Source organism: Haliscomenobacter sp. (assembly GCF_041740695.1).
Classification (GTDB): Bacteria; Bacteroidota; Bacteroidia; order Chitinophagales; family Saprospiraceae; genus Haliscomenobacter.
Window position 1 is genome coordinate 1 of sequence record NZ_JBGSLK010000046.1, and the last position, 52,401, is coordinate 52,401.

Here is a 52,401-nt window from a genome sequence, read left to right on the forward strand (position 1 = left end):
GCGGTGGCGGTGGTTACGGCGGTGGTCGTGACGGCGGCTACGGTGGTGGTCGTGACGGTGGCGGTTACCGGGACAAAGGCGGCAGTGGCGGTAGCTACGGCGGCGGCAGTTTCGGCGGCGGCGGTTACCGTGACAACAAAAGCAATGACTACGGCACCAATGACCGTTACAAAGAAGACGACGATCGGTATTAATCGATCAACACTACTCGTGTAAGGATAAAAAATGCGGGCACCTCTGGTATAAGAGGTGCCCGTATTTTGTTTTAAGAAATTATAAACCGCTCAAAAATTGAGCTTTAAAGTTGTTGGAAATATTTTTGTTTAAAAAATTTTAAAATCATTTGTTTTTTAAAACTTTTAATTTTATCTTTGTTGTGTTGCCAGCAGGTGCAGAGAGGGTTACCTACTCAACAACTGTTGAATGTTTTACTCGCTTAAAAAAACAACCATCATGGGCGCATCACAACCAAGATACTACACCAACCAATCCAATGAAAGCGGGCCGCGCCGTAATGGACGCCCCTCTGCTGGAATTGCAAACCACAACAATCCTGAAGACAATTATCCAAATTTGATTGACCTCGTTCGTCAAACCTGGATGGGCATCGGCAAGCTTTATGTTGCCGGAAAATATTTGGTGCACTCGATCAAGCACAATTTGTTTGAAAAACCACGGGTACCTTATTTTAAACTTGGTATTCTGGCGGTGGCCATGTTTCTGGTCTTTAAAGAAGACCTGCGCTTCACCCTGAACCTAAAACTACCCTCTTGGTTGATCGGGCGATCCGCACTAAATAGCGATCAGACCGGAGTAACTCAATTCGGAATGGCTCAATCGATTGCACTGCCGACAAAACCAAGCAGTACGGAGTCGACACGAACATCAAATCCGCAGGAAGCACAAATTGATGCCTACATCAAACGTTTCCGCAAAGTAGCCGTAACCGAAATGCAACTGTATGGAGTGCCAGCGAGCATCAAAATGGCACAAGCCCTGTTAGAGAGCCAAGCAGGTACCCTCAACGATGCTGTAGTAAGCAACAATCATTTTGGCATTCCTTTACGCAACACACCCGTAGCTACAGCATGGGAAAGTTGGAGGGCGCATAGCCTTTATCTGCGCAATGAACATCCTGAATTGTTTAAATATGGAACCAATTACAAACGTTGGGCCAAAGCTTTGGGGAAAATGAACTATAACCCCATGGATGATTACGCTCAACACCTTACCCAAATCATCGAACATTATCAATTGAATAAGTTGGATGCCATGTAGTGGGGCAAAAATAAATTGTTCATTTTGCCAAAGGATTAGATAAGACACTTGAAGTAAAACGTTTACTTATCTAATCCTTTGGCAAAATGAACAATTTATTTTTTTATCGCCCCTATGGGTGCAGAACTATGAGCTTGATGATTAAGAATAGTGCCGAATGATTTGTTTCAACCTTTTTAAAGCTGTTGAAGATTATTCAAACAAGCTCCACACCTAGTCTTTCCTATCTTGCTTTCCTTATATCTAAGTGGTTTTCTCATGAATGATGGGCCGTACCGACTGAGGACGGCCCTTTTTTATTGAAAAGCGATTTGGTCTTGGCTTCTTGATTTTGATCCATAAAATACCAACGCTTAAATTCCTTTCGTCGACTCTCTCCTGCTATCGGGCATTTTTTTCCATTTTTATCCAACACTTCTACTTCATCTGCGATTAAACAGGTTTACTGGGCAATAAAGCAATGTAATTTTGCACCCTTAATGTCCATCAAACTGTAAACATGAAATATTCTATCCTTTTCCTGATCGCAACCTTTTATTCTTGCTTCACATTTTCGCAAAACCCCAGCGATAAACCAGAAGGCAAACCCTCTATAAAGGGTAAAATTGCTGGTGTTTTAATTGATTCTTCAAGTCGTCAGCCCGTGGAGTTTGCTACGGTAATGTTGGTCGATGCTCAATCTCAAAATCAGGTCGATGGTTTGACTACTGATGAAAAAGGAGAATTCAAATTCAGCGAGATAGGATTGGGGAAATACCAATTGGTCTTTTCATTCATTGGATACAAAAGTAAGACACTTTTAAACATCACATTGAGTCCGGAGAAGCCGGACTTCAATACCAATACCATTTACCTTAACCCGGATAGTTATGTGTTGGAAGGTGTGGAAATTGTGGGCCAGACTGCTATCGTTGAAAACAAGATTGACAAACTGGTGTACAATGCCGAAAAGGATGTGTCCACAGCTGGTGGGGATGCCTCCGATGTATTGTCCCGGGTTCCTATGCTTTCGGTGGATGTCAACGGCGCGGTCAGTTTGCGTGGCTCTAGCAACATTCAAATTTTGATCAACGGACGGCCTTCGGCCATTTTTTCAGGAGGTGTAGCCGAAGCACTAAAATCTATTCCTGCTGAGCAAATTAAAAGTATTGAAGTCATCACCAGCCCATCGGCGCGTTATGATGGAGAGGGCAGCGCGGGCATCATCAACATCATTACACGCAAAAAAGCACCCCAGGGATTCACGGGAAATGTTTCGGCATCTGTAGGTACCCGTTCCAACAATGGCAACCTGGGGCTCAACTATGCCAAAGGCCGCTTTGGTCTCAGTTTCAGTGGTGGATTCCGGAGTAATCCTTCCCGGCCATCCATCAGTGAATTTGTACGCAGGGATTTCCTAGCAACAGGTGAACGAGTACTGACTCAGAATGGGGAGGGAGATGGTAAAAACTTTGGTGGACGAGGCAACCTCGAACTCAGTTACGACCTCAACGCCTACAACCGTATTTCCTCCAATGTCAATTTTGGAGGCAGGGGTAGAGAAAGCACTAATTTTACGGACGCCTTGTTTATCGATCCAGCAGCTAACCTCCGCCAGGAATACACCCGGGAATCATTTGGGGACAGCCGAAGCAATGGCCTGGATTGGAGTTTTGATTACCGCCGAACTTTTGTCAAACCTGGAAAAGAACTGACTTTTGCCGTTCAGTTGGAAAATGACAAGGATCGGGTGGAAAACCTGGTGCAGCAATCCGGAAATGATTCCACGCTGTTCCGCAATGAAAGCAATGGCAATCGCTCCCGCAATGGTGAAACCCTGGTCCAATTGGATTATACCCATCCCTTTGGTGAAAAAGTAAAATTTGAAACCGGGGTGAAAGGGGTTTTCCGCATCATCACTAGCGATTTCAATTACCGCAATTTCGATGCAAATACCCAAACCTTCATCCTCGATGAATTGCGCTCAGATCAGTTCGATTACCTCCAAGATGTTTTTGCCGGGTACGCCTCATTCAATGTGGAATTATCCGAACGGTGGGGCCTTTTAGCTGGTGCTCGTTACGAAGGTACCAGCATCAGTGGCGATTATGATAACGCTGAGCGTCAACCTTTCTCCTCCAGCTATGGAAATATATTGCCCAGCGCAACCTTGAATTACAAGCTCACCGAATTGAGTGGCATCAAATTCAGCTATGGACAACGCATCCAACGCCCGGATGAAGACTTTGTTAATCCTTACGTCGCCGTGAGTGACCCCCGCGACATTACGGTTGGAAACCCCTTACTCCTCCCTGAAATAACCAATCAATACGAACTGACCTTCAATAAATCCGCCAAAGCGTTCAACATGAACATTGGTACCTTTTACCGGGCCACCAACGACATCATTGAGCCCATCCTGAGCATCATCGATGATGGAGTGAGTTTGACTTCTTACCAAAACATTGGCAAAAGCGCTACCTTTGGTGGCAACCTTTTTGCCTCGGTTACGTTAAAGGACAAGCTCCAACTAAGAGGAAATGCGACGGTCATTCATTACAGTGGAGAAGGGGTTGTGAATGGCGTGCGCCTGACCAACTCAGGTGCCTATTGGAATGGAAACTTGAACCTGAGTTATACTTTTTCCAAAACCCTTCGTGCCGAAGTAAATGGATTTTACTCTGCACCAAGGGTGAGTTTGCAGGGCTCCCGGTCAGCCTATTCCCGAAGTTCTTTTGCAGTACGCAAAGACATTTGGAAAAAGAAGGCTTCGATTGGTATCGTAGCCGTTCAACCTTTTGCCAAATATTTGAAATTCCCCAACCGCTTAACTGGGGCCAATTTTGAGCAGTTCAGCCAAAACGCGATTGCTCAACGTTCTTACGGGATCAGCTTTAGTTACCGCTTTGGCAAACTGGACTTCAAAGAGCGCCGAGAAGGAGAACGTGGTGATGACCAGCGCTACAATAACGGTGAAGGATTCTAATGCCTTAGACATTCTTTTCACTAAGTCGAATTATTCAAATTGAACCAATTGTTTACTAAACCGTATTTACACGGATTCAAGAATGAAAAAGTCCATTTTTACTCTACTTTTTATCGTTGGTGCTACTTTGTCGTACGCCCAACAGCCTGCAGCTAAACCTGCTCAAGACACCACCAAAAAGCCCAACCAATCCTGGCCTGGCGCAAACCCCAATGCGACTGCTCCACAAGGGAAAATGCCTCCTGGGACTGGCCCGGCCGGTGCCTGGCAGAATCAAAGCGCTGGAATTACTGGGCGTATTTCGGGTATTTTGCTCGATTCCAGCTCCCGGCAACCCGTTGAATTTGCTACGGTGGTACTCATCAATGCTCAAACGCAAAAACAAATTGATGGGGTTGTTACTGATGAAAAAGGATCTTTCAAATTCCCCGAGGTCACTCTAGGGAAATACGATTTGGTTTTTTCCTTCATCGGTTACCGCAACAAGAGCATCAAAGGCATTACCCTGACGCCGCAAAAGCCCGACTACAACGCTGGAAACTTCATGCTGGCAGCGGAGAGTGTCAACCTGGCCACAGTGGAAGTAGTAGGCCAGCAGGCGGTGATGGAAAACAAAATTGACAAGTTTGTGTACAACGCCGACAAGGACATCACCACCAGTGTTGGCGATGCTTCGGATGTGCTCCAGCGCGTACCCTTACTCGCGGTGGATGGCGATGGGAGCCTTTCCTTGCGTGGATCCAGCAATGTACAAATCCTGATCAATGGCAAACCTTCGGCTCTTTTTTCGGGCGGCAACGTCGGTGATGCCTTAAAATCCATCCCGGCAGATCAGATCAAAAGTGTGGAAGTGATCACCAATCCATCAGCCAAATACGACGGCGAAGGCAGTGCGGGGATCATCAACATCATCACCAAGAAGAAATCGGCGGAGGGCTTTACGGGAACCATCTCTGCATCGGGAGGGACTCGCTCCAACAACGCCAACCTTTCCTTGAATTACCAAAGAGGTCGCTTCGGCTTGAATTTCACCGGGGGAAGTTTTTACACCCCACCACGTCCTTCTAACTCCACCTTTCTGCGTGAGGATTTCCTGAGTACTGGAACCCGTACTCTGGAGCAAGAAACCAATGGCAACAGCAGTTATTACGGTCCGCGTGGTACCTTGGGCATGAATTACGAATTCAATGCCTACAACAGCATCAATTCCTCGTTGACGTTTAATGGTTTTGGCCAGATTCAGGACAATACCACCGACGCATTGTTTCTCGATCCCGCTACTGGTTTCCGCCAGGAATACACCCGGGTATCTGATGCCAATTCCCTGCGGGGAGGTTTTGACTGGAACTCCGACTACCGCCGTACTTTTAAAACGCCGGAACAGGAATTGGTTTTTTCCTTTCAATTGACTGGCCAAAACAGTTTCACCAAAAACAGTTTGAGCCAATCCGGCAACGACGCCAGTTTGTTGCGCGATGAAAAAAACGACAACCGGGGTATTAATCTAGAGTCCACCCTCCAATTGGATTATGCCCATCCTTTTAGCAAAAAAGTAAAGCTGGAAACTGGCTTAAAAGGGGTAATGCGCGACATCGATAGCGACTTTTCCTACAGTGCTTTGGATCAAAGCAGCCAGCAATACGTGAAAGATCTACAACGCTCCGACCTCTTCTTGTACGATCAAAATGTATTGGCTGCGTATGCTTCTTTCAACATCAAATTGGGTGAAAAATGGGGCATCATTGCGGGCACCCGGTATGAGCGGACCGATATTGCGGGCAATTACCGGAATGAGGAAAGGGTTCCCTTTAGCTCGGATTACGACAACTTTTTGCCGAGCGTCATCTTGAACTACAACCTGAAAAAACCAGGCTCTTCGGTGAAGTTGAGTTACGCCAACCGCATCCAACGCCCCAGTTTGCGTTTTGTGAATCCCTACATTGAGCTGACTGACCCACGGGACATTACGGTTGGAACGCCGCTTTTGTTCCCCGAACAAACCGACCAACTGGAATTGAATTACAATACTTTCCTAAAAGGTGGGGCGGTCATCAACGCGGGTATTTTTACTCGCTTTACCAATGCCATCATCGAACCTTTCACCATCGTCATCAACGATGCCGACAACATCCCGGCTGAACAGGCTGCATTGATCAATAGCATCAAACCCTTCCTGGGGCAAATCGACGATGGCATCAGCATCACCACCTATCAAAACATTGGGAAAAGTACAACGATCGGCTTTAATGTCTTTTCCTCGGTAACCATCAAAAAAGTACAACTCCGTGGCGGGGCGACCGTTTCGCACTACACGGGCGAAGGCATCCTGGGCGGCGAACGGGTTAGCAACTCCGGCGTTGTCTGGAACGGCAACCTTAATGTGAACTGGACGCTATCAAAAACCTTGCGTTTTGAAGCCAACGGTTTTTACCTCTCCCCACGGGTAGGTATCCAAGGTGTGCGTTCTGCCTATACACGCAGCACTTTTGGCATTCGCAAAGAGATTTGGAAGAAAAAAGGCAGCATTGGCATCGTGGCGATCCAACCTTTCAAACGGGATGTTACTTTCCCCACTCGATTGGAAAGTGCTTCTTTCCGCCAAACGAGTTCCTACTCCTTTGCGCAACGCTCCTATGGCCTGTCCTTCAGCTACCGTTTTGGTAAACTGGACTTCAACAAGCCGCCTAAAACACGCAACTCCAAAATCAAGAATGATGATTTGAAAGATGGCGGAGAGAGTAGTGGATTTTAAGGAGTGAAAAGTGAAAAGTGAAAAGCAGGTACACCATTTGGATTTCACCGTTTGGTATATTTTTCACTTTTCACTTTTCACTTTTTTTATATAGCACCGCTCTTCCATGCTCCGTTGTAGAGACTTTAGTATACGCTTCCTGAAGCTGCGCCTGGATTTCCGCAGTGTATGGATGGTTTTCGCGCTCCTCTTGCGGACTCAATAACAACACATAATCAATCTCTTGCCCCTGCGTACGTCGCTGGTAACTGAGTATATCTGCACGAGGTGGCCGATGATCAAAATTGATGCCGTCCTTATCCGTTTGGGTGTACATGTTGGTTTCCCAATGGGCAACGGTGGGGAAATACCAAAAATTGGCCTCGTAATTGTCGGAGATAACCAGGCTGCTTTGTGCGCCGAGGTAACAATCGATGTGGTTAAACAACCAAATTTTATCCGCTATGGCTTTCCCCTTTGGCGTATGCCCAGTCCAATCGTAATTCAACACCAATAGGCGCGACTGGTCAGGGATTTGGTAGCGCAGGGAATACACCTCTTCCGCATACTCCGACGCTGCCCGGTGGATAGGCAGCCGCACCCACAAAAAAGCTAAGGTAGCCAGCAGACCAAATCCCACACAAGTTTGTTTTAACCAGGTAGGGAATTTCACAGTAGTCATCCAAAGCAATAGGGCAATAAAAGGGATCATCACCATCCGCAGAGGAATTTCCAGGCCGCCCATCAGGCCAGAAGGGGGAAACAAAATCACCCCAAAACTGATGGCCACAAAAATCAATAAACCATCACTTTCCAAGTAGCGCCGCTCGCGCCAGCGCAAACGGATGGCCAGCGCAAACAGGAGAATACAAAAAATACTTGCGGCGGCTGCCACTGCGTTTTCGGCGCGACTCAGGTTGATCAAAGCAGTGAGCCGAACCAGATTATCCAGGATGTTGACCCAACTCGGCCCCGTTTCAGGTCGCCACTCCCGTTTGAGGATAAATTGGGCAAAAAGAATCAGCCCAGGGAGGCTCAGCAAGAACACCTTGCCGCCTTGCAACAACAGATTTTTCAAGCCAGTTTTCCAGTTACTTTGTTGTCGTTGGTAAAAAAACTGCCCCAACAACATCGCCAGGATGCTCAATCCAGCAAAAAACAGACCAATGGGGTGCGCCAAATACAAGGCAAAAAGTAAAAGGGCCAAGCCAAATAAGGCAAAAACATTTCTGGAGGCCCGCACCTTCCACCAATACCCCAGCACCCAAAACCACAGCGCCAGACTCAGTGCATTGTTTAAAAAGCCCATCATGACAATGTGATTCCAGGCGAATAAAATACCCAGACCACTCAAAAAAACAGCATCAGGATTGATCTGTCGACATAAAAATCGAAAGCCGCCTGCGAAGAGCAAAATGTACAAACTGAAAAATAGCTTTTCGGCTACCGGAGCAGGAAAAAGCATCAGCAGCGGTACTTGCATCAAATTGGTTAGCCAATTGGGATCCAGATTGGGATTGAGAAAATAAAAGGGTTTGTAAAAATCCAGCGCTTCACCTCGGTACCAATCGAGTAGAATTTTGGAATTGTACAAATGGCAAGGACCATCGCCAGTGACAAAAAAGGCGACTGACCAAATGGGGAGGAGGGCAAGAAGCAGGAGGAACGTGAAAAGAATGGGTTCGAAGGGCGTTTTTTTCATGGCAACAAGGGTCTGCATGTTGTTTGTAAACGCAAGATAGTGCAACGCAATAGAAAAACACAAAAAAAACTCACCCAGGAGCGCAATCTGAGAATACGTACTTTCCGGAAATCAGGAAAATGCTATCTCTTGGCCCTGCCTGGGTGAGTTGGAGCTATTTCAAGTTCTTAACGACTATCGATTGTCTCTCAGTTTTTTAGCCTCTTCAAGGTGCATGGCTATTTGCATACGGGTCTCATCAAGGTGTGCTTTCAGCGCCTCACTTTTGGCAAAAGCAGTCAACTTAGTGTCGATCCATACTAGCGTATCCGTGTGGCCTTTGATCATCGCATCAAGATAAGCTGCTTCAAATCCTTGGCCCTCCATTGCAGCCAGTTTGGCCAGTTCTTCGTTGCCTTTTTTCTTGAACTCCTTGATTCTTTCGGTCTCTTCGGGTTCAATGTTGATGCTGTCGCCCAGTGCCAATGTTTTTTCCAAATTGCTGCTGTGGTGCTTACTCAGCATCATGGCATACTCCGATACCCGCGCACTGAGTTCCTTACTTTTTGCAGCTGCAGCTGCATCGATTTCGTGTTGGTTTACAGAGGTGTTTGGGTTCCTTTTGTGTAGGTACCATTCATAGCATCTCTGGCCATCTCTTGGTCAAAAGCCATCCTTGCTTCTTGAGCAGTTGTGGTCCCATCCAGAATGTCTCGCGTTAGCTTAAGGGAACGTACATTTGCCCCATTTGTTATATGAAATGCTCAATGTGTTGCTGCGTAATTATGAAAGCCAGGAAACCCTATGGCATATTTTTCTTTCAAAATTAATCTGTGAATCATGTAACTCTTCTCAGTTAGCATGTAACGCTTTATTGGGCTAACAACAATATTTTTGCGGTGTACCATGCAACAACTGGATGGTAGAAGCTTTCAGGTTACACAACCGCTAAAAAAAATTATGAACGATGATGATTGAAAAAAAAATCCCTATGCAACTTGTTTGTTTTTCCCATTTGCCCTGGAAGTTTGTTTACCAGCGTCCACAGCATTTGATAAGCCGCTTTACGAAAGAATACACTGTTTATTATATAGAAGAGTTTGTCCACAGTACCGAAGAAGATGGCTACTCCATCAATGCTACCAATGAAAACGTCAAAGTCATTGTGCCCCACTTGTGCAATCGCGTTAATGGAGTACAAAATGAAACAAAAAGAAAGGAACTTATTCTAAAAAATCTTTTCAAAGAGCATTCCATACAATCCTACATTTTCTGGTATTACACACCAATGGCACTTGCCTATACCGCTCATTTTAATCCCTTAGCTACCGTATACGATTGTATGGATGAGTTGAGTGCTTTTAAATTTGCACCACCTGAGCTAAAATTATTGGAACAACTATTGTTCAAAAAAGCGAACATCGTTTTTACCGGTGGCAACAACTTGTACAAGGCAAAAAAGTCGCAGCACCACAACATTCATTCTTTCCCCAGCAGCATTGATAAAGCCCATTTTAAAGCAGCCAGAGACATCAATGAGGAGGTGGCAGACCAGTCAGCTATACCCCATCCCCGTTTAGGGTTCTATGGGGTAATCGATGAACGGTTTGACATTGAGTTAATCAAGCAGGCCGCGGATGCAAAACCTGACTGGCATTTTGTTATGGTAGGGCCCGTTATAAAAATTGATGTAGCCACATTGCCTCAAAATAAAAACATCCATTATCTCGGTCCTAAAACTTATGAGGAGTTGCCATCCTACCTAAGTGGCTGGGATATTGCATTGATTCCTTTCGCCATCAATGAATCTACCCGGTACATCAGCCCGACCAAAACACCGGAATACCTTGCCGGGGGAAAGCCGGTAATTTCTACCGCCATTACCGATGTAATCCATCCTTATCATGAGTTGGGCTTAGTGCACATTGTACAAAATGCAGAAGATTTGGTACAAATGGCCACATCAGAATTAAGCATAAGCGACAAGATGGAATGGCTGGGCAAGGTTGATGAATACCTCAGTACCATCTCATGGGATGCCACCTGGGAAAGGATGCATGAATTGATGCAAAATGAAATTGAGCCGAATCAAAATTTACTAACCGACAAAATCAATCAATATGTATGATTATTTGATCGTAGGGGCAGGACTGGCAGGATCAGTACTGGCAGAGCGATTGGCATCAAAAGCCAATAAAAAGATTTTATTGATTGACAAGAGAAATCACATCGGCGGGAACACTTTTGATTATTACAACAGCGATGGTATTTTGGTACATAAATACGGGCCTCATATTTTTCATACCAACAGCAAAGATGTTTTCGATTACCTCAGCAACTTTACGGAATGGCGGCCTTATGAACACCACGTATTGGCAAGTGTGGATGGGCAGTTGGTACCCATACCCATCAACCAAAATACCGTCAATGCCTTGTATGGATTGAATCTTTCTCAGCTCCAAGTACAGGACTTTTTTAATTCAAAAGCAGAAAAAAAAGACCAGATACTCACCTCAGAAGATGTGGTGGTAAATGCTGTAGGTAGAGAACTGTACGAGAAATTTTTTAAACATTATACAGTTAAACAATGGGCGCTAGACCCATCTGAACTGGATGCTTCAGTCACGGCAAGGGTACCTACCCGAACCAATAAAGACAACCGGTATTTTACGGATAGTTATCAGGCAATGCCCCTGCATGGTTACACCAATATGTTTCACCGCTTATTGGATCATCCCAATATCAATATAATGCTCAACACGGATTATAAAGACGTGGTTGGTGAAATCAAATTTAAAACTTTAATTTATTCCGGGCCTATTGACGCTTATTTTGATTTTTGTTTCGGAAAACTTCCTTACCGCTCCATCAATTTTAAAAGCCAAACCATTGACAGTGAAAACTACCAGCCAACCGGAACAGTCAATTACCCAATGAGCCAGGCGTATACCCGTATCACGGAATTTAAACACCTAACCGGGCAAAAGCATGATAAAACCTCTATCGTGTTTGAATACCCAACTGCCGAGGGTGACCCCTACTACCCCATACCACGTAAAGAAAATACGGAGACATACAACCAGTATAAAGCGCTGGCAGCATTAGAACCCAATACGTTTTTCACTGGACGGCTGGGGACTTACAAATATTACAATATGGACCAGGTAATCGCTCAATCTCTAACCTTGTTTAAAAAAATAATGCAGGCGGAACAGCTCCATATCAAGCAGGAACCCAACAAATCATCAAATGGCACAGTACAGTTGGTTCCGAATATCCAAAAACAATGAACAATACCAATCCATTTCATTCTTTTTGGATGGCTGGTTATGAGTGTGCCGACCACTTAAATGCTTTTGGTTCAAGGGTTGACCTGATCAACAATACTGGCCACCTTCATTTAATTGATACCGATTATAAAAACCTTTCTCCATTTAAAATTTCTACCGTACGTGAAGGAATAAGATGGAGCAAGGTAGAAACAAAACCTTATCAATACGACTGGTCTGTGGTCGGTACGATGATACAAAGTGGCCAGGCCAACAACATACAGCAAGTTTGGGATTTATGCCATTTTGGCTACCCAGATGATTTAACTCCACTGCATCCCCACTTCACCAGTCGGTTTGTTGCATTGTGTACTGCATTTGTACAATTTTATAGAAGCATTGATGCTACGTCCATTTTAATTGTTACGCCAATCAATGAAGTAAGCTTTTTATCCTGGCTAGGAGGGGATGCAAAGGGCACCTCACCTTACTGCACCAACCAGGGCTGGGAGGTGAAGTACAATTTGATGAAAGCGTACATCAAGGGAATTGATGCCCTAAAAGCTGTTGACCCATCCGTACGTATTTTAACTACTGAACCACTAATCAATATTGTGCCCTGTAATGCCGCAACAACTGAAGAAATTGAAACCGCGGCAGCATTGCATGAAGCTCAATTTCAGGTGACCGAAATTTTGTGTGGCAGGATGTGCCCTGAATTAGGAGGAAGCCCAGATTACCTTGATATCCTGGGGTATAATTTTTATTACAACAATCAATGGACAGCAGCACCACATGAATTTTTGGATTGGAAAATAGGCGAGCTAAATCCCAAATTTATTCCTTTGCATCATTTGCTTGTTTCCGCTTTCAAAAAATACAATCGCCCATTTGTACTAACCGAAACAAGCCATCCAAAAGAAGACCGGCCACTGTGGATTAAAATGATTACCGCCGAATCACAAAAACTTTTACTAGCAGAGCTTCCTTTTTGGGGCATTTGTTGGTATCCGATGGTCAATAGGCCCGATTGGGATTATTTGCATGATTGGCATTATGCAGGAATTTGGGATGATGTGTACACCAAAGATTCGCCAGTAAGAGCTTTGCATGTACCCAGTGCAGAAGCACTGTTGGAGGCACAAAGCAGCTTGAATAAATACTCCTTTTTATAAAATCACAACATGCACGGAAGCAAATTCATGTTTGCCACTGGAATCGAAAATAGTTATCCCAATATTTTGTTGCCAGATGGTACTACCAAGCGGGTAGATGAAATGGAGAAGACAGGTCATTACCTCCATTGGGAAAAAGATTTTGATTTGGTAAAGGAAATGGGGATAGAATTTTTGCGCTATGGCCCACCCTACTACAAAACACACATAGCACCTGATACATATGACTGGTCTTTTACAGATGTTACGTTTAACCGGCTAGAGGAAATGGGCATCACCCCATTGGTCGACCTCTGTCATTTCGGGCTGCCTGATTGGCTAGGGGATTTTCAAAATCCTGAGTTCCCTCATTATTTTGCTGAGTATGCATCAGCCTTTGCCACCCGGTTTCCTTATCTGCAGTTTTATACACCGATCAATGAAATATTTATAGCTGCCATGTTTTCTGCACAATACGGCTGGTGGAACGAAAGGCTAAGTTCTGATGTAGCTTTTGTAACCGCATTGAAAAATCTGTCAAAAGCAAATGTCATGGCCATGCATGCCATTTTAAAAATACAACCAGAAGCAACGTTTATCCAAAGTGAATCCACCGAATATTTTCATGCTACCGAACCAAGCGTATTACCACTTTCCCGTTTTTTAAACCAAAAGAGATTTCTGTCACTTGACCTTACGTATGGCTTTCCCCTCAATGTTAACATGTATGAATACTTGCTGCAAAATGGAATGACTAAAAACGAATACAATTGGTTTGTACAAAATCAGGTAAAAGCAAAATGCATAATGGGCAATGATTATTATGTAACCAATGAACACCTTGTACACCCCGATGGGCATACACAAGCAGCAGGAGAGATATTTGGGTACTATGTTTTAACCAATCAGTATTACAACCGGTACAAATTGCCCATCATGCATACCGAAACAAACATAAGAATGCCCGCGTGTAAAGAGTGGCTGTTAAAACAGTGGGCCAACCTGCACCGGCTTAAGCAAGATGGAGTGCCGATTATCGGCTTTACCTGGTATAGTTTGCTACACCAGGTTGATTGGGATTCTGCACTGAGAAATGATGCAGGAAACATCAATGAACTGGGTTTGTACGACTTAGATCGAAACATCATGCCAGTGGGCGTAGCCTATAAACATTTGATAAAAGAATGGAAAGACATTCTCTTGGAAGAAAGTTATGGACTTCTATTTCAGCACCATTAGACTTCATGAACAGAAGCTCAAAAAGACCCCGTTGTGGCTACGTAGTGGGGCAAAAATAAATGTTCATTTTTCTTGAGCCAAAGGATTAGATAAGACACTTGAAATGAACCGTTTACTTATCTAATCTTTTGGCAAAATGAACACTTATTTTTTTATCGCCCCAAGTGAGCTTCTGTTTATAAAGTCTATTGATTACCTGAAGAAAACGGTTTCTTCTTTTATGATATCAGCAGTATAATGGGAAAATAAATCATGAGCGTCAATACGATCCGCATTTACTTGCGCTTTATTGTTTATTGAAGGCACCTCTTTAGAAGGCTGGACAGACGCATTTACAGCATCTTTCCTTTGTACGTCTTTATTTAAAGCTTTTCTTTTCAATCCTAGTTTGAAATTTTTCATTTTTGGGAATTTAAATTTGAATGGAGGAAACTTTGTACCAATGTAAGTATACCCCACGCAGGGCGGTACACCTACTTACGGGTACAAAATTAAGGCAATTAGCTATCAAAGATGTTACACAATTATTGGTTTATGTTACAAGATTAAGTAAATTTAATCTGTAAATTATGTAATTATTTTTCAAAATCGTGTAACACTTCGTAAGATTTAAGGCCAAACCTTTACACAAAGTTCTTCCTCCAATCGCCCTTCATGCACCTACGGTTTTGCAAAATCCCCGAAAAAAAATCTCCGTTTGCTCCATTTTTTTCAGAACTTCGCAAAGCCGCAGTAGCGTAGCTGCAACGCCCAAAAGATACGTATAACCATAAATTCAATCAAATAAAATAATATGACGGGGCATATATTAAAGTCTGACCCAATTCTTGAAAAGATCATTCTTCAAGTTCCTCAACCACAAATAGCGACAACCAACGATGTTTTTCACGATCTGATGAGTTGTGTTTTAGAACAACAAATTCATTACAGAAGCACAAAAAAAGTATTCCAGAAAATGCTTAATTCAGCTAAACTAGAAAGACTTAGTCCAGCTAATTTTTATCAATTTGAGGAACGGGCTTTGGGCAACATAAAATTAGCTGCCGGAAAATATGAAACAATAGTTGGTGTTTTAGCGCTTTGGGAAGCAAACAAAATGGATTGGCAACTGTTACAGGACGATGAAGTCGTTTCAACTTTGTCTACCGTAAAGGGAATCGGAAATTGGACGATTGACATGATTTTATTGTACACACTGCAACGACCAAATATTTTCCCTTACGATGATTTTCACCTCAAACAAATAATGGTTTCACTGTATAAATTAGACCCCAAAGCAAAATTGAAGGCTCAAATGATGGAAATTGCTGAAAACTGGGGAAATCAAAAATCACTAGCAGTGCTCTATTTGTTAGCCTGGAAACAATACCAAAAAAGCCTATGAAACGTTCAGGGTCAGCAGATTTGGCATTAATGGGGGGAAGCATTCCCTACTGGTTATTTGAAAGAATGACCAAATTGAGCCTGCCTATTGTAGAATCCATCCTTTTGGAATACGGCAAACAAGAATTTTTGAAAAGGCTTTCTGACCCCTTTTGGTTCCAAAGTTTCGGCTCAGTCATTGGTATGGATTGGAACTCATCAGGAGTGACCACCGCCGTGATGAGTGTCTTGAAAAAATCGCTAAATCCTCATTCCAAAGCCTTAGGAATTTATGTTTGTGGAGGCAAAGGAAAAGATTCTTTGCAGACCCCCAATGAATTGCTTGCAGTTGGCGATAAAACGGGAATAAATGGAAATGAACTTGCCAAATACAGCAGACTTACAGCCAAAGTGGATAGCACCGCCATTCAAGATGGATTTCAAGTGTACATGCACTATTTTGTAGTAAGCGACAATGCGGATTGGTCGGTGATACAGCAAGGAATGCAAACGGAAACCGCAAAAGCCAGGCGATATCATTGGAATTCAGCGAGCATACAGTCCTTTGTGGAAGAACCCCACACGGCAATTTGTGGCGATTTTCAGGGTGAAATTTTAAACTTGGTACACAAACAAGCCCAACCCACCCAGTCGGCAATACTCGCCATCGCCAAAGAAGCCCCCGAAAAAATGCTGGAAGAAATCAAGCATTTAACCATGCCGTCACACCACGACATAAAAGCAAAAGACGTTGATTTGAAGCGACTTGGTAGCATTTTGTGGTTGGCACAAGAAAGCGAAACCCAAAATTTTGAAGACTTACTGTTGCTCAAAGGACTGGGGCCTCGAACTTTACAATCACTAACGCTGGTCAGCGAAGTAATCCACGGCACGCCTTCCAGATTTACAGATCCGGCAAGGTTTGCGTTTGCTCATGGTGGTAAAAGTGGTCGTCCCTTTCCTGTTCCAACCAAAGTGTACGATGAAACCATCGAAACACTTAAAATTTCGGTAGAAAAAGCGAAATTAGGGGACAGTGACAAACAAACCGCCATCAAAAAATTAACCCAACTGGCTCAACAAGCGGAAGAGAATTTTACGCCAAATGACAATTTTGAAGCCCTCTTGCAAAAAGAAAAAGACGATGCTTGGAAATATGGTGGGCGGACAATTGATGGTTACTCGGAAGAACAGAACGAATCACAATTGTGACAAAATGAAAAATCACCAAAGCCAGCAAAAAATACAGCGGTACCTTATCGGCAACCACCAACCGACACACCACGAATAGACCAACACCACAATGGACGAATCAGTATTGATAAACTTCATAAAGACCAACGTTCCAAATGTTCCCATTGACGAGCAATCGCTTCTACTCATTGCGGAACAGTTTGAAGAAAAAAATCTTCACAAGGACGAATATCTTCTAAAAGAGGGAAAAATTAGTGGTTACTATTTTTTGGCCAAAGGATTTTTAAGGGTATTTACGTTTGACACAGATGGAAATGAAGTCACTACTTATTTTTATTCGCAAAACCGAGTCGTTTTTGATGCCGCTTCATTTTTCCTAAAACGGCCTTCCAGCGAGCACATTCAAGCCATGACAGATTGTACAGTCTATTCAACCAACTTTGAAAAACTGAACAAGCTATTTCATTCTGTAGCAGCATTTAGAGAGTTTGGCAGACAAATGATAGTGGACGAATTTGTAGCCTACAAGCAACGAACACTTGCGATGATCAACCAAAGTGCAGAAGAACGTTATCTCAAATTGATTGAAACCAATAATGATGTTTTCCAATATGCTCACCTTAGTCACATTGCCTCTTACCTCGGCATAAGTGAGCGAACCCTAAATAGAATCAGACAAAACGCTACAAAAAAGTAAGCCCATCTCATTTTACGCCATTTGTCGTACCGATTTGGAGATGAACGCCCGTCCTTTGCATTAACAAAATTTCAATGCAAATGGAAAATATCCCTTTTTCGGTGTCCACTGGTATGAAGCCGACAATATTAATCACATTAGCCACCGGCAAAACGGGCTATGCAAGTACAGTACAACTTTTGCAAGAAGGTTATGCTGTTAGAATTTATGTACGGTCAAGAAATGCAAAAGCACTCGAGCTAGAAAAACTCGGTGCGGAGATTGCCTTGGGCAGTTTTAGTGATAAACAACAACTAAAACGAGCATTAACCGGTATCGACAATGTCTATTATTGCTATCCCTATACATCAGGAATGGCAAAGGATGTTGCCCTATTTATTGAAGCCGCCAAAGAAGCCAATATCAACGCTGTTGTTTTTATGGGGCAACGTATTGCAGAATTTGCTGACACGGGAAGTGCACTGACAACTGATGTGAGAAAGTCCTATGACTTGTTTACGAGTTCGGGACTCAATGTGGTACTTTTTGCACCTGGATATTTTGCCGACAATGCCTTTGTGATTGCTGAATATGTTTTACAATTGGGCTTAATGCCTAATCCATTTGGCAAAGGCAAAAACCCTTGGATTTCAATTGAGGATATGAGTCGTTGTATTGTTTCGTTGCTCAAAAAGCCGGAACCCTACTTTGGACAAAAACTTTTTCCTACCGGGAATAAATCAATTTCCCCAGCAGAAATGGCGGCAATTTTCTCCAAAGTGCGTGGCCTCAAAGTAACCAAGATAGACATTCCTGACTGGTTGTTTTTTAAAGCAGGAATAATGACTGGAATGGATTTTGGTTTTGACAAGTTTGCCATTGTGCAATCCACGTTTTACAATCGACAAATGCAAATGAATAGATTTGATATTGAGCCTACTAACGTAGTGAAAGAACTGACTGGCAGAGAACCTGAAGACTTTGAAACCATTACCAGACAATATTTTGATAACTCATCTTTTAGACAACGAACACTTTTATCCTGGCTAAAAACAGCCATAAAATTCAACATAATGCCATTTACCAAAGTGCCATCCAAAAAAGAAAGAACTCAAATTAACCAATGAAGAATGCCAGTAAATAAAAGCGCTTTGGTGTAATGGGCAGGCATAAAAGACCGCACTACTTGTCGCAAATGCCCCTCACAACGTCGCATTCGCCGACTTTAGCCACAAAAAAGAAAACTATTTTTGTGTTTCACAAAAACAGAAAATGAGAAAGTTAAAATTACAAATGCGCATCTCCGTCGACGGATACGTTGCAGGACCAAATGGTGAAGAAGACTGGGACCTAAAGTCAGATGAAAAGCTTTGGCAGCTCATCGATGAACTACCCGATAGTTCGGACACCCTGCTGCTCGGCAGAAAAATGGCCGAGAACTTCATCCCTCATTTTGAAGGATTTGCGCCCGACAGCCCCAAAGTTAGTTTCGCCCAGAAAATGGTAAACATTCCAAAAATTATTTTCACCAAAACACTGGACAAACCATTCGGCAAAAATACCTCCCTTGCCAAAGGAGATCTGGCAGCCGAAATGGCAAAACTGAAAAACCAAAACGGCAAAGACATTTTGGTTTACGGCGGTGCTGGGTTTGTTTCGTCCCTGATTGCTGGCGGACACATTGATGAATTTTACTTCCTTGTAATTCCCGTCATGATCAACAAAGGAATGAGAATTTTTGACCTGCTCGACCAGCGCCAAAAACTTTTTTTAATCAGTGCGACACCATATGAATGTGGCGTGTCGGTGCTTCGCTACCAATTGAACAAGGACTAATTTGAAGTTCCAAACCACAAAAAAAGCAGATGTGCCTCAAATGTTGGTTACGACGAATCGGGCAATTTGCTAATCCTTGAAACCGTTCCCTTAAAAATGGCATTCAAAGAGCGCCCCAGCGGTTTGGAATTTGAATCAGGCAGTGGGGGCTTTGGTCGACCATCGGCGACTATTTGAAATTTGCCTCCCTTTTTCAAAATAGGTCACGCTTCAAGATCAATAAAATCATTGAAGAAAGTGGGAAAAATCATCCAAACTGCTTGACGAAATGTCCACAATCTACCCTTCCAAAATCGGTCTCGAACTCCTGCTCCCCATCCTCTTCATTCTCTTGAGCACGAGTACCCTCATGGTCACATCCAAGTCCTGGCCCGGATTATTGATCATTTTGGCGGTTTTGGCCTTTATCCTGCACCTGTTTTTAAACACCAATTATACCATAGAAGGCCATCAATTGACAGTCAAATCCGGTTTTTTGTACCATTCGACCATTGATATCCGTACCATTACCAAAGTTTCCGAAACCAACAACCTGCTCAGTTCTCCAGCTATTTCACTGGATCGTTTGGAAATCCGTTACCCTGCACACAACAGCGTGCTCATTTCCCCACGGGACAAACAAGCTTTTTTGGATCATCTCCTCCAGATCAATCCCGAGATCAGTATCCAGTACAAAAAAAGATAAAATCTACTCAGACACCGCCACCCCCACAAACGAATCCGCTGTCCCATAATACAACCACCACTTCCCTTTAAAATAAACCAGCCCTTCGGCAAAGGTTGTCCCAGCCTGGTATTGCCCACTCACCTCGTGAGGCAAACTCGGCTTGAGGAAAGGCTCGTCCAGGCGGCGCAGCATTTTTTCGGGGTTGCTGGCGTCAAAAGTGACCCGGCCTACCGAGTAAGTACCCTTGGGCAGTTTGGGATCCGCCTTCTCGTCGGTGCTGTTGCGGCCATTGTAAAAGAGGTTGATTTCGTTATTGATGATGATGGCCGGCGGCCCACACTCGGTCAGGCTGCTGTCAAACATACCCGGGCGGGTGCGGATGACGGCCTTGAGTTCCGTTTTTTCGTCCACGGCGGGATACCAATCGTAAAGGTTATCCGACCAGGCCAGGTTGACAAACAACTCGCCCCAATACATCCAATACTTGCCGTCGATTTTGGCCAATACTTGTTTGCCCTTGACCATTTTGGTGATCATAGAGCCCGATTTGCAGGCCATGTCCAGGAATTTGCCGTTGTAAGCTTTGGCAAAGGCGGGGCCTTTCTTTTCCCAGGTTTCCAGGTCTTTGGAAAAAGCGATGCACAAACGAGGCGTTTTATAATTCCAGGCGGTATAGGCCACTACATACTGCCCATCCTCAGTTTGGGCCAGGCGCGGATCTTCACAACCACCGGGGAAATCGTATTGGTTTTGGGCATCGTTGTCGGGATACAAAACTGGCTTGGGGTGTTTGGTGAAATGGATGCCATCCGTACTCTCCGCCAAACCCAGGCGTGAAGTGCGCCCACCCAAATGCGCAGCGGGATTGTCTTCGCAACGGTACAACAAAAACACCTTGCCATCTTTGACAATGGCGCCGGGATTGAACACATCCGCCCTTTGCCAACGCACGGTTTGTTTTTTGACGGGGTCAAAAAAAGTAAAACTGGAATCGGCCTTTAATATGGGATTTTCAGCAGGTTTGTAAAAAGACAACTTTTCCAGACCGTTGTGCATCTTTTGGACAGCACAGGCCGAAAACTGTAGGGCAATGAGTAGAAAAAGGCCGAACTTGCGCATGTTGAATAGGTTTTGCAACGAATGTAGGCATAAGCTTGTCTTTTTTATGATAACTGTTGAGAAAGTTGAGGAAGGTTGAGAAGGTTTAGGCTACCGCGAGTAATTTTGACAAAGTCCTTGTTTAAGTCGCTCGCGGTAGCTTAAACCTCACTAAACCTTCTCAACCTCCTTCAACCAAATCAATACCAATGATCATCGAACACCTGGCCATCTGGACCCAAAACCTGGAAACACTAAAGGATTACTACATACAATACTTTGGTGCCCAGCCCAATGACAAGTACACCAATGTTCAAAAACAGTTCCAGAGTTATTTTTTGAGCTTCGCTTCGGGCGCACGCCTGGAGTTGATGAGCCGCCCCGATATTCCCGCAAATGCCAACGACCCGGTGAAGGCACAATACCTGGGTTTAATCCATTTCGCTTTTGGTGTAGATACAATGGCGGAGGTGGACCAAAAAGTGGCGGAATTGCGTGCGGCGGGCTTCCCGATCCTGAGTGGGCCACGCAAAACGGGGGACGGATACTACGAGTTTGAAACCTTGGACCCGGATAACAATCGGATTGAAGTGTCGACTTTGTATCGGTAGCAATCCCGTCAACCTTCGTACCTACTCACCTGAGGTGAATCTTTAGTGTCTTAGGTTTCTTAGGTGGTGAAAAAGAAAGCGACTTATTTTTCACCACCTAAGAAACCTAAGACACCAAAGGTTCACCTAAGATGCGTTGATTGTTAAGGCTGCCGCACCGCCTGCCGCGCCAGCAACTTCCAGCCTGCCCCCTGCTTTTGCCAGATTTGCAACACCAACAGTTTCACCGCCCCTGGCTTACCCCCATCATTGATGTTCCCGGCCAATTTGTGGCGCACAATCGCCGTTTTGCCCGCCATTTTGATGCTTTGCTCCGTCAATTCCATGGTGAGAAAGTCGGACTCACCCGTTGAAATGGCTTTGACCAGCATGGCTTTGTCTTCAATTTTACCGCTAGAGTGACCATAGCTCAACTCAGGTGCCAAGATGGCTTCCAGCCCGGCTTTGTCCGCGTCAATCATGGCCTTGCGCCAGGCTGTGACTGCGTCAGCCACTTGTTGTTCCGCTTTAGACTGCGCAAAACTGCTGCCAGCCAAAGCCAGCGCAAAAAGCAGAAGGATTGATTTTTTCATTTTCATGTATTGTTTATAGTTATGTATACAAGCGCTAAGGCAATGCATAAGCCACGTACTGATTGCCCTTGGGCGTACCCAATTTGGTGCCCCCACAAGCCAGCACAATGTACTGTTTGCCATTGATGGCATAGGTGGCCGGCGTAGCAAAAGCAGCGGCAGGCAATTTGGTTTCCCACAGCACGTTGCCTGTTCTTTTATCAAAAGCCCGAAACATGCCGTCTTTGGTCGCTGCGATGAAGAGCAAACCAGAGGCGGTCACCACCGGGCCGCCGTAGTTTTCCACGCCTGTATTCCGAATTCCTCTTGCTACCAGGGTCGGTTCTTCGCCAAAAGGTACCTGCCATAGGTATTCACCCGTGTTCAGGTTAATGGCACTGAGTTGTCCCCAGGGTGGATTGATCGCGGGCAGCCCTTTGCTGTCAAGAAATTTATTGTAGCCCGTGCTGTAGAAAGGCAATTGTACTGGTTTCGGAGCCCCGGCCACGGTACCCACTTCTTTTTTCTCATCCCCAAACAGATAGGCTACCAAAGCTTGTTTTTCGGCGGCGGAAAGCGCCGGAAAGCCTGGCATCATCCCTTTGCCCGCGCTGGTGATTTGGGTAACAAACTCCCGGTCGCGTTTTTTCTCAATGTCAACTAAAGAGGGGAAGCCACTTTTGGCATTGCCTTTCCGGTCTACACCGTGGCAAGAAGCACAGGTGCTGAGGTAGACCTTTTCCCCAGGACTGGCGTTGGCCAGCAAATCGGTGGCGGGTGGTTTCATGGTCAAAATCCAGGCCATTTCATTGCTGTTGACGTAGAGGATACCCTCGGGGTCGGCAGCGGCACCACCCCATTCGGCACCACCATCGTAGCCGGGAAAAATGACGGTGCCTTCGATACTGGGTGGATCGTAAAAGCCCGTTTTGTACTTGCGGAAATTTTGCATCAACTCCTCGCGGTTTTCTGCGTAAGGGCTGATGTCATTTTCGGTCAACGCGCTGGATTGTCGTGCGTAGGGAAGGGGTAGGGTAGGGACTGGCTGGGTTTTCCAGAGCTTTTCCCCTTTCAAATCCGAAGCAGCCACGGGCACTTCTTTGATGGGGTAAATCGGTTCGCCAGTAACCCGATCAAATACAAATACAAACCCCTGCTTGGTTACCTGCGCTACCACGTCGATGGATTTGCCATTTTTTTGCAAGGTCATCAAATTAGGCGGAGCGGGCATGTCGCGGTCCCAAACGTCGTGGTGAGTCAACTGGAAATGCCAGAGGCGTTTGCCAGTGCGAGCGTCCAGGGCTAGCAGGCAATTGGCAAACAGGTTTTGTCCTTTGCGGTTGCCGCCATAGAAGTCGTAACCTGCCGAGCCGGTGGGGACATACAAGATGCCCCGCTTGCGGTCTACGGCCATACCCGCCCAGTTGTTGGCGGCACCAGTGTAGGTATTGCGATAGGCGTCTTTGGGGAAAGTTTTGTAGCCATATTCACCTGGATAAGGGATGGTGTGAAAAGTCCAGGCCAATTTCCCCGTACGCACATTGAAGGCGCGGATATCGCCAGGCGCTGCGTCGGAGCCTTCCGAAAGCCGCAGGGGCATCACGATCAGGTCTTCAAAAATGGTACCTGGCGTATTGGAAATGACGAATTTTTTCTGCGCAATTTCAGGCAGCCCGGTATGCAAGTCCACCTTGCCTTGGTCGCCAAAGCTGGGGATGGGTTTACCCGTCTTGGCGTTCAAGGCCCAGAGGTTGGGTCCGGCGGTGTACAAAATGCGCTGCTCTTCTCCATCGGTCCAATAGGATACGCCTCGGCTGGTACTGGCCCAGTTTTTTAGAGGATCGCCAAAACGCCAGAGCTCCTTCCCGGTTGCGGCATCTAGCGCAAAGGCTTGTACGCTAGCACTTACACCGTACAATATGCCATCGATGACCAGCGGATTGACTTGCATTTGCCCGGAGTCAGGCAGGGAATAGCGCCAGGCGATTTTGAGTTGCTCGACATTGTTGGGGGTGATGTGATCAAGTTCGGAGTAATGGTTGCGGTCGGGACCGCCAAGGTAATCGGGCCAATCGGAACCAGCGGGATCGGTGTCCGCATTGATCCAGGCCAGGACGCTCAAAAAGAGCAGCCCAAGTAGGGAAAAAATAGCCAAACGTTTCATAGCACTTGCTTGCGAATTGATGAAGGAAGAGTTGGCTAAAATAGCAATTTTTTGGTTTAGGGAGGTTGAGAAAGTTTAGGGAGGTTGAGGCTACCGCAGCAATTTTGACAAGGACATCGTCTAAGTCGCTGCGGTAGCCACAACCTCCCTAAACCATCTAAACCTTCTCAACTTTTACAATAGTGTTTTAAACTCCTTACTCACCTGCTCCCCCGGAAAATACACCCGTTCCAAAAACAAACCAGCTGGTGGCGCGGTGTATTGAGCAGGCTCCTGGCTAGGCGCTTCGAGCCATTCTTTAAATTTGGCAGGATCCATCCGACCCGTGCCTACTTCCACCAGGGAACCCACAACTCGGCGCACCATTTTCCACAAAAAATGTGAAGCCACAATGTGCACAATGATCATGTCGCCTTTTTCTACCACCTTGAGCTGTTGCAATTCCACTTTGGAGCTTTTTTCAGTTCCTTTTTCATTGGAAAAAGACTTGAAGTCGTGGAAACCTACCAAGTGTGCAGCGGCCTGGTTCATAAGTTGCACATCCAAAGGGTCTTTGACCCACCACATGAAGTGTTTGCCAAAAGCGTTGCGGCGGCGCGAGATCTGGTAGATGTAGCTGCGCGCAATGGCGTCGTGACGGGCATGGAATTTTTGCGACACCGAATCCACACTAATGATGTTGACATCGTGGGGCAGCAGGTCATTCAGTTTTTGCCGAATCAAACGTACGGGCATTTTGGAGCTCACGTCCAGGTGCGCGACTTGACCGAGGGCATGCACCCCTGCGTCGGTGCGCCCGGAGCCATATACTTCTACCTTTTCGGTTTCAAATACTGTTTTTGCAGCTTTGATCAATAAGCCCTGAATGGAGCGGACATCTTCCTGGACTTGCCAACCTTTGAAGCGGCCACCATCGTATTCTAAAGTCAGTTTAAACTTTCCCATGCTGCAAAAATGCGGCGGGATTTAGAGGTTTTACAGCATTTAGCACTTTTTTTTACAAACAGCTTTTAAAAATGTGCATACCGCGTTCCATTTCTTCCTCATTTGCCGAAGCAAAACCAAGCCGGGTAACATTCAGATCGGGGGTATAATTGGAAGCGTCGGGAATGTACAAGCCTTTTTGCAGTAGTTTTTCGCGGATTTTACGCAGCGGGAATTCAGGATCAAACTGCGCCCAAACCGCCATACCGCCCATCGGTTTTTTAAACTCAACAATCGAACCCAGTTCTTGGGTCAACATGTCACAAAACAGGTTGCGGCGCAGCTGATAGGTCTTCTGGGCTTTTTTCAGGTGGCGTTTCATTTCCCCGTCCCGAAAGAGTGTGGCTGTAGCGGCTTCCAATAAATTGTCGCCTTGCCGATCCAGGATACGGCGCAAGCGGGCCAGATTTTCAATCACTTCGCTGGGCGCAGCCACGTAACCAATGCGCAAGGAGGGGGAAAAGGCTTTGCACAAGGAGCCTACGTACACCACGTGTCCGCCCGTGTCGGCACCCGCCAGCGGAAGGATCGGGTTGCTGTTGTAATGAAAATCGTAGTCGTAATCATCTTCCAGAATGCAAAAATTATATTGCTGGGCCAATTGCAAGAGGCGCAAGCGGCGTTCGGCGGGCATGGTCACCGTAGTAGGGTAGTGGTGGTGCGGGGTGACGTAGACGAGGCGCACGGCCTGTTCCTGGCACAATCGTTCGATGGCCTGCACATCAATGCCGTGCTCATCCACCGGGACCTGCAATAATTTAGCTCCTCTCCGCTGAAAAATCAGATTGGCTGAACCGTAAGATATGTTTCCTACGACCACCACATCCTGCGCCTGGACGAGCAACTGAGCCGTGAGGTAAATGGCCATGGTACTGCCACGGGTGATCAGGACATTGTCCAATTCGATGGGCAGGCCACGGGTTTCGCGCAAGTACTTGGTCATCTGTGTGCGCAGCGACAACTCGCCCAGGGTATCGCCATAAAAGAACAAATTTTTGCGGTAGCCTTGTTGCAGTGCCGTGCGGTAAGCGCGGTTGAGTGCATCCCAAGGGGCCAGGCGCACGTCCGGGAAGCCATCGTCAAAGGCCAGGCTGTTGCTGCCGCGCAAAACGGGTTTGCTCAGGCTTGGATCGACGTAAAAAGAGAAGCCAGCCTTGATCCGGGGGTTGGCGGCTGGACTAGCGCTCGGATTGAACCCCTGGACTTTGATTTCAGGCAGTTTTTGACTCACAAAAGTCCCCTTGGCCGCTTGAGTTTCGATCCAACCCTGAGCCAATAATTCATCGTAGGCTGCTACAACCGTTTGCCGATGCACCCCCAATACTTCCGCCAGTGCACGAGTCCCTGGCAATTGTGCACCTACTGGGATGGTGCCTTTGCGGATGTGCTCAGCGAGGCTATTGGAAATTTGGATAAAAACGGGAGCTTTAATTCCTTTGTCGATGTGGATGAGGGTAGCGAATGGCAGCATGATTGTAATGGTCTGTTCCGGTCAAAAATACAAATCTGGACTATCAATTTTTTGCAAACTGGTTATTTTTACTAGTCCTTTTTGTGTTATTTTTGCTCAAAATGAATTGACCATGTCATCCAATACCGAAAAACAGCCAGCCTTATTAGCCGATACGCCCAAACCACCCTATTACGCGGTCATTTTCAGCACCACCCGCACTGAAGGCGACAATGGTTATGGGGAAATGGCGGAAAAAATGGCCCAACTCGCGGCTACCATGCCGGGATACCTGGGCGTAGAAAGTACCCGGAATGAAATTGGCATCACCGTATCGTACTGGAAAGACCTGGAAAGCATCAAAAACTGGAAATACCAAATGGAGCATGTGGAGGCTCGGGACCTGGGGCGGGAGGTTTGGTACCAGTCGTATCGCTTGCGGATTGCGAAGGTGGAGCGGGATTATGGGTTTGAGCGGCGGTGAAGGGGGAGACTACTTTATCCGCATTATTCTTAGAAGTTTAGCACCTCGCCTTCGGCGATGAGCATCAACTGTATTTTAGCCACGAATTACACGAATTTTCAAAACAATTCCAAAGCGGCATAATTTTCACAAAGAAAGCACAAAGAAGCACAAAGGACACAAAGTTAGACGTTGACGACGCTTCGCTTTGTGTCCTTTGTGCCCTCTTTTTTTCCTTTGTGATAAAAAAATGTCGCTTTGGTAGTGTTTATGAAAAAATTCGGGATGACTCATGCTCACTCTACTAATTCTGCAATCTTATTTTTTGTGCCCAACAGCTCACTTTCTCCCTCAAATTCCCTAATCTTGTCCAAGAATCTCAAGCATTTATGGCCAATCCAGCCCAGCGGGCCACTATTTTTGATACAGTGATGGAATCCCTGCTCCTCCTGGCGGCGGCAGTCATTCTGGCATTTGCCTGTTTGATGGGTACCAAAATTGTGCCCTACTTTAGTTTTAACCCGCTCCAGGATTTTTTGGGTACCAAAACCGATCATGTTTTGGCCAAGCCCATCTTCCAGGTTTCTTTTTACATCCATATTGCCAGCAGTTGGGTAGTGATGACCACGGGTGCCTTGCAACTCATTCCAGCGGTGTACCGCAATTGGCCCAAGTTGCACCGCTGGACGGGACGGATTTATGCTGCGGTTATTCTGGTGCTGGCCTGCCCTTCGGGTTTGGGCTTGGCTATTTACGCCAATGGTGGTTTGGCCGCTAAAGTAGGATTTACGCTGCAATGTATCGTCTGGTGGTTTTTGACCCTGCAAGCCTGGCGTTATGCCCGCCTGGGGCAATGGGAAAAACACGCCAATGCCGTGCTGCGCAGTCTGGCCGTTACCCTGGCGGCGATGAGCTTGCGCACCGAAAGCTACTTTATGTTTTACTACCTGGGTACCAAACCCATCGAAACTTACCTGACGGTAACCTGGTTGTCTTGGGTAGGCAACCTCTTTATTGCTGAAATTTTGATTTTTTTGGGCTGGGGTCCCTATATGATCAAAAGAATGTTTCCTCCTTCATCGTTATACCATAAACCAATGTAAAATGAAAAAACACCTTTCTCAATTGACCTTCTTTGCAGTGGCCTTTGCGCTCTGCTTGTTTGGTTTGATGCAGTGCACCCAAAAGGCTGCCCAACAAACCGAAAAAGAAACCGAACCGACTCCACTGATGACGCACGCTGAAGGGGCTGATACTTTACGTTCGGAAGACATTGCCGAGAGCGAAATCAAACCCATCAACCTGAAATGGCTCAATTCAGCGGGCATGCACGGATTGTTGGATACTTTGGATTTGTCGGACATCGTAGTGAGCCACGATTGGGCGGAACTGGGTTTTTACGGCGAAGACCGCTACAAAATCGAGTTCTATTTCTCTGAAGTGACCAAGGATGAAAAAGACCCTTTCTTGTACCACATCGTAGGCAAAAACCGCCACAAGAAGGTGGTTTCCGAATTTAAAGGCACCTTGCACATTGATAGTTTGGCACAAATTTCCGACCCCAATCTCGATACTGAAGAAGTAGGCGATATGGGCGTACAACGCATCTATTCTGCCAATGGGAAATTCACCTTGGCCGAAGACAGCCTGAAAAAATACTCTGGTCGTTTTACCGGAAAGATGCAAATGGATTTTGCTTCCTACGACAAGGCACCAACCGAAACCTGGTTTTTCTCCGAAACCCCCAACCAGGGCAGCGGCATCCGCTACGATGGCCAATGGACGAGCTACAAAACGGGCAAATCCAAACCCGTGATCTGGTCCAAAGACCTCTTCCGCTTTGCCAACGACATCCTCAAAGATTTCTCCATCGGCGAACGCGACGTGGAAATCAATGAAAAATACCGCAAACTGGGCTGGGATAATTTTTGGGAAAATGAAGAATGGTGGGCGGAATCGAAGAAGGTGACGATGTAAGCAATCAGCTATGAGCTGTCAGCGATCAGCCATGGGCAGCCTCCGTTGGCTGATAGTTGACAGCTGATCGCTGACAGCTCATGGCTTATTTTTTCAGCAGATCCCGAATTTCCCCCAACAACTGCACTTCCGTTGGTGCGCCACTCACGGAGACCACTTCCTTCTTTTTTGCGGTATTGATTGTTTTGACGATGAAGAACATCACCGCCGAAACGACTATAAAATCGATACTTGCGGTTACAAACTCTCCCCAGGCGATTGCCACTTCGGGGCTATTGGACTTAGCTGCGCGAATGATGAATTTGTAATCGTTGAGGTTTATCCCTCCTGTCAGCAAGCCTACTAAAGGGGCAAACATTTTTTCCACAAAAGCAGTCACCACTTTGCCAAAGGCGGCACCCATCACAAAGGCAATAGCCGTTTCAATTAGATTGCCTTTAAGCGCAAATTCTTTAAATTCCTTCCACATAGTGTTCGATTGGTTTGATAAAAAAACCTAAATATCAGCACATTACTTATTGTTTAACCTCCAAACTACCATCTACCGCACTAAAGCGGATGTTGGAAAAATCCTGATTGGCCGTAAACCCGTGGCTGCGAATGGTATCCTTGGGGGTACTGACGACTACAAATCGATTGGTGGAAACCTGTTGATCCCGCTCGTTCCAAGTGAGTTCGGGCGATTCTAATTTTTTGCCATCCACACTTTTCCACACCACACTGTCCCGCACCAGGGTAATGCCTTTGAATTCGTAACGCACGGCGTACTTGGCGGTGAGTGTGCCTGCCAAGGCGCCGTAGGTATTGAAAAAATCAACTTTGATGCCTTTGATGAATTCCTGGCGGGGATCGTCGCTTACCAGGTGGCGCAGCATCACGGGCCCGCGAATGCGCACGCGGATCAAGGCGGAGTCGCTGTACAGCATGTCCACGTCTTGAATCCGCTCAACGGAGACGTCTTCTTTGGAAAAAACTTCCACTGCTTCGTCATTGCCTTTGCAGTTGTACAAGAGTATGCTGAGGATACTGAGGAAAAGAATGAGTGTGCGCATGGGTTGTGAAATGTTGGTAATGGATAGTTTGTTCATTTTTTAGCAAATATGATACCTCCCGAATTTTCAAAAACGCAACCGCGGGAGCGGTTAAATTCAGAATAGTCCCGGTCGTCCGGGGTTTTGGAGGATTCAGGTAGTTTCCACAACCGCGGTAGCGGTTGAACAAATCACCAGGAAATTCAACCGCTGCCGCGGTTGTAGCCATTTTCCTTGCATTTTTTCCCCGGACGACCGGGGCTATTCTGAATTCAATCGCTCCGCGATTATGTTCTCGAAAAAATCATCAGCATTCGGTATTATTCGGTACCAATGCTAGGATCGATGTTGAAACAGTTTTGCTGCCCCTATTTGTTTATTGACCCCCCAAGCCCTTCATTTTTTCCACCACCTCCGGCATACCCGGCTTCAACTTCAGCGCAGCCTGATAATCGACCACTGCGCCAGCATTATCACCCGTCATTTGTTTGGCCTGGCCACGGTTAAAAAAATGGTAAGGGTCTTGAGCATCTAATGAAATGGCTTTGCTGTAATCCGCCTGAGCCGCTTTATAATTGCCAATGAGCAAATAGGCATAGCCGCGAGCCCCGAAGTTGGCTGCTTTTTCCAGCAGCGAATTTTTGATGACAATATTCAGGTCGGTAATTGCTGCTTGCGGGTTTTTATTCAACAGCGCGATCGAGCGGTTGTAGCGCACGCTGACGTTGTTGGAGTCCAATTTCAGGGCTTCATTGAACATGCCAATGGCCTTGTCTATTTCGCCCCGGGTACCATAAGCATTACCTAGTCCTTCGTAAATGGATACGTTTTGGAAATTATTGCGCAGGGCAGCTTCGAAGTCAGCAATGGCCAGATCAATGCGGCCCGTTTTGCCGTAGTAATGACCACGAATTTTGCGGGGCTCGCCCGCATTGGGATACAATTTGATCACATTGGTCCAGAGCGTATCATGGTCTTGCCAGATGTCGACCTGCTCACGGGTACGGAGCATAAAAAAGACATTGAGCCCAGCAATGATACCCCATACCACATATTTGCTGGACGGGACTTTGTAGATCAATGCATTCAAGCCATAACCCAGCATAAAAAACAAACCGAAGTAAGGCAGATAGGTATACCGATCGGCCATGATCACTGCGCCTACCGAAATGACTTGCAGAACCAGGGCGATGCTGAACAAATAGAAGCCAAAACCAAAGAGGTAAATTTTGTTTTTGCGCGCATTCCAGAGGCTCCAGGCGCCTACGGCCAGAGTGAAAACCAAACCCAAGAGGTACACACCACTTTCGTTGCCTTGTTTGACTACATCCAGATTGGGATAAGGATAAAATGCCGATAAATTGAAAGGCAAAAACAACTTGACGATGTACATCATAAAACCATAACCTGCAAACTTGAGGCGTTGGAAAAAACTAAACACTTCAAAATCAGCCAGCGCATCATTTTTTTCTACCATGCCAAATGCCCCATAAAAACTGCCCCCATCCTGTACATCCAGGGCAATGAGGCCAAACAGCACAGCCAGCGCGATAAAAGGAATTTTTTCTAAAATACTCCCCACGCTCAACAGTTTCCGCCCCTGCCAATAGTCGAGCAAAAAGAGGATCGGCACCAGCGAAACCGCCATCGCCTTCGACAAACAAGACAGCAAAAAAGCAATCAGCGCCAGTCCCCACCAGAGGCCAATTTTCCCTTTGTCCAAATGTTTCAAATACGCCAAAACCGCCAGTAAAAAGAAAAACACGTACAACACATCCTTACGCTCGGATACCCAGGCTACCGACTCCACGTGCATGGGATGCAGGCCAAAGCCTAATGCTGACACCAGCGCAATCAGCACGTTGCGCTTGCTCAAGGCAAAGGCAAAGAAAAAGACCAAAGCGGTATTGATTGCATGAAAAACGAGATTGAAAGCGATGTAAGAACGAGCACTTTCAATGCCAGAGTTGGCCGCATTCCACCACAAGGTCGCCATCGTCAGCGGGTGGTAGTTCAAGGACACCACCGAGCGCATCAGTGCATTCAGGTTTTCCGAATTGGCGGGATTGAGGTAAGGATTTTCGGTGACATAGGTGGGGTCATCCCAGTCGACAAACTGGTTGTCCAAAGCGCGGGAGTAGGCAATAAAAATCAAAACTGCCAGCAGGGCTATCCAAAGCCAGGTCTGCGACTTGGTGCTTGACGTAGAGACGGGATTAATCGTATCTCTACGTTCAGCCGTTGGTTTAGCGTTAGGCAGAGTGGGGCGTTTTGGGTAAGGCTTTTTTTTAGGTTTGGACATGGTGGCGCTGTTTTGCGCGGTGAAAATACAAAGTGAAAAGTGAAAAGTGAAAAGTGAAAAACAGGTACCCCATTAGGATTCCACCTTTTGGTGTATTTTTTTCACTTTTCACTTTTCACTTATTTCGTCCACGCCGTATACCCCCCATCCAAATTGTAAATTTTTTTAAAGCCCATTTCTTTTAAGTAGTTGGCGGCCCGGGCACTGCGAATGCCGGATAGGCAATACACCGCTACGGGGCGTTTTTTATCCAGTTTGGCAGCCATGGTTTTGAATTCGGTATTTTTGACGTCAATGTTTAGGGCTCCCTCAATACTTCCAGCGCTGAATTCAGCAGGCGTACGTGCATCCACCAATTGTACTTTTTTGGATTGGATGGTTTTTTTGAAGGTAGCCACGTCTTGGGTGATGATGCCAGTGGATTGAGCTTGTACACAAGAAGTCAAACTGATGAGAAGAAACAGCGAAAGTATTGCTTTCATGGTGTATTGTTTTTGATGTTACAGAAATTCCGGGCGGTATTCAAAATGCATGGAATCATAATGATACCACTTACCCCCCCAGATGAAACCGTGTTTTTCAAATACCTCAACAACTTGCTTGGGGATACTGTTTTTGTAACCCAACTTAGCGTCTTCATTGGTGCATTTGCAATCCCATTGCCAATAGTGGGAGTATTTCACGTTGATGTCGATGGTCATGCCAAAGCTGTGCATGCTCAGGCGATTGGTGCCTTTGATGACCCGCCAAAGGAAGCTGCCGCCGGGGTTTTCGAGGTATTGTTTCAGGCCAGGGAGTTTGTCGAGTTCAGCGGAAATGGCTTCCAGTTTTTTGTCCACGCCGTTCACCTTGGTCACCAAAATTTTGGTGCCGATGGTTTTGGGTAACCACACGATTTCACGCAAATTGGCGCGTACTTCCTCTTGGGTATTGCCGTACATTTTCATGTAGAAGGGCATAAAGCGAATGCGGCCGGGGTCGTTGTTGACAGGCAGGCCATCCTTACCCGGGAATTTTGAAGGATAATCGAAGCGAAACTGGTCTTCCAAATCCGGCTGATCGAGCAATTCCTGGAAACTTTTATTTTTTTTGCCATCGTCGTAGCTGAACACGGTGCCGTCTTTCAGCGTAATGCTGTTGGCGTCGGCTTTGGCGATGAAGTCGGGGTAGGCTTTTTGGAGGCGTTGGATGCCTGCGGGGAGCTCGGGTGGGGTGGGGAAGGTCCAGAAAAAGGAGATGAGGAGAAAGAGAATTGGCATGGGCGAATTTTTTACAAAAATAGCGGAAAGTGGAAGATATTATTGTGAAGTAACGCACAAATGTAGGGGCAAGCCTATGTGGTTGCCCTGCATGATGTCATCGTGGTCATCGTTGATGACCATCAACGGTGACCACGATGACCATCGCCAATCGGGCAACCGCAAGGGTTGCCCCTACACCGCATCAAACACCTTATCCTGCCCCCATCTTTCCGACAATAACTTAAAAAACGCAGGCCGATAGCTCTGCCCAATCGGAATTTCGTGTTTGCCGATGCTCACCTGATGCCGCTCAACTACATTCAAATGCCGCAGCGAAATGATGTACGACTTATGGATTTTGCAGAAAAAATCGGGTAAGATTTCCTGTACGTCCTGCATGTTTTGCCGACTGAGGATTTTGCGATCCTGGGTGTGGAAAACCACGTAGTTTTCACTTTTTTCTAAAAACAACACCTCTTCCCAGTTGAGGCGGTAGAGTTTGGGGCCACTTTTGATGAAAATTTCTTGAGCAGCTGGGCTATTCTCGACGCTCGGATTGGTATTGACTGGAGCTTCTTTACAACGGCTACAAGCCTGCAAAAAACGTTCAAAAGTGATCGGTTTGACCAGATAATCCAGCGCCTCCAATTCGTAACTGGCCACTGCGTATTCGGAGTAAGCCGTAGTGAAAATGACCTTGGGCTTGTCGGGCAAGGCGCGGTAAAACTCCACCCCAGAAATCTGCGGCATGTGGATGTCCAACAGCAGCAAGTCGACGGGATGGCTCTGCAAAAAAGCCAGGGCTTCCAGCGGATTGCGGTATGTCCCTACACACTTCAGCCAGGGCATACGGTTGACGTAATTGCTCAGCAGCTCAATGGCCTTGGGTTCATCGTCGATGATCAGTACTTCTTTCATTCGTCCAGGCTAAGGCTAAGGTGGATGGAGAAATAGTCCGCTTCGTCCACAATCCGCAGGGTATGTCGATCCGGGTACAGGAGCGCCAGGCGTTTGCGGACGTTTTCCAGCCCAATACCCTCCTGATTCAGTGAAGTAGACACCTGTTTGGTATTTTTGGTGTTGAAATACAACATTCGCCCTTCCACCGTCACTTCAATTTTGACCATCGACTGTTTGGTTACATCAATGCCGTGTTTGAGGGCATTTTCTACAAAGGGAATCAAAATGGCCGGAGCAATCATTTTGCCGTCCATATCACCTTGGGTATTGAGGCTGATGATCACGTCGTCGTCGTCGCTGAGGCGCAGGTGCTGAATTTCGATGAAGCCGCCAATCTGGTCAACCTCACGGCGCAAGGGTACTTTTTCAGCGTTGGTTTCGTAAGTCAGGTAGCGCATCAAGCCAGCCAGCGAAGCGATGCTTTGCCCCAATTCCTCTTGATTTTTTTCCACCGCCAGGGCGTACAAACTATTGAGGATATTGAATAAAAAATGCGGATTGACCTGGGCCTTGAGGAAAGCCAACTCTGTCGCCTGTTTCTCGGCGGCCAGTTTGCGCGTGGTCATTTCCGTTTCGTGCCAGATGCGGGAAAAGCGAATCACCGCCGCAAAGAGCATGACGGAGAGGAACACGAAGAGGTTTTGCAGGTTGGGCAGGTAGTAAAAAAAGTAAAAATTGTACCCCAAATCCTCCATAAACTCGGAGAAGACCCACAACAACATCCAGGAGCGATCCAAAAGCCAATGTACCACAACCAACAAACTAAACAGTCCCCCATAAGCCAGGTAATTGCGCTGCTTGACCAGGTAACGGGGGATCAAAAAGTAGTTGTTGAAATAGGTGGCAGCCATGAGCAAAGGCAGGCGAAACAAACTGGCCCAGGCGATATTCGAGAATTCGCAATCCATGTTCATCCACAAAATGGTTGTCCACAACCAGATGATGGCCCAAAAAAGGATGTGTTTGGCGATTCTCTTAATCATGATTCAAAGGTAAGGATTTGGGGCTATACACCGCAATATCTGCAATCAATGTAGGCTTTTTGAAGCCAAAAACGACAAAAATGTGATTCTTGCATCAAATCGCTGAAAAAACCAAAATATGGCATTTCAGGCCCCGATCTGAGGGTTTGACCACAAAAAAAATACCGCAAAAAAAATGATTTTAGTTTTGTTTCAAGAAATCACCTGAATACCATACCAGCAAGTTTTCATATTCATCCAAACTTCGTAGCGCTCCCACTGGGGCGCTTTTTTTTTGCCACAAAAAAGGCTGACCCAAGATGGATCAGCCCAGCATATTACACTCTTAAAGACAATTGTTTATGAAGATCGATAAGCAATCGAATGGTAATTTTTGATGTGTGGCCCCAGAAATACCCGAGCATAAATCCGCATAATCGCCAAACCATCAATAACGAAGCTCAAAGCCACAAAGGCTGCCAGAACGATCTGGTTTTCATGGATGTGGCTGAATATCAAATCTTCCCCAATAAATGTAGGTGTGATCGGGAAACCTGACAACGCCAAACACGCAATCAGGAAGAGCATCGCAGCGGTGGGATGCTCGTATACGTGACCATGAAAACGATCCAAACTGACCATCTCGGTCTTTTTTAGCCAGTTGAGCACCACAAAGCCGCCGATCCCCGCAACAATCACGCCACTCAGGTAGATGTAAACCTGAAAAAAGTCGAAGTGCTCGTTGTACGATACGGACAGGGCAATGAATCCGTGATTAAGTACCACCAGAACCCAGCTCAAGCGGGCATGAATCCGCTCGGAAAAAGCTTTCAAAGCCAAAATCAAACCGATCAAACCAAACACCGCTGGCAAATATGCGTGGGCAAAAGGGGTGATTTTGTCTTCGGCAAAACGCAAGAAGTACAAGCCGATAAAATACGTCGGCAAAATGAACCACCACAGGGAGGATAAGGTGATAAAATCCAATCGTTTACCCAGTTTTTTCAGCGGGTTCCACAAGTATTGGTACATGGCTGCGTCCAGATTCCACTCTTTCAGACAGAGGACGTACAGGGTGTATTCCAGTTTGTTGGACAAAAATTTCCCCTCAAAGGATTTCTGACGGGGCACAAATTTGTAAAACTGTTCTTTGATCAAATAACTCACCAAGGAAGGTGAAACCAGCAGTTGATAGGTGCGCAAAAAGGCATTACCCGCAAAGTGAACCAATGCCAGAGTGTGCCAGCCAGCCGCTACTTCAATAAAAATCAAACCAATTTGAGCAATGGAAGCGTACGCCAATTGGCTTTTTACCGAAGATTGCACCCGGGCAATGCCAATGGACAGAATGGTGGTACTCAAACCCAACAAGGCAATGATCACCCTCACCGAAAACTGATGTTCCCAAAACGGATGAGTGCGCAGCAGCAAAAACACCCCCAAATGCACCGACAACGAGCCATAAAAGATGGCACTGGAAGGGGTTGGCCCCTCCATCGCCCGCGGCAACCAGGAAGAAAAGGGCAACTGCGCCGATTTAGCTGCGGCCGTCATCAAAATCATCAGCGAAATAAACACCCCAATCCAAGTGTGGGATTGCAATTGAGCACTCACCAACTCGGCATTTTGTAGTTTTTGAAAAGTAATGCTTTCGTTCCAAAGGTGATGGCTCATCCACATCGCCAACAATAACCCAACATCGCCAATGCGGTAAATCGAGAAAATTTTCACCGCGTTTTTGACGGGCAAATAGCGGTTGCGGTAAAAGGCGATCAACAGGAAAGAGGTGATTCCCAAAATTTCCCAGCCGATGAACAGGGTTTCAAAATTATTGGCCATCACCGTGATGTTGTACCCGATGTAAAAAAACAGAATGGTATTGAAGTAACGTTTGTACCCCGACTCCCGGTGCAAGTAGTAGCTGCTGTAAATGGTCACGAGCATGGTCAGATAAGCCCCAGTGAGCAAATAAGTCGCCGTGATCAGATCGAACATGAGGATAAAATTGAACTGGAAATGCGCCGAGTTAAACAGGTTAATGCTCTGGCTTTGCTGAATTTCGTGCTGGTGCAACCACCAATAAATCGTGTAAGCAAAAACCAGCAGTGTGTGCAAGCCCATGCTCAAATAGACCACTCTGGACAGGGTGTTTTCTTTTTTGGCGGGTACCAACAAACTCACACAAAACCCGATCACCGGGAGCAGCACAAATAGTGGAAGCAATTGATTCATGGGATTAGTCTTGTGTAATGAGGTAAACAGGTAAGTTCTCCGTGTTGGTTTCAATCAAAGATTTGAGGTCATGCAACAGGGGAAGGTCCTTTTGCAAGGTGTGGTATGGCTCAAAATGCCCGGATTTGAAGCGGTACAGCTCCTGGGTTTCGGGATGAACCGCTACCAGATTGATCCAGTTGTTGATGAACCATTCGTAGGTGGCGGCGGAGCGCTGAATACTTTTTGCCACTACCTCTGGATCGTGTTCAACGATCATCAGCAGGCGCAAAGGATCGTGTACCTCCGTCATCTGAGTGGGCAAGCCGGGTCGCAAATCGCCGTCAATCCCGTTCGCTACCCCAAACAAACCCATGACGTTGTGCGGTAATTTAGAGCCTGCGCCCAGTTTCTGTTCATCTACCCGCGAGAAGAAATATTCCATGTTGATTCCTCCACAAACGGGCGCAGCCGCATTGAGGATGGTGGACAAATAGATGCCTTCCGGGTCGATTGTATAGTCGTAGGAATTGAGAAAAGAGCGCCGATCCAAAAACAGCCCCTTGGATAGGTACCGCCGGCCGATGATGCACAAGGCGTTGGTGGCGTGGTTGAGTTCGGGGCGGGGCTCAAAGAGGGATACCGAGCGGCGCAGTACTTTTTCGTGCACCTTGAGCGCAGACTGCTGGGTATCCACCGCATAAAAACGCCGGGAACGTTCCTTGGCATTGTAATCGAGGGCCTTTTCGAAGATGACCTCGTTTTGAGTATGCAGCTCAAAATTATGTGCAGGTAAGGAAAACTCGTCGTAAAAAACAATTTCATCCCGGGTGGTGTCGTGCAGCGCCCCTACAAATTGAGTCTCGACTGGAATCTTCAGCCCTTTCACGACCAAGCGCTGGCGCACCTCGGGGTGGTTGGCCATGTAACTGAATACACGGGCGTTCACGGATCCGGCGCGCCCACTACATGCCCCACAGTCGTAAGCCGCGTAATAGGGGTTGTTGACACTGCTGGCACCGTGCCCAACGATGTAGACCAGCGGCGCAAAATCTTTCACCAGCCCAATGCTGTGGAGCACGGTTTCCACCCGGGCCACCATTTCCTCAATGCTGTAACCCACTTGCAAGTCGTTCACTTTTTCAGGGTGTTCGCCGCACTCAATGCTCAATTTGGAGTACTTGTCCATGTGTTTGAGCGAAGATGCAGTAGCCGGGCTCATGGTAGGACGGATTATGTTGAAAAACAGCCGTATCGCTGCCCAAAATCCCAGGGTTTGGGAGATCAACCAACCGCCTACCGATGAGTGAGATTGTTTGAGCAAATGGACATCCAATTCCAGGCGACTGCTGGATTCTTCTTCCCGAATCAGGTATTTGGGGTGCATGGGGGCGGGGCAGGATTTGGTAAAAAACTTCCCACCTTGGGGCTGAAAATAAAATTCAACACCAAAAAAGCCCGGAGTGCCAAAGGTTTCACATTCAGGGTCGAACGATTCCAGGTAGCGGCGCAAAGAGCATTCCCGATCATCGATGCAAAAAACCGCTTGGAAACTTTTGGATGGGATGTTTCTTGTATCGACTTTTTCCAGTTGAATGCCCGCCAAAACCTGGTCGTAATACGTCCACTCAAATGCTTCTTGCCAGATGTTGAGCACCTCGGAGCGTTCGGAGTAGTCAATTTTATCAAAAAGAGCCTGGGGCTGCACGTTGATCTTTTCACCCATGGGGACCCAATCGTTGCCAAGCACAAAATCCAGGGTGTCGATTTCCAACAACAATTCAAAAATGATTAAATCGTGTAAGCTGATCCTGCGGGTGTCCAGTAGGGTATGGGGATGCTCCTCAATGGTCGCAACCATACCCGACCAGCCTTGGTGGGCAAACTGTTGATCGAAGAGGTAATGCTCATACAGGTTTTCGTCGCCAATCAGCAAGTGCAACAGATCGCTGATTTCACACTTGGTGTTCAGCAACAAATCCTTGGCTCGTTTGCGCCGAAAAATGCTGATGTCGCTGTGTTTTTCCAGTCGCCGCAAAGCAGATAAAAAGCCTTTTTCATTCACCGGGAAATGCCACATGGAAATGCCCTGATCCAAAAAGCTGCACAATATGCGGAAGAGCAGCGGGTGCATTAGCGAATCCATGTCCAGGTTGTACTGGGTTTTCCAGTGGCTGCGCAAGGTGCCAATGCGGGGGCTAGTTTCTTTGCGGTAATTGTGGTGCAAGGCTTTTTTTAACCATTCTTTCAGCTGGTCTGCCCCTTTCCGCTCAGTAATCACCCGGTCCAGGACTTGCGGATTGATGCGCTCTGCCGTGTACAAGTCGCGAAACTCCTGCATCGACAGCGTGACTTTGTACCCAAAAATGGTCGCTGCCTTTTGGGTGCCTGCACTAAAATCCAAATGTTGGAAAGCGTGTAAGGTATTGTGGTGCACAAAGTCCATTAAGGGCGCTTGTGCCGGGAGGTAATGTTTGAGCTCGTGTAAAACGTGCTGTACGTCAAAGCCCCTCGATAAATCAATGGATTGACTCATGGATGAAATCTTAAAGTTGTTGTGGGTGCTTTTAGTTGGGTTAAAGTACGAAAAAACCATGCTCCGTGCTTGGTTTTGTTTTTGTGTTGATTGAAGGCAAAGGTATTGGCTAAAAAGCGCGGGAGGCAAATTTGTAGTGTGGAAAAAGGGTCGAAGCGGGCAAATTCGGGGGTCGAAGTTGGGGGCGGGGATAACTTACAAGATTTTTTGGGTGGCAAGAAATAATAATGATAATTGCTCACAGCCTCGCTGCTCAACCAAAGCGGCAGGATGGCAAAACGGATGAAACGGACTAAACGGATGAGAACGGATTTTTTTCCGCCTGTAGCTTCGAGCGCTAAGCGATAATATATAGTTGCCACCGCTACGCGGTTCAAATTCTTTTACTTGCTTTTGACTATAAACCGGGCCACCACTCACGCGGTTTTTCGCAGTATCTAAGGGCGATAGCCCTGGCCCGGTTTATAGCTGAGCCGCTTGGAAGGATTTTTGAACCGCGTAGCGGTGGCTACTATATTACTTTTTATCACTCTTAGCTATCGGGGTTGAAACAGCGCTCACTTTAGAACCAATCGACCTTGTCTTCCAGGGGTCGGGGTTCTGAGACTCCAGTAAAACGCTCAATATCAACCACAAATCTAATTTGGGGGATTTGTAGGTAATTGACAGTCCTAATTCATCGAAAACACCTTCTCCTTCCGCTCCCCAATCTGTTGCCGCCACATTGCATAATACAGCCCTTTTTCAGCAAGCAGTTGATCATGAGACCCCGTCTCCACAATGTCGCCTTTTTCCAGCACGAAGATGCGATCGGCATGGAGGATGGTGCTGAGGCGGTGGGCGATGAGCAGGGTGATCTGGCGGCCTTCAGCGCTGATTTCCCGGATGGTATCGGTGATTTCCTCCTCAGTGAGGGAGTCGAGGGCGGAAGTGGCTTCGTCGAACAGGAGGAGTTTGGGGATGCGCAGCAAGGCACGGGCGATCGAGATGCGCTGTTTTTCGCCGCCAGAAAGTTTGAGGCCGCCTTCACCGATGGTGGTATCGAGGCCCTTTTCGGCACGAGCCAGCAGGGTATTGCAAGAGGCTTTGGTGAGTGCCGATTGTAGGTCCGCTTCGGTGGCGCTGGGGTTCACGAAGAGCAGGTTTTCCCGGATGGTGCCGGAGAAGAGCTGCGTGTCTTGCGTGACGAAACCGATTTGGCGGCGCAGGTCGTCGAAGTGGATGGATTTTTCATCGAGGCCGTTGTAGAAGATGCTACCACTCTGAGGGCGGTACAAGCCGACGAGGAGTTTCATTAGGGTAGTTTTGCCGCTGCCACTGGGGCCGACGAAGGCAATGGTTTCGCCAGTTTTCACCTGAAAACTGATGTCGTTGAGGGCATTTTGCTGCGCCGATTGGTGGCGGAAGCCCACGTTACGGAACTCCAGCGTTTCGATGTCACCCAGGTGCTTGGGGTGGGCTGGCTCAGACTCGGGCTGCTTTTGCATCAGCGTCTCAAAGTTGTTGAGCGATGCCTCGGCTTCCCGGTAACTGAGGATGATGTTGCCAATTTCCTGCAAGGGACCAAAGATGAAAAACGAAAAAATCTGCATGGTCACGATTTCGCCCGGTGCCAATTGGCCCTTGTACACCAGCCACATGAGCATAAACAGGATGAGCTGCCGCAGGGTGTTGACAAAGGTGCCCTGCACGAAACTGATGCTGCGGATGCGCTTCACCTTGGTGAGTTCCAGCTTGAGGATGCTGAAGGTGTTTTTATTGAGCCGCTCGACCTCTTGTTTGGTCAGACCGAGGCTTTTCATCAGCTCGATGTTGCGCAGCGACTCGGTGGTGGCACCAGCCAGCGAGGTGGTCTGTTTGACAATGATCTTCTGAATGGCCTTCACTTTTTTGCTCAGCAGATTGGACACCCAAGTGAGTAAAAAATGCCACCGAAGTAGATTGCGGGCAAACTCCAGTGCTTGTTGAACGCATACAGCGCCACAAATACGATGCCCACGATGACGGGAAACAGCACGTTGATGAAGGTGGAAATGAACTTCTCCGTGTCGGTACGCACCTTTTGGAGGATGCCCAGGGTTTCGCCGCTGCGCTGCTCTTCAAACTCCTGGTAAGGCAGTTTCATCGCGTGCTGCAAGCCGTCGGTGAAGATGGTGGCCCCGAATTTTTGGGTGATGAGGTTGAGGAAATAATCTTGAAACGCCTTGGCAATGCGGCTGATCATGGCCACCGAAATGGAGCCGATAAGCAGCCACATGAGACCATACACCATCACATTTTTCCCGGCCTGGTCGGTGATGTTTTCGTTGATGAACAGGAAGCGCTGCCAGTCGAACGCGCCCGGCGGCGTGGACGACACCTGGTGGTTGGAAGCCAGGGTGACCAACTTCCCAAAGATGATGGGTTCAATCAGCGAAAACCCGATGTTGATGGCGGCCAGGAACAGTACCAATAGGACGAGCCAACGATAGGGGGCGAAGTAGCGGAAAAGTAGTTTCATGTTGTAGGTGGTGCGCCTGAATGGAGGCAAGGCTGCCGGCATTCAGAGAGGTGTTCAAGTTGGTGAAAAGAAGATAAACACTTTTTGGGTTAGTCTGGTTTCAAGGGGGAAGTTGAAGGGAATTTATTATTGCTTTGGCGGCTTCAGTTTTTTAAAATCATTCTCCAACTCTTGCAGGTTTTGCTCTTTTTCTACAGCTTTTTGGGCAAGCTTGTACTTTTCATACTCCTCGCCCGATTTCTGCAAAGCCATTTCGTAGCTGATTTTGCCTGCATGCGTGAGCAAGTCCCGGCCATTGAGTTGTAGAATGGCATCCAAACGGGCAATCCAATCCTTCATGTACATGGGAGTACGCTGCTGCGCCATGGTTTCGGCAAAGGCAAGGTACTGTTCTACCAAAAGCCCCAGTAGTTTGATTTCATCCTCACTCAGGTAGTTCTTGGCGGTACTTACTTCCGACTTTTTAATGGTGTTATTGTCCTGCTTGTCGTAAGACTGCATGCCCAACCAAGGCAAGGTAGCATCTACCCTGCGGTACACCAACTCGGCTGCCGTTTGCTGGCTGATGGCCCAAAGCAATTTATTTTGGATCACTTTGAAAAATTCAAGGGTCTTCTCGTCTTTGGGATCATAGTCAATGCTGGTGGTGTAGATGTCTTTGATTTTCTGATAAAAAAAGCGCTCCGAGAGGCGGATTTCGCGAATGCGCTCCTGCAGTTCGCTGAAGTAGTTCATCGAAGTACCCGACTTGAAGCGCTCGTCATTCAGGGCAAAACCTTTGATGATGTACTCCTTGAGTCGTTGGGTAGCCCAAATGCGGAATTGGGTGCCTTGAGGGGATTTTACGCGATAGCCGACGGAGATGATGACGTCTAGGTTGTAGTGCTGGATATCATAGTTTTTACCGTCAGCGGCAGTTATCCGGAAATTCCGGACAACTGAATTTTCTTCCAGTTCGCCTTCTTTGAAGATATTGCCGATGTGTTCAGAAATCGTTCGTTTGTCTTTTCCAAAAAGCTGCGCCATTTGTAACTGTGTAAGCCACACTGTTTCATCCTCTAGCCGCACATCGATTTTGATGTGGCCGTTTTGGTTTTGATAGATGAGGATTTCGCTGGTGTTCATTTGGTGTATTTTCTTTAGACCTTTCAGCTATGAAGCGGGGCCAAACAAAGATAATATGTTTTTAAAAATAAAATAAATTAATTTTTTGTGTTTTTAAATACCTGGTGACCTGTTGCAGAAGCGAAAAGCAATTTAAGAAATAGTAAGGTATAGCCTCTTGCTTCCCAGTTGCAGATGCAAAAAATGCCAGCCGAACTCCCGCTCAGCTGGCACCCTCAATTCATATCTAAACTCAAAAATTCCTACCTTTCTTCCGCCAATCCCCACTTCTCAGGAGACCTCCAGAGCGCCGAAAGCAACAATTCCCGCATGAACAGGAATTCCTTCGGCAATTTATCATAAGCGGTAGCGAACAATTCTTCGTGGTTGATCACTTCTTTTTTCCAGGCTTCGCGGTCGATGGACATGATCTTGTCAAAGTCCTCCTGGGTAAAGTCGGTGAGTCCTTCCCAGTCCAGATCCTGGTAGCGGGGCATCCAGCCGATGGGGCTTTCCACTGCTGCGGCGCGGCCTTTGATGCGGTCGATGATCCATTTCAGCACCCGCATGTTCTCTCCAAAGCCAGGCCAAATGAAGTCGCCATTCTCGTCTTTGCGGAACCAGTTGACCCCAAAAATCCGGGGAGCGTTGGGCAAGTCGCGGCCATAATCCAGCCAATGGTTGAAATAATCGCCCAGGTGGTAACCCAGGAAGGGCAACATGGCGTATGGGTCGCGGCGTACCTTGCCAATTTCGCCAAAAGCGGCAGCAGTCATTTCTGAGCCCATGGTGGCAGCGAGGTAAACCCCAAAGTTCCAGTTGAAGGATTGCACCACCAGCGGCACCGTGGTACTGCGGCGGCCCCCAAAGATGAATGCACCAATGGGTACACCTTCGGGATTGTCCCACTCACTGTCGATGGCTGGGTTTTGGCCCGACGGGGCGGTGAAGCGGGAATTGGGATGCGCACAGGGTTTGCCACTGCTTGGGTCCCAGGGTTGTTTGCGCCAGTCGATCAGGTTGGCGGGTGGCGTTTTGCTCATGCCTTCCCACCAGATATCGCCATCGGGGGTAAGCCCAACATTGGTAAAAATGGTGTTTTTTGAAAGCGCCGCCATGGCGTTGGGGTTGGTCTTGAAGTTGGTACCCGGTGCTACGCCGAAGTAACCCGCTTCGGGGTTGATGGCGTAGAGTCGGCCCCCTTCACCCCGGTGAATCCAGGCAATGTCGTCACCTACCGTCGTGATTTTCCAGCCTTCCATGGCATCCGGCGGAATCATCATGGCAAAGTTGGTTTTGCCACAAGCACTAGGGAAAGCTGCCGCCACGTAGGTTTTTTCGCCTTCAGGTGATTCAGCACCCAGGATGAGCATGTGTTCGGCCAACCAGTGCTCTGCCCGCCCAATCGACGAAGCGATGCGCAAGGCAAAACATTTTTTGCCCAGCAGTGCGTTGCCCCCATACCCGCTTCCGTAAGATACGATCGAACGTTCTTCGGGGTAGTGTACAATGTATTTCACCGTAGGGTTGCAGGGCCAGGAAGTATCCTCTTGACCAGGTGCCAACGGTGCCCCTGCGGTATGCAAACATTTGACGTAATCTTCTTTTGCTTCTATGAGCTTGAGCGCGGGTGTACCCATGCGCGTCATGATGCGCATGTTGGCCACTACGTATTCAGAGTCGGTAATCTGGATGCCGTAACGGGACAATTCCGAACCCAATGGCCCCATGCAGAAGGGAATGATGTACATCGTTCGGCCCTGCATACATCCTTTGAGCAGTGGCTCCAGGGTCTTTTTCATTTGTTTGGGCTCCACCCAGTTGTTGGTAGGGCCTGCATCCGAGCGGTTGATGCTACAGATGTAGGTGCGGTCTTCTACCCGGGCCACATCGCTGGGATCGCTGAAACAAGCGAAACTGTTGGGCCATTTTTCGGGGTTGAGGCGGATGAAAGTACCTTTTTCGACCAGTTTTTCGGTCGTGGCGTTGTACTCCGCTTCCGATCCGTCACAGAGTTGGACCTCATCGGGCTGGCAAAGCTCTATCGTCTTTTCCAACCAGCGTTTGAGTTCCTTGAAGGAACCGGTGTATGGGTTTTTCATGGTTGATAAGTCTTCCTGGATCATGTCAAAGCCTATTTTAGGGTTCACAATTGTTTTGGGAATGACGGTCCAGGAAGGGAATTTGGTTAGGGGCGACCCTTGTTGGGGCGACCCTATGTGGTCGCCCACGTAGGGGCAACCACGTAGGGTCGGGCAACCACGTAGGGTCGGACAACCACGTAGGGTCGGATAACCACGTAGGGTCGGACAACCACGTAGGGTCGGACAACCACGTAGGGTCGGACAACCACGTAGGGTTGTCCCTACTGTTTGGCGTTCAATTTTTCCAACACCTCATTCGTGATGTTGAGGCTATCATTGACCATCAGCACCCCAGTACCTGGACCGTAATTCAGGATAAAATCATACCCTTTTTCCTTGCGGATGGCGGTGAGCAGGTCTTTTACCCGCTTTTCCAGATTTTCTTGCAATTTTTGGCGCTCGTCCAGCAGTTGTTTCGACATGCTTTCTTGCTGAGCAACCAAATTTTGTTGCTTTTGCATGAGGCGCTGTTGTTCCTTCTGGATTTGCGCAGGTGCCATTTGGCCTGATTGTGCTTTTTGCTCAGCGCTGATCATCTCTTGTTGTAAGGAACGACCACGACTAGCCAGCGTGCTTTCCATAGTTTTGCTGCGTGCTTCCAGGGCTTTCAAATCAGCCTGAAAAGTCGTGAATTTATTCAGCAGACTATCGCCGTTGACGTACACAACCTTTGGGGTTTCTTCCTTAGCGTTTACTTCAGTGGTTGTTTTCTTGGAACCTGATGCAGCGTTGCTGAAATGTGCAAAAAACAGGTAACCTACGGCTACCAACAATATCCAGGTCAGTACTGATGTAATGTTTTTCATTAATGGCTGTTTTGAATTTGAATTAACGAAAGCAAAACTGCCATTATTTTTGGAAAAAAACCAAGAAAGTAAAGGTTTTGCGTGAAATCAAGGGCAAGATCGGCCAAGCTTGAGTCGGGAAAGATGACGATTGTCAATTTAAAAAATAAATCTTGTCAATGCTTCCTAGTACTACTTTGACAGTTTAAACTGTCAAAGTAGTACTAGGCGTACTAAAAATTACTCAGCAGGGAAGCAATCAACGTATGGTTATTTTCTACTACTGATTTCCCATTGGGCTGCAGGGCACGTTGTTGCACCATCTGATTCATATAACCCAATTCCAGGCTGAGTTTTTTATCGAGCTTCCAGCCCAGCCCGGCGGCAATACGGTTTTGGTCATAGATGTTCACGCCCACGTTTTTGCCGAAATTGATGAAAATTTCATCATATGCGAAGCCATATAACTTATAATCATCACCCTTTTGCAAAGGCATATTCACTCGGCCGAGATAGCGTGCCCGGTTTTCAAAACGGGGATTGGCCAAACTGCCAGTGGTGCTGTTCCCAAGATAGCGCTGCTCCAGTCGATACCGATTGATAAAAGTAGCCCTTCCGATGGGTGCTCTGATGATCAATTGCTCCCAGATCCGGTTTTCAGGAAACTCATGTTTCACCGGATAATCGCCATAAGGATAGGTTTGTACAAAACAATAACCACCCATGATCTGGATGGACTTGGAGAGGTTGTATCCAATGCCAGCACGTAGCAACAACTGTTGCGCTTCGGGTAAAATATCGGCTCGCCGAAATTGTATGTCATGAAACAGTAGCCATTTTTCGTTGAGTTTGATGGTACCATTTTCCATGTACCACGCATGACCTGATGGGGCGATTATTCTTCCGCCTTGAGCAACACCCCAATAAGCAATGAAGACGGCTAAGATCGTCAAAACGAGATTTTTCATCGAGTGATTAATTTGATAAGGAACGGAAATGAAATAAAGTAAACAAGTTGACTGAGCTATTTTTTGATTTGGCAAGGCACGACGAAGGCGCATAGTCAGTCTACGCAACTGAGGAGTAACGCAGCAAAATCAAAAAAGAGCCGGTCAAGTGTTTACTTTATTTTATTTTCATTCCTAAAATTGGGTCGGCACGACAAGTACCGACCCGGACTAGTATGAAAAGACAATTTTACAAATAAAATCAAAAAAAAAGAATGGTATGGAATAGATTGAAGGACTATCTCTAATATAGATTAAGTGCGTTGAATCAAGTCATCGTTTTTGCTGCGGCGTGCAGCCAAGGGGTGTTGGGACAAGGGCTTGAGCCGATCAATCCCCTCCAGGATAAACTTTCCGCCATTGGCTTCGTAATCCCGTTGAAAATGATGTAAGTTTTCAAGTACTGTATGGTCTACATACCTGGCTTTGGTAAAATTCACCCGTAGCCGACTTCCGGCTGGGACGCGAGCCAAGTGTTTTTTTAAATTCAATAAGTTGCTAAAAGTGGCGGCTCCTTCCACCTCCAGCAAATGCTCATCCCCTTGTTGGGTAATGCGGATCGGCTGGCGGAAAACATATTTCAGGGGTACACCTAAAGCCAGTTGAATGATAAGTTTGGCCGTTATTCCTGCGCCAATGCCAATCAAGAGGTCGGTACAAATCGTCACGATTACAGTAATGGAAAAAAGGAAGAGTTGCTCCAACCCAATGTGGTAAGCATGAACAAATTCACGAGGTGCCGCCAAACGGAAACCTACAAAAATGAGCATCGCAGCGAGGGAAGCCACCGGAACCATTTTGATCAAGGGGGTAAGCAGCACAACAAACAAGAGCAAGGACAGGCCATGGAATAAATTGGCCCAGCGAGTTCGTCCACCATTGTTGATGTTGGCGGCACTTCGGGCTACTTCCGAGATCATGGGCAAGCCACCCAAAAGGCCAACGACCATATTCCCAATCCCCACTGCAGAAAGGTCTTTGCTCAAATTGGCTTTGCGCTGGTAAGGATCCAATAGATCAACTGCCTTTCCGGTCAATAAAGATTCCAGGCTGCCTACCAGCGTAAACATGAGCAGGTACTTCAAAAAAATGGGTAATAAATCGCCACTTAAACCAGCAAAACTGGCATTGAAACCCAATTTTAAGTCGCCCGGGTTGACTAGCGCTTTGATGTTGGCATAATTGGGGTCGGAAAGGTTAAAGTAGCCTCCCATGAGCACCCCTACAATCAAAACCAGCAGTGCGGGTGGAATTTTTTTCAGCGCCTTCACTTTGACGAACTGCCAACCGAACAAAATCACTAAACTGACTAACCCAATGATGGCGACATGGTATTCCATATGGGTCAAACTATGCGGCACCATGGTCAGCAATTCCAAGGGTTCTTTGCCTTTTAATTCCGCGGGCGAAATCCCGACGGCCAGGTGAATTTGTTTGGACATGATGATGATGCCAATGGCGGCCAGCATGCCGTGAACGGCTGAAAGCGGGAAAAAATCGGCCAGTTTTGCCACTTTGAATAGGCCAAACAGCACCTGTACTGCACCAGCCAGCACAATGACGCCAAGCGCCAATTTCCAGCCCAAATCATTGTCGCCCCGGCCCAGTTCTTCCACTGCACCAGCCACGATGACAATCAAACCCGCCGCAGGCCCTTTAATCGTCAATTCCGATCCGGCAAAAAAAGCAACGACAATCCCTCCAACCATTGCCGTAAGTACCCCCATGATGGGTGGAAAATTACTTGCTCCGGCGATACCTAAGCTGAGTGGCAAGGCAATCAGCGACACCAAAAATCCCGACAACAGGTCCTTTGACCAGTTCTCTTTGAAGCCCGCCCAGCCAGATTTAGGGCGGAAAGTGGTTTGTTGTTCCATAAGAAATATTTTGTTTGGGTCAAAAGTCTCCTAGCCATAGCAGGTAGAGCTTCCTGCGCAGGAGTGAATGATCAATATCTTAATTGGTTAGAATTGTAATGTTTTTCGCAATTAATTGAGGTAAAAGATGGGGGAAACCAATTCCCCCAACCCATGTTCGGACGCTTCTCTCCAACGTCCGAAAAACCCCAATTAAGCTCTTGGTGATCTTCGTTCCAGCCGATTGGTTAGAATGATGATGTAGGTTGTTTCTTGCGACACAAATTTCTGGATTCAGCAATAAACTTCAGGGGCGACTTTGCCCGCTTGAGGGAGGAGATTGGCCATTTCAGGGCTGGGCGTTGACAGCTCGGGGTGCAAATGTTCTGAAGAGCGTGTATTTTGCAGGAAAATCAAATTTTGAAATTCCAACGTTACTTCCGAAAAATTGCGGTTTGGTCTACCCTGGCGATTACTTTTTTCTTCATGCTCAATCGGGCTGTAGATGGAGAGTATCGGGACATTTTACAAGCTTCTATTGATTTTTTGGTGCTTTGTACTTATGCCGTGCTGATTTGGCAATTCAATTTTTGGCTGGACACCCAAGAGCCCAAGCTGAAGCGCGTTTTTAGTTCCAGTGGTGCGCGTTTGTTTTTACAAAGTGCAATTAGTCTTCTTGTTGGTGTAGTGTTGGTGGTAGTGGTTGAAATCATTGTTCACAAAACCATCAAAGAAGAAAAGGCCCCCCTGATCTTTTTTATTTTCCGGGGAATTCTTATCAACATCATTTTACAAATCCTCTTTTACGCGGTGCGTTCGGTATACCAAATCCAACAAGTGCAAGTGACCAATGCCCAATTGATGGAAATGAGCGCCAAGGCGCAAATGGATTTGTTGCGCCAGCAGGTGAATCCCCACTTTTTATTCAATGCCTTAAATACCTTAAAAACATTGGTTAAGAGCAACAATCCCGACGCGCAGGACTTCATCGTCCAATTGGCCGATGTGTACCGCTATTTGTTGCAAAACAATCAAAAAGAAAAAGTGTCCTTGCGCGAAGACCTTTCGATTGCCCGTTCCTACGCCAGTTTGATTCACGCACGCTTTGAAGACAATTTTAAACTGGAAGTCACCCTGTCGCCAGACGTCTACGAGACGTATACTCCTCCCAATACCTTTCAATTGCTCATCGAAAATGCAGTAAAACACAACATGATTGGTGCCGGGAAAGCCCTTTTGGTTGAGATCTACAATGATGAGGGCCACATCATCATCCGCAACAACCTCCAACCCAAACGCACGGTAGAGCATACCACTGGCCTTGGCCTGGAGAACATCCGCCAACGCTACCAACTCCTCAGCAATCGTGAAGTAAAAGTGTTGAAAGGAGAAAAATACTTTGAAGTGCGGCTACCTGTTTTGAGTGAAAAGTGAAGAGTGAAAAGTGAAAAGCAGGAACACCAGCAGCCTTTCAACTGTTTTGCACAATTTTTTTGCTTAAAAATTTGGAATGAAAAGGGAAGTGCATTTTTTTCACTTTTCACTTTTCACTTTATCTCGTGTTCATCCATTGCAAAAACTCACTGGCCTTTGCCTTGCTCACCGTGATTTGATCGTGGCATTTGACTTTGGGTTTGATTTTGAGTTTCCGTGCAAAATCCTGTTCAATCGATTCAATCAACTCAAAATTAATGAGGTGCTGCCGATTGGCGCGATAGAACTGCTGATAGCCAACCATCCGTTCAATTTCTTCAAGCGAATGTGGCACCAGATAAGTATTGCCTTTGAAGGTTTGCAAACAAACATCTTCACCCAAAATGTAAAATAAGGCAATTTCTTTGGTAGGAATGGGTATGAAATTACCCCGGAAGGAGACTAAAAAGTTACTCTTTAACCCCCCATTTGTGCGCAAGGTATCCATTGCCTCCGCGAAAGCGCGAAAGTCAGGAACATCGGCGCGAAAAAAGTTGGCTAGCGATTTCACTTTATCCAAGGCCAGTCGTACATCACCCACACTAAATGGCTTCAATACATAAGCAACTCCATTGGTTTGAAAGGCCTGGAGCGCATATTCGTCATAAGCAGTGCAGAACACCACCGGACAAGCAATGGTTGTTTCTTTAAATAGATCAAAACTGAGGCCGTCGGCCAACTGGATGTCTAAAAAAATGAGATCTGGTGCAGGCGGGTAAGCCAAAAAATTGAGCGTACCTTCAATCGAGTCGGTAATGCCCAGAATGGTAACGGAAGGATCGATTTCCTGGAGGGTTTCGCTCAAGTCCTGGGCGGTCTTGGGTTCGTCTTCTACGATCAGGATTTTCATTGGTACATATGGTTTAGGGAGGTTGAGGAAGGTTGAGAAGGTTGAGGCTACCGCAGAGGCTTAGACACAGTCCTTGTCTAAGCCTCTGC

General features: G+C 46.8%; 40 protein-coding genes and 3 pseudogenes. 19 read left to right on the plus strand and 24 right to left on the minus strand.

Going from position 1 to position 52,401, the window contains the following annotated elements:
- The 4 genes and pseudogenes from ACEW9O_RS10220 to ACEW9O_RS10235 all read left to right on the plus strand — a co-directional run.
- Positions 1-194 (plus strand): annotated as a pseudogene (locus ACEW9O_RS10220) (RNA-binding protein); the annotation flags it as partial.
- A gap of 259 nt (positions 195-453) precedes the next feature.
- Positions 454-1,278 (plus strand): glucosaminidase domain-containing protein, encoded by an 825-nt coding sequence (locus ACEW9O_RS10225; RefSeq protein WP_373550061.1) that lies wholly within the window; start codon positions 454-456, stop codon positions 1,276-1,278.
- A 499-nt stretch (positions 1,279-1,777) separates the two neighbouring features.
- Positions 1,778-4,243, plus strand: coding sequence for a TonB-dependent receptor domain-containing protein (locus tag ACEW9O_RS10230; protein ID WP_373550062.1), 2,466 nt, complete (start codon positions 1,778-1,780; stop codon positions 4,241-4,243).
- An 82-nt stretch (positions 4,244-4,325) separates the two neighbouring features.
- Positions 4,326-6,995, plus strand: coding sequence for a TonB-dependent receptor domain-containing protein (locus ACEW9O_RS10235; protein WP_373550063.1), 2,670 nt, complete (start codon positions 4,326-4,328; stop codon positions 6,993-6,995).
- Between the two features lie 70 nt (positions 6,996-7,065).
- Here the strand turns inward: ACEW9O_RS10235 and ACEW9O_RS10240 are convergent, their stop codons facing one another.
- Together ACEW9O_RS10240 and ACEW9O_RS10245 are read right to left on the minus strand one after the other, a co-directional pair.
- On the minus strand, positions 7,066-8,694 hold the full coding sequence (locus tag ACEW9O_RS10240; RefSeq protein WP_373550064.1) for a hypothetical protein: 1,629 nt from the start codon (positions 8,692-8,694) through the stop codon (positions 7,066-7,068).
- A 156-nt stretch (positions 8,695-8,850) separates the two neighbouring features.
- Positions 8,851-9,249, minus strand: a pseudogene (locus tag ACEW9O_RS10245) (DUF4142 domain-containing protein); the annotation flags it as partial.
- 397 nt (positions 9,250-9,646) lie between these two features.
- Between ACEW9O_RS10245 and ACEW9O_RS10250 the strand changes: the two are divergent.
- From ACEW9O_RS10250 to ACEW9O_RS10265, 4 genes are read left to right on the plus strand one after another with little or no spacing between them, the layout of a single operon-like run.
- Positions 9,647-10,783 carry a glycosyltransferase family 1 protein gene (locus tag ACEW9O_RS10250; protein ID WP_373550065.1) on the plus strand — a complete coding sequence of 379 codons (1,137 nt, stop codon included), beginning with the start codon at positions 9,647-9,649 and terminating at the stop codon, positions 10,781-10,783.
- A complete protein-coding gene (glf, locus tag ACEW9O_RS10255; protein ID WP_373550066.1) occupies positions 10,776-11,945 on the plus strand; it encodes a UDP-galactopyranose mutase in 1,170 nt (389 codons plus the stop codon). The genes ACEW9O_RS10250 and glf overlap by 8 nt, the downstream gene beginning before the upstream one ends.
- Positions 11,942-13,099 (plus strand): amine oxidase, encoded by a 1,158-nt coding sequence (locus ACEW9O_RS10260; RefSeq protein WP_373550067.1) that lies wholly within the window; start codon positions 11,942-11,944, stop codon positions 13,097-13,099. Before glf ends, ACEW9O_RS10260 begins: the two co-directional genes overlap by 4 nt.
- A gap of 9 nt (positions 13,100-13,108) precedes the next feature.
- Positions 13,109-14,317 (plus strand): family 1 glycosylhydrolase, encoded by a 1,209-nt coding sequence (locus ACEW9O_RS10265; protein ID WP_373550068.1) that lies wholly within the window; start codon positions 13,109-13,111, stop codon positions 14,315-14,317.
- 192 nt (positions 14,318-14,509) lie between these two features.
- Here ACEW9O_RS10265 and ACEW9O_RS10270 read toward each other — a convergent pair whose 3' ends face one another.
- Positions 14,510-14,719, minus strand: coding sequence for a hypothetical protein (locus ACEW9O_RS10270; protein WP_373550069.1), 210 nt, complete (start codon positions 14,717-14,719; stop codon positions 14,510-14,512).
- A gap of 391 nt (positions 14,720-15,110) precedes the next feature.
- On the opposite strand from ACEW9O_RS10270, the gene ACEW9O_RS10275 reads away from it, so the two are divergent.
- From ACEW9O_RS10275 to ACEW9O_RS10300, 6 genes are all read left to right on the plus strand, one after another.
- Positions 15,111-15,701: a DNA-3-methyladenine glycosylase gene (locus ACEW9O_RS10275; protein WP_373550070.1), complete on the plus strand. Its 591-nt coding sequence runs from the start codon at positions 15,111-15,113 to the stop codon at positions 15,699-15,701.
- Entirely contained in the window at positions 15,698-16,891 is a 1,194-nt protein-coding gene (locus ACEW9O_RS10280; protein WP_373550071.1) for a DUF763 domain-containing protein, read from the plus strand. Before ACEW9O_RS10275 ends, ACEW9O_RS10280 begins: the two co-directional genes overlap by 4 nt.
- Positions 16,892-16,982: 91 nt before the next feature.
- Positions 16,983-17,570 carry a Crp/Fnr family transcriptional regulator gene (locus ACEW9O_RS10285; RefSeq protein WP_373550072.1) on the plus strand — a complete coding sequence of 196 codons (588 nt, stop codon included), beginning with the start codon at positions 16,983-16,985 and terminating at the stop codon, positions 17,568-17,570.
- A gap of 80 nt (positions 17,571-17,650) precedes the next feature.
- The gene (locus ACEW9O_RS10290) at positions 17,651-18,676 is read left to right on the plus strand and encodes an NmrA family NAD(P)-binding protein (RefSeq protein ID WP_373550073.1); all 1,026 of its coding nucleotides are present in this window, start codon (positions 17,651-17,653) and stop codon (positions 18,674-18,676) included.
- 145 nt (positions 18,677-18,821) lie between these two features.
- Complete coding sequence (locus ACEW9O_RS10295) at positions 18,822-19,385, plus strand: dihydrofolate reductase family protein (RefSeq protein ID WP_373550074.1); 564 nt, start codon at positions 18,822-18,824, stop codon at positions 19,383-19,385.
- Between the two features lie 268 nt (positions 19,386-19,653).
- Complete coding sequence (locus ACEW9O_RS10300; RefSeq protein ID WP_373550075.1) at positions 19,654-20,070, plus strand: PH domain-containing protein; 417 nt, start codon at positions 19,654-19,656, stop codon at positions 20,068-20,070.
- A gap of 3 nt (positions 20,071-20,073) precedes the next feature.
- On the opposite strand, the gene ACEW9O_RS10305 is transcribed toward ACEW9O_RS10300, so the two are convergent.
- Complete coding sequence (locus tag ACEW9O_RS10305) at positions 20,074-21,171, minus strand: glycoside hydrolase family 130 protein (RefSeq protein WP_373550076.1); 1,098 nt, start codon at positions 21,169-21,171, stop codon at positions 20,074-20,076.
- Positions 21,172-21,359: 188 nt separating this feature from the next.
- Here ACEW9O_RS10305 and ACEW9O_RS10310 point away from each other — a divergent pair, with 188 nt between their 5' ends.
- A complete protein-coding gene (locus ACEW9O_RS10310; RefSeq protein ID WP_373550077.1) occupies positions 21,360-21,761 on the plus strand; it encodes a VOC family protein in 402 nt (133 codons plus the stop codon).
- 143 nt (positions 21,762-21,904) lie between these two features.
- Here ACEW9O_RS10310 and ACEW9O_RS10315 read toward each other — a convergent pair whose 3' ends face one another.
- From ACEW9O_RS10315 to ACEW9O_RS10330, 4 genes are all read right to left on the minus strand, one after another.
- Positions 21,905-22,333, minus strand: a complete 429-nt coding sequence (locus ACEW9O_RS10315) for a nuclear transport factor 2 family protein (RefSeq protein WP_373550078.1) — start codon at positions 22,331-22,333, stop codon at positions 21,905-21,907.
- A 34-nt stretch (positions 22,334-22,367) separates the two neighbouring features.
- Positions 22,368-24,476: a PQQ-binding-like beta-propeller repeat protein gene (locus ACEW9O_RS10320; RefSeq protein ID WP_373550079.1), complete on the minus strand. Its 2,109-nt coding sequence runs from the start codon at positions 24,474-24,476 to the stop codon at positions 22,368-22,370.
- Positions 24,477-24,650: 174 nt separating this feature from the next.
- Positions 24,651-25,421: a tRNA pseudouridine(38-40) synthase TruA gene (gene truA, locus ACEW9O_RS10325; RefSeq protein WP_373550080.1), complete on the minus strand. Its 771-nt coding sequence runs from the start codon at positions 25,419-25,421 to the stop codon at positions 24,651-24,653.
- A 52-nt stretch (positions 25,422-25,473) separates the two neighbouring features.
- Positions 25,474-26,931, minus strand: coding sequence for a PLP-dependent aminotransferase family protein (locus tag ACEW9O_RS10330; protein ID WP_373550081.1), 1,458 nt, complete (start codon positions 26,929-26,931; stop codon positions 25,474-25,476).
- 112 nt (positions 26,932-27,043) lie between these two features.
- On the opposite strand from ACEW9O_RS10330, the gene ACEW9O_RS10335 reads away from it, so the two are divergent.
- The 3 genes from ACEW9O_RS10335 (at position 27,044) to ACEW9O_RS10345 (ending at position 29,350) form a co-directional block, all read left to right on the plus strand.
- Complete coding sequence (locus ACEW9O_RS10335; RefSeq protein WP_373550082.1) at positions 27,044-27,394, plus strand: antibiotic biosynthesis monooxygenase; 351 nt, start codon at positions 27,044-27,046, stop codon at positions 27,392-27,394.
- 368 nt (positions 27,395-27,762) lie between these two features.
- Positions 27,763-28,476, plus strand: a complete 714-nt coding sequence (locus ACEW9O_RS10340) for a DUF2306 domain-containing protein (RefSeq protein WP_373550083.1) — start codon at positions 27,763-27,765, stop codon at positions 28,474-28,476.
- 1 nt (position 28,477) lies between these two features.
- Positions 28,478-29,350, plus strand: coding sequence for a hypothetical protein (locus ACEW9O_RS10345; protein WP_373550084.1), 873 nt, complete (start codon positions 28,478-28,480; stop codon positions 29,348-29,350).
- Between the two features lie 85 nt (positions 29,351-29,435).
- On the opposite strand, the gene mscL is transcribed toward ACEW9O_RS10345, so the two are convergent.
- The 15 genes and pseudogenes from mscL to ACEW9O_RS10420 form a co-directional block, all read right to left on the minus strand.
- Positions 29,436-29,819: a large conductance mechanosensitive channel protein MscL gene (gene mscL, locus ACEW9O_RS10350; protein WP_373550085.1), complete on the minus strand. Its 384-nt coding sequence runs from the start codon at positions 29,817-29,819 to the stop codon at positions 29,436-29,438.
- 46 nt (positions 29,820-29,865) lie between these two features.
- Positions 29,866-30,438, minus strand: coding sequence for a hypothetical protein (locus ACEW9O_RS10355; RefSeq protein WP_373550086.1), 573 nt, complete (start codon positions 30,436-30,438; stop codon positions 29,866-29,868).
- 319 nt (positions 30,439-30,757) lie between these two features.
- The gene (locus ACEW9O_RS10360) at positions 30,758-32,683 is read right to left on the minus strand and encodes a tetratricopeptide repeat protein (RefSeq protein ID WP_373550087.1); all 1,926 of its coding nucleotides are present in this window, start codon (positions 32,681-32,683) and stop codon (positions 30,758-30,760) included.
- Between the two features lie 119 nt (positions 32,684-32,802).
- Complete coding sequence (locus tag ACEW9O_RS10365) at positions 32,803-33,165, minus strand: rhodanese-like domain-containing protein (protein ID WP_373550088.1); 363 nt, start codon at positions 33,163-33,165, stop codon at positions 32,803-32,805.
- A gap of 18 nt (positions 33,166-33,183) precedes the next feature.
- Positions 33,184-33,942, minus strand: a complete 759-nt coding sequence (locus ACEW9O_RS10370) for a M15 family metallopeptidase (protein WP_373550089.1) — start codon at positions 33,940-33,942, stop codon at positions 33,184-33,186.
- 174 nt (positions 33,943-34,116) lie between these two features.
- Entirely contained in the window at positions 34,117-34,842 is a 726-nt protein-coding gene (locus ACEW9O_RS10375; protein WP_373550090.1) for a LytR/AlgR family response regulator transcription factor, read from the minus strand.
- Positions 34,839-35,867 (minus strand): sensor histidine kinase, encoded by a 1,029-nt coding sequence (locus ACEW9O_RS10380; RefSeq protein ID WP_373550091.1) that lies wholly within the window; start codon positions 35,865-35,867, stop codon positions 34,839-34,841. The genes ACEW9O_RS10375 and ACEW9O_RS10380 overlap by 4 nt, the downstream gene beginning before the upstream one ends.
- Positions 35,868-36,206: 339 nt before the next feature.
- Positions 36,207-38,078, minus strand: a complete 1,872-nt coding sequence (locus tag ACEW9O_RS10385) for a proton-conducting transporter membrane subunit (RefSeq protein ID WP_373550092.1) — start codon at positions 38,076-38,078, stop codon at positions 36,207-36,209.
- A gap of 4 nt (positions 38,079-38,082) precedes the next feature.
- Positions 38,083-40,593 (minus strand): YbcC family protein, encoded by a 2,511-nt coding sequence (locus tag ACEW9O_RS10390; RefSeq protein ID WP_373550093.1) that lies wholly within the window; start codon positions 40,591-40,593, stop codon positions 38,083-38,085.
- A gap of 671 nt (positions 40,594-41,264) precedes the next feature.
- Positions 41,265-43,093, minus strand: a pseudogene (locus tag ACEW9O_RS10395) (ABC transporter ATP-binding protein).
- Between the two features lie 126 nt (positions 43,094-43,219).
- Positions 43,220-44,218, minus strand: coding sequence for a virulence RhuM family protein (locus tag ACEW9O_RS10400; RefSeq protein WP_373550094.1), 999 nt, complete (start codon positions 44,216-44,218; stop codon positions 43,220-43,222).
- 242 nt (positions 44,219-44,460) lie between these two features.
- Positions 44,461-46,299, minus strand: a complete 1,839-nt coding sequence (locus ACEW9O_RS10405) for a phosphoenolpyruvate carboxykinase (GTP) (protein ID WP_373550095.1) — start codon at positions 46,297-46,299, stop codon at positions 44,461-44,463.
- Positions 46,300-46,562: 263 nt separating this feature from the next.
- The gene (locus ACEW9O_RS10410; protein WP_373550096.1) at positions 46,563-47,147 is read right to left on the minus strand and encodes an OmpH family outer membrane protein; all 585 of its coding nucleotides are present in this window, start codon (positions 47,145-47,147) and stop codon (positions 46,563-46,565) included.
- Between the two features lie 212 nt (positions 47,148-47,359).
- Complete coding sequence (locus tag ACEW9O_RS10415) at positions 47,360-48,094, minus strand: DUF2490 domain-containing protein (RefSeq protein WP_373550097.1); 735 nt, start codon at positions 48,092-48,094, stop codon at positions 47,360-47,362.
- A gap of 293 nt (positions 48,095-48,387) precedes the next feature.
- Positions 48,388-50,010 carry a SulP family inorganic anion transporter gene (locus ACEW9O_RS10420; protein ID WP_373550098.1) on the minus strand — a complete coding sequence of 541 codons (1,623 nt, stop codon included), beginning with the start codon at positions 50,008-50,010 and terminating at the stop codon, positions 48,388-48,390.
- A 399-nt stretch (positions 50,011-50,409) separates the two neighbouring features.
- On the opposite strand from ACEW9O_RS10420, the gene ACEW9O_RS10425 reads away from it, so the two are divergent.
- On the plus strand, positions 50,410-51,423 hold the full coding sequence (locus tag ACEW9O_RS10425) for a sensor histidine kinase (protein WP_373550099.1): 1,014 nt from the start codon (positions 50,410-50,412) through the stop codon (positions 51,421-51,423).
- 118 nt (positions 51,424-51,541) lie between these two features.
- On the opposite strand, the gene ACEW9O_RS10430 is transcribed toward ACEW9O_RS10425, so the two are convergent.
- The gene (locus tag ACEW9O_RS10430; RefSeq protein WP_373550100.1) at positions 51,542-52,312 is read right to left on the minus strand and encodes a LytR/AlgR family response regulator transcription factor; all 771 of its coding nucleotides are present in this window, start codon (positions 52,310-52,312) and stop codon (positions 51,542-51,544) included.
- Positions 52,313-52,401 lie beyond the last annotated feature (89 nt).

Bases quoted from the DNA above. Each gene is read 5' to 3' on its own strand.
- ACEW9O_RS10290 (WP_373550073.1), top strand. From the start codon at position 17,651: ATGGAAAATATCCCTTTTTCGGTGTCCACTGGTATGAAGCCGACAATA.
- ACEW9O_RS10380 (WP_373550091.1), bottom strand. From the start codon at position 35,867: ATGATTAAGAGAATCGCCAAACACATCCTTTTTTGGGCCATCATCTGG.
- ACEW9O_RS10385 (WP_373550092.1), bottom strand. From the start codon at position 38,078: ATGAATCAATTGCTTCCACTATTTGTGCTGCTCCCGGTGATCGGGTTT.
- ACEW9O_RS10240 (WP_373550064.1), bottom strand. From the start codon at position 8,694: ATGCAGACCCTTGTTGCCATGAAAAAAACGCCCTTCGAACCCATTCTT.
- ACEW9O_RS10410 (WP_373550096.1), bottom strand. From the start codon at position 47,147: ATGAAAAACATTACATCAGTACTGACCTGGATATTGTTGGTAGCCGTA.
- ACEW9O_RS10310 (WP_373550077.1), top strand. From the start codon at position 21,360: ATGATCATCGAACACCTGGCCATCTGGACCCAAAACCTGGAAACACTA.
- ACEW9O_RS10430 (WP_373550100.1), bottom strand. From the start codon at position 52,312: ATGAAAATCCTGATCGTAGAAGACGAACCCAAGACCGCCCAGGACTTG.
- ACEW9O_RS10250 (WP_373550065.1), top strand. From the start codon at position 9,647: ATGCAACTTGTTTGTTTTTCCCATTTGCCCTGGAAGTTTGTTTACCAG.
- ACEW9O_RS10365 (WP_373550088.1), bottom strand. From the start codon at position 33,165: ATGAAAGCAATACTTTCGCTGTTTCTTCTCATCAGTTTGACTTCTTGT.
- ACEW9O_RS10285 (WP_373550072.1), top strand. From the start codon at position 16,983: ATGGACGAATCAGTATTGATAAACTTCATAAAGACCAACGTTCCAAAT.
- ACEW9O_RS10345 (WP_373550084.1), top strand. From the start codon at position 28,478: ATGAAAAAACACCTTTCTCAATTGACCTTCTTTGCAGTGGCCTTTGCG.
- ACEW9O_RS10340 (WP_373550083.1), top strand. From the start codon at position 27,763: ATGGCCAATCCAGCCCAGCGGGCCACTATTTTTGATACAGTGATGGAA.
- ACEW9O_RS10235 (WP_373550063.1), top strand. From the start codon at position 4,326: ATGAAAAAGTCCATTTTTACTCTACTTTTTATCGTTGGTGCTACTTTG.
- ACEW9O_RS10275 (WP_373550070.1), top strand. From the start codon at position 15,111: ATGACGGGGCATATATTAAAGTCTGACCCAATTCTTGAAAAGATCATT.
- ACEW9O_RS10270 (WP_373550069.1), bottom strand. From the start codon at position 14,719: ATGAAAAATTTCAAACTAGGATTGAAAAGAAAAGCTTTAAATAAAGAC.
- ACEW9O_RS10295 (WP_373550074.1), top strand. From the start codon at position 18,822: ATGAGAAAGTTAAAATTACAAATGCGCATCTCCGTCGACGGATACGTT.
- ACEW9O_RS10415 (WP_373550097.1), bottom strand. From the start codon at position 48,094: ATGAAAAATCTCGTTTTGACGATCTTAGCCGTCTTCATTGCTTATTGG.
- ACEW9O_RS10330 (WP_373550081.1), bottom strand. From the start codon at position 26,931: ATGCTGCCATTCGCTACCCTCATCCACATCGACAAAGGAATTAAAGCT.
- ACEW9O_RS10420 (WP_373550098.1), bottom strand. From the start codon at position 50,010: ATGGAACAACAAACCACTTTCCGCCCTAAATCTGGCTGGGCGGGCTTC.
- ACEW9O_RS10360 (WP_373550087.1), bottom strand. From the start codon at position 32,683: ATGTCCAAACCTAAAAAAAAGCCTTACCCAAAACGCCCCACTCTGCCT.
- ACEW9O_RS10300 (WP_373550075.1), top strand. From the start codon at position 19,654: ATGTCCACAATCTACCCTTCCAAAATCGGTCTCGAACTCCTGCTCCCC.
- ACEW9O_RS10355 (WP_373550086.1), bottom strand. From the start codon at position 30,438: ATGAACAAACTATCCATTACCAACATTTCACAACCCATGCGCACACTC.
- ACEW9O_RS10260 (WP_373550067.1), top strand. From the start codon at position 11,942: ATGAACAATACCAATCCATTTCATTCTTTTTGGATGGCTGGTTATGAG.
- ACEW9O_RS10370 (WP_373550089.1), bottom strand. From the start codon at position 33,942: ATGCCAATTCTCTTTCTCCTCATCTCCTTTTTCTGGACCTTCCCCACC.
- ACEW9O_RS10320 (WP_373550079.1), bottom strand. From the start codon at position 24,476: ATGAAACGTTTGGCTATTTTTTCCCTACTTGGGCTGCTCTTTTTGAGC.
- ACEW9O_RS10405 (WP_373550095.1), bottom strand. From the start codon at position 46,299: ATGAAAAACCCATACACCGGTTCCTTCAAGGAACTCAAACGCTGGTTG.
- ACEW9O_RS10335 (WP_373550082.1), top strand. From the start codon at position 27,044: ATGTCATCCAATACCGAAAAACAGCCAGCCTTATTAGCCGATACGCCC.
- ACEW9O_RS10375 (WP_373550090.1), bottom strand. From the start codon at position 34,842: ATGAAAGAAGTACTGATCATCGACGATGAACCCAAGGCCATTGAGCTG.
- ACEW9O_RS10305 (WP_373550076.1), bottom strand. From the start codon at position 21,171: ATGCGCAAGTTCGGCCTTTTTCTACTCATTGCCCTACAGTTTTCGGCC.
- truA (WP_373550080.1), bottom strand. From the start codon at position 25,421: ATGGGAAAGTTTAAACTGACTTTAGAATACGATGGTGGCCGCTTCAAA.
- ACEW9O_RS10315 (WP_373550078.1), bottom strand. From the start codon at position 22,333: ATGAAAAAATCAATCCTTCTGCTTTTTGCGCTGGCTTTGGCTGGCAGC.
- ACEW9O_RS10265 (WP_373550068.1), top strand. From the start codon at position 13,109: ATGCACGGAAGCAAATTCATGTTTGCCACTGGAATCGAAAATAGTTAT.
- ACEW9O_RS10225 (WP_373550061.1), top strand. From the start codon at position 454: ATGGGCGCATCACAACCAAGATACTACACCAACCAATCCAATGAAAGC.
- ACEW9O_RS10230 (WP_373550062.1), top strand. From the start codon at position 1,778: ATGAAATATTCTATCCTTTTCCTGATCGCAACCTTTTATTCTTGCTTC.
- ACEW9O_RS10400 (WP_373550094.1), bottom strand. From the start codon at position 44,218: ATGAACACCAGCGAAATCCTCATCTATCAAAACCAAAACGGCCACATC.
- ACEW9O_RS10280 (WP_373550071.1), top strand. From the start codon at position 15,698: ATGAAACGTTCAGGGTCAGCAGATTTGGCATTAATGGGGGGAAGCATT.
- mscL (WP_373550085.1), bottom strand. From the start codon at position 29,819: ATGTGGAAGGAATTTAAAGAATTTGCGCTTAAAGGCAATCTAATTGAA.
- glf (WP_373550066.1), top strand. From the start codon at position 10,776: ATGTATGATTATTTGATCGTAGGGGCAGGACTGGCAGGATCAGTACTG.
- ACEW9O_RS10390 (WP_373550093.1), bottom strand. From the start codon at position 40,593: ATGAGTCAATCCATTGATTTATCGAGGGGCTTTGACGTACAGCACGTT.